The 56,824-nt window shown below is 66.5% G+C and carries 53 protein-coding genes, 1 tRNA gene and 1 other RNA gene (1 of these 55 cut by a window edge); 20 read left to right on the top strand and 35 right to left on the bottom strand.

Translation table 11 applies throughout. The features are described 5' to 3' along the window. The first annotated feature begins 8 nt into the window (after window positions 1-8). The gene (locus NV2_RS06880; protein WP_067870674.1) at window positions 9-2,711 is read left to right on the top strand and encodes a fumarate reductase/succinate dehydrogenase flavoprotein subunit; all 2,703 of its coding nucleotides are present in this window, start codon (window positions 9-11) and stop codon (window positions 2,709-2,711) included. Window positions 2,712-2,823: 112 nt separating this feature from the next. Here NV2_RS06880 and NV2_RS06875 read toward each other — a convergent pair whose 3' ends face one another. After that, a complete protein-coding gene (locus NV2_RS06875) occupies window positions 2,824-3,303 on the bottom strand; it encodes a hypothetical protein (protein WP_067870673.1) in 480 nt (159 codons plus the stop codon). A 257-nt stretch (window positions 3,304-3,560) separates the two neighbouring features. Here NV2_RS06875 and NV2_RS06870 point away from each other — a divergent pair, with 257 nt between their 5' ends. The 3 genes from NV2_RS06870 to NV2_RS06860 are packed head-to-tail and all read left to right on the top strand — an operon-like array spanning window position 3,561 to window position 4,885. Next, window positions 3,561-4,448 carry a helix-turn-helix domain-containing protein gene (locus NV2_RS06870; protein WP_067870672.1) on the top strand — a complete coding sequence of 296 codons (888 nt, stop codon included), beginning with the start codon at window positions 3,561-3,563 and terminating at the stop codon, window positions 4,446-4,448. Then, window positions 4,441-4,644, top strand: a complete 204-nt coding sequence (locus tag NV2_RS06865) for a DUF397 domain-containing protein (RefSeq protein ID WP_067870671.1) — start codon at window positions 4,441-4,443, stop codon at window positions 4,642-4,644. Before NV2_RS06870 ends, NV2_RS06865 begins: the two co-directional genes overlap by 8 nt. Window positions 4,645-4,678: 34 nt before the next feature. Next, the gene (locus NV2_RS06860) at window positions 4,679-4,885 is read left to right on the top strand and encodes a DUF397 domain-containing protein (protein WP_067870712.1); all 207 of its coding nucleotides are present in this window, start codon (window positions 4,679-4,681) and stop codon (window positions 4,883-4,885) included. Window positions 4,886-4,961: 76 nt separating this feature from the next. On the opposite strand, the gene NV2_RS06855 is transcribed toward NV2_RS06860, so the two are convergent. The 5 genes from NV2_RS06855 to NV2_RS06835 all read right to left on the bottom strand — a co-directional run bounded on the left by NV2_RS06855 (window position 4,962) and on the right by NV2_RS06835 (window position 7,084). After that, window positions 4,962-5,282, bottom strand: a complete 321-nt coding sequence (locus NV2_RS06855; protein ID WP_067870670.1) for a ribbon-helix-helix protein, CopG family — start codon at window positions 5,280-5,282, stop codon at window positions 4,962-4,964. After that, on the bottom strand, window positions 5,282-5,518 hold the full coding sequence (locus tag NV2_RS06850) for a hypothetical protein (protein ID WP_067870669.1): 237 nt from the start codon (window positions 5,516-5,518) through the stop codon (window positions 5,282-5,284). The genes NV2_RS06855 and NV2_RS06850 overlap by 1 nt, the downstream gene beginning before the upstream one ends. Window positions 5,519-5,689: 171 nt before the next feature. Next, entirely contained in the window at window positions 5,690-6,397 is a 708-nt protein-coding gene (locus NV2_RS06845; protein WP_067870668.1) for an ATP-binding cassette domain-containing protein, read from the bottom strand. Then, window positions 6,387-6,845 carry a type II toxin-antitoxin system VapC family toxin gene (locus tag NV2_RS06840; protein WP_067870667.1) on the bottom strand — a complete coding sequence of 153 codons (459 nt, stop codon included), beginning with the start codon at window positions 6,843-6,845 and terminating at the stop codon, window positions 6,387-6,389. Before NV2_RS06840 ends, NV2_RS06845 begins: the two co-directional genes overlap by 11 nt. Next, complete coding sequence (locus NV2_RS06835) at window positions 6,842-7,084, bottom strand: type II toxin-antitoxin system Phd/YefM family antitoxin (RefSeq protein ID WP_067870711.1); 243 nt, start codon at window positions 7,082-7,084, stop codon at window positions 6,842-6,844. The genes NV2_RS06840 and NV2_RS06835 overlap by 4 nt, the downstream gene beginning before the upstream one ends. Window positions 7,085-7,232: 148 nt before the next feature. Here NV2_RS06835 and NV2_RS06830 point away from each other — a divergent pair, with 148 nt between their 5' ends. Together NV2_RS06830 and NV2_RS06825 are read left to right on the top strand one after the other, a co-directional pair. Then, complete coding sequence (locus NV2_RS06830; protein ID WP_067870666.1) at window positions 7,233-8,090, top strand: SDR family oxidoreductase; 858 nt, start codon at window positions 7,233-7,235, stop codon at window positions 8,088-8,090. A 103-nt stretch (window positions 8,091-8,193) separates the two neighbouring features. Then, window positions 8,194-8,841 carry a hypothetical protein gene (locus NV2_RS06825; RefSeq protein ID WP_157102770.1) on the top strand — a complete coding sequence of 216 codons (648 nt, stop codon included), beginning with the start codon at window positions 8,194-8,196 and terminating at the stop codon, window positions 8,839-8,841. Here NV2_RS06825 and NV2_RS06820 read toward each other — a convergent pair. The 7 genes from NV2_RS06820 to NV2_RS06790 all read right to left on the bottom strand — a co-directional run bounded on the left by NV2_RS06820 (window position 8,824) and on the right by NV2_RS06790 (window position 16,365). Then, on the bottom strand, window positions 8,824-9,342 hold the full coding sequence (locus tag NV2_RS06820) for a flavin reductase family protein (RefSeq protein ID WP_067870664.1): 519 nt from the start codon (window positions 9,340-9,342) through the stop codon (window positions 8,824-8,826). The two genes, NV2_RS06825 and NV2_RS06820, sit on opposite strands and share 18 nt — an antisense overlap. 37 nt (window positions 9,343-9,379) lie before the next feature. Next, window positions 9,380-10,609 (bottom strand): SfnB family sulfur acquisition oxidoreductase, encoded by a 1,230-nt coding sequence (locus NV2_RS06815; protein WP_067870663.1) that lies wholly within the window; start codon window positions 10,607-10,609, stop codon window positions 9,380-9,382. Next, window positions 10,606-11,724, bottom strand: coding sequence for a dimethylsulfone monooxygenase SfnG (sfnG, locus tag NV2_RS06810; RefSeq protein WP_067870662.1), 1,119 nt, complete (start codon window positions 11,722-11,724; stop codon window positions 10,606-10,608). The genes NV2_RS06815 and sfnG overlap by 4 nt, the downstream gene beginning before the upstream one ends. A gap of 117 nt (window positions 11,725-11,841) precedes the next feature. Then, window positions 11,842-13,218, bottom strand: a complete 1,377-nt coding sequence (locus NV2_RS06805) for a styrene monooxygenase/indole monooxygenase family protein (protein WP_067870661.1) — start codon at window positions 13,216-13,218, stop codon at window positions 11,842-11,844. A gap of 65 nt (window positions 13,219-13,283) precedes the next feature. Further along, a complete protein-coding gene (locus tag NV2_RS06800; protein ID WP_067870660.1) occupies window positions 13,284-14,492 on the bottom strand; it encodes an acyl-CoA dehydrogenase family protein in 1,209 nt (402 codons plus the stop codon). Window positions 14,493-14,558: 66 nt separating this feature from the next. After that, complete coding sequence (locus NV2_RS06795; protein WP_067870659.1) at window positions 14,559-15,467, bottom strand: serine hydrolase; 909 nt, start codon at window positions 15,465-15,467, stop codon at window positions 14,559-14,561. Window position 15,468: 1 nt separating this feature from the next. Continuing rightward, window positions 15,469-16,365, bottom strand: a complete 897-nt coding sequence (locus NV2_RS06790; RefSeq protein WP_067870658.1) for a LysR family transcriptional regulator — start codon at window positions 16,363-16,365, stop codon at window positions 15,469-15,471. 121 nt (window positions 16,366-16,486) lie between these two features. Here NV2_RS06790 and bla point away from each other — a divergent pair, with 121 nt between their 5' ends. Beyond that, window positions 16,487-17,434 carry a class A beta-lactamase gene (gene bla / locus NV2_RS06785; RefSeq protein ID WP_067870657.1) on the top strand — a complete coding sequence of 316 codons (948 nt, stop codon included), beginning with the start codon at window positions 16,487-16,489 and terminating at the stop codon, window positions 17,432-17,434. Window positions 17,435-17,533: 99 nt separating this feature from the next. Here the strand turns inward: bla and NV2_RS06780 are convergent, their stop codons facing one another. Beyond that, window positions 17,534-18,265 (bottom strand): DUF8020 domain-containing protein, encoded by a 732-nt coding sequence (locus NV2_RS06780; RefSeq protein WP_067870656.1) that lies wholly within the window; start codon window positions 18,263-18,265, stop codon window positions 17,534-17,536. A gap of 155 nt (window positions 18,266-18,420) precedes the next feature. Between NV2_RS06780 and NV2_RS06775 the strand changes: the two genes are divergently transcribed. Next, entirely contained in the window at window positions 18,421-19,572 is a 1,152-nt protein-coding gene (locus NV2_RS06775; RefSeq protein WP_067870655.1) for an LLM class flavin-dependent oxidoreductase, read from the top strand. Window positions 19,573-19,584: 12 nt separating this feature from the next. Here the strand turns inward: NV2_RS06775 and NV2_RS06770 are convergent, their stop codons facing one another. Both NV2_RS06770 and NV2_RS06765 read right to left on the bottom strand, forming a co-directional pair. Beyond that, window positions 19,585-20,904, bottom strand: coding sequence for a carotenoid oxygenase family protein (locus NV2_RS06770; RefSeq protein ID WP_067870654.1), 1,320 nt, complete (start codon window positions 20,902-20,904; stop codon window positions 19,585-19,587). A gap of 19 nt (window positions 20,905-20,923) precedes the next feature. Continuing rightward, window positions 20,924-21,496, bottom strand: coding sequence for a hypothetical protein (locus NV2_RS06765; protein ID WP_067870653.1), 573 nt, complete (start codon window positions 21,494-21,496; stop codon window positions 20,924-20,926). Window positions 21,497-21,609: 113 nt separating this feature from the next. Between NV2_RS06765 and NV2_RS06760 the strand changes: the two genes are divergently transcribed. Beyond that, a complete protein-coding gene (locus tag NV2_RS06760; RefSeq protein ID WP_067870652.1) occupies window positions 21,610-22,194 on the top strand; it encodes a PadR family transcriptional regulator in 585 nt (194 codons plus the stop codon). On the opposite strand, the gene NV2_RS06755 is transcribed toward NV2_RS06760, so the two are convergent. Beyond that, window positions 22,157-22,735, bottom strand: a complete 579-nt coding sequence (locus NV2_RS06755; protein WP_084474029.1) for an HhH-GPD-type base excision DNA repair protein — start codon at window positions 22,733-22,735, stop codon at window positions 22,157-22,159. The two genes, NV2_RS06760 and NV2_RS06755, sit on opposite strands and share 38 nt — an antisense overlap. A gap of 140 nt (window positions 22,736-22,875) precedes the next feature. Between NV2_RS06755 and NV2_RS06750 the strand changes: the two genes are divergently transcribed. Continuing rightward, entirely contained in the window at window positions 22,876-23,700 is an 825-nt protein-coding gene (locus tag NV2_RS06750; RefSeq protein WP_067870650.1) for a methyltransferase domain-containing protein, read from the top strand. A gap of 50 nt (window positions 23,701-23,750) precedes the next feature. Here NV2_RS06750 and NV2_RS06745 read toward each other — a convergent pair whose 3' ends face one another. Both NV2_RS06745 and ffs read right to left on the bottom strand, forming a co-directional pair. Further along, entirely contained in the window at window positions 23,751-25,037 is a 1,287-nt protein-coding gene (locus tag NV2_RS06745) for an aspartate aminotransferase type Ic (RefSeq protein ID WP_067870648.1), read from the bottom strand. A 119-nt stretch (window positions 25,038-25,156) separates the two neighbouring features. Continuing rightward, window positions 25,157-25,251: signal recognition particle sRNA small type (ffs, locus tag NV2_RS06740), an RNA gene on the bottom strand. 176 nt (window positions 25,252-25,427) lie between these two features. On the opposite strand from ffs, the gene NV2_RS06735 reads away from it, so the two are divergent. Next, a complete protein-coding gene (locus tag NV2_RS06735) occupies window positions 25,428-26,435 on the top strand; it encodes a hypothetical protein (protein ID WP_067870646.1) in 1,008 nt (335 codons plus the stop codon). 44 nt (window positions 26,436-26,479) lie between these two features. Next, window positions 26,480-26,564 (top strand) — tRNA-Ser (locus tag NV2_RS06730). A gap of 60 nt (window positions 26,565-26,624) precedes the next feature. Here NV2_RS06730 and NV2_RS06725 read toward each other — a convergent pair. Further along, on the bottom strand, window positions 26,625-27,110 hold the full coding sequence (locus NV2_RS06725) for a carboxymuconolactone decarboxylase family protein (RefSeq protein ID WP_067870709.1): 486 nt from the start codon (window positions 27,108-27,110) through the stop codon (window positions 26,625-26,627). A 150-nt stretch (window positions 27,111-27,260) separates the two neighbouring features. Between NV2_RS06725 and NV2_RS06720 the strand changes: the two genes are divergently transcribed. Further along, window positions 27,261-28,151, top strand: a complete 891-nt coding sequence (locus NV2_RS06720) for an RNA polymerase sigma-70 factor (protein ID WP_210749036.1) — start codon at window positions 27,261-27,263, stop codon at window positions 28,149-28,151. Window positions 28,152-28,185: 34 nt separating this feature from the next. Here NV2_RS06720 and NV2_RS06715 read toward each other — a convergent pair whose 3' ends face one another. Beyond that, window positions 28,186-28,980, bottom strand: coding sequence for an SDR family oxidoreductase (locus NV2_RS06715; protein ID WP_210749035.1), 795 nt, complete (start codon window positions 28,978-28,980; stop codon window positions 28,186-28,188). A 231-nt stretch (window positions 28,981-29,211) separates the two neighbouring features. Between NV2_RS06715 and NV2_RS06710 the strand changes: the two genes are divergently transcribed. After that, complete coding sequence (locus tag NV2_RS06710; protein ID WP_067870642.1) at window positions 29,212-29,931, top strand: MerR family transcriptional regulator; 720 nt, start codon at window positions 29,212-29,214, stop codon at window positions 29,929-29,931. Between the two features lie 40 nt (window positions 29,932-29,971). Further along, window positions 29,972-30,304 carry a hypothetical protein gene (locus NV2_RS06705; RefSeq protein WP_157102769.1) on the top strand — a complete coding sequence of 111 codons (333 nt, stop codon included), beginning with the start codon at window positions 29,972-29,974 and terminating at the stop codon, window positions 30,302-30,304. Between the two features lie 62 nt (window positions 30,305-30,366). Here NV2_RS06705 and helR read toward each other — a convergent pair whose 3' ends face one another. The 3 genes from helR to NV2_RS06690 form a co-directional block, all read right to left on the bottom strand. Next, a complete protein-coding gene (gene helR / locus NV2_RS06700; protein WP_067870638.1) occupies window positions 30,367-32,562 on the bottom strand; it encodes an RNA polymerase recycling motor ATPase HelR in 2,196 nt (731 codons plus the stop codon). Between the two features lie 108 nt (window positions 32,563-32,670). After that, window positions 32,671-34,266 (bottom strand): WS/DGAT domain-containing protein, encoded by a 1,596-nt coding sequence (locus tag NV2_RS06695; RefSeq protein ID WP_157102768.1) that lies wholly within the window; start codon window positions 34,264-34,266, stop codon window positions 32,671-32,673. A 129-nt stretch (window positions 34,267-34,395) separates the two neighbouring features. Further along, on the bottom strand, window positions 34,396-34,614 hold the full coding sequence (locus NV2_RS06690) for a DUF397 domain-containing protein (RefSeq protein ID WP_067870634.1): 219 nt from the start codon (window positions 34,612-34,614) through the stop codon (window positions 34,396-34,398). Window positions 34,615-35,004: 390 nt separating this feature from the next. Here NV2_RS06690 and NV2_RS06685 point away from each other — a divergent pair, with 390 nt between their 5' ends. Next, a complete protein-coding gene (locus tag NV2_RS06685) occupies window positions 35,005-35,484 on the top strand; it encodes a DUF309 domain-containing protein (protein WP_067870632.1) in 480 nt (159 codons plus the stop codon). Beyond that, on the top strand, window positions 35,481-36,401 hold the full coding sequence (gene gluQRS / locus NV2_RS06680; RefSeq protein WP_067870630.1) for a tRNA glutamyl-Q(34) synthetase GluQRS: 921 nt from the start codon (window positions 35,481-35,483) through the stop codon (window positions 36,399-36,401). Before NV2_RS06685 ends, gluQRS begins: the two co-directional genes overlap by 4 nt. Before the next feature lie 9 nt (window positions 36,402-36,410). Here gluQRS and NV2_RS06675 read toward each other — a convergent pair whose 3' ends face one another. Beyond that, window positions 36,411-37,010 carry a DUF4190 domain-containing protein gene (locus NV2_RS06675; RefSeq protein WP_067870627.1) on the bottom strand — a complete coding sequence of 200 codons (600 nt, stop codon included), beginning with the start codon at window positions 37,008-37,010 and terminating at the stop codon, window positions 36,411-36,413. Between the two features lie 49 nt (window positions 37,011-37,059). On the opposite strand from NV2_RS06675, the gene NV2_RS06670 reads away from it, so the two are divergent. Then, the gene (locus NV2_RS06670; RefSeq protein WP_067870625.1) at window positions 37,060-37,833 is read left to right on the top strand and encodes a queuosine precursor transporter; all 774 of its coding nucleotides are present in this window, start codon (window positions 37,060-37,062) and stop codon (window positions 37,831-37,833) included. 4 nt (window positions 37,834-37,837) lie between these two features. Here the strand turns inward: NV2_RS06670 and tgt are convergent, their stop codons facing one another. The 7 genes from tgt to NV2_RS06635 form a co-directional block, all read right to left on the bottom strand. Continuing rightward, window positions 37,838-39,079, bottom strand: coding sequence for a tRNA guanosine(34) transglycosylase Tgt (gene tgt / locus NV2_RS06665; RefSeq protein ID WP_067870707.1), 1,242 nt, complete (start codon window positions 39,077-39,079; stop codon window positions 37,838-37,840). Between the two features lie 54 nt (window positions 39,080-39,133). Next, complete coding sequence (locus NV2_RS06660; protein ID WP_245662484.1) at window positions 39,134-39,706, bottom strand: hypothetical protein; 573 nt, start codon at window positions 39,704-39,706, stop codon at window positions 39,134-39,136. Next, entirely contained in the window at window positions 39,703-40,311 is a 609-nt protein-coding gene (locus NV2_RS06655) for a TetR/AcrR family transcriptional regulator (protein WP_067870623.1), read from the bottom strand. The genes NV2_RS06660 and NV2_RS06655 overlap by 4 nt, the downstream gene beginning before the upstream one ends. 125 nt (window positions 40,312-40,436) lie before the next feature. Continuing rightward, window positions 40,437-42,383: an ABC transporter ATP-binding protein gene (locus NV2_RS06650; protein ID WP_067870621.1), complete on the bottom strand. Its 1,947-nt coding sequence runs from the start codon at window positions 42,381-42,383 to the stop codon at window positions 40,437-40,439. Between the two features lie 214 nt (window positions 42,384-42,597). After that, window positions 42,598-44,334 carry an ABC transporter ATP-binding protein gene (locus tag NV2_RS06645; protein WP_067870619.1) on the bottom strand — a complete coding sequence of 579 codons (1,737 nt, stop codon included), beginning with the start codon at window positions 44,332-44,334 and terminating at the stop codon, window positions 42,598-42,600. Window positions 44,335-44,422: 88 nt separating this feature from the next. Continuing rightward, window positions 44,423-44,956 (bottom strand): RrF2 family transcriptional regulator, encoded by a 534-nt coding sequence (locus NV2_RS06640; protein WP_067870617.1) that lies wholly within the window; start codon window positions 44,954-44,956, stop codon window positions 44,423-44,425. After that, entirely contained in the window at window positions 44,956-45,549 is a 594-nt protein-coding gene (locus NV2_RS06635) for a TetR/AcrR family transcriptional regulator (RefSeq protein ID WP_067870615.1), read from the bottom strand. The genes NV2_RS06640 and NV2_RS06635 overlap by 1 nt, the downstream gene beginning before the upstream one ends. Before the next feature lie 232 nt (window positions 45,550-45,781). Between NV2_RS06635 and NV2_RS06630 the strand changes: the two genes are divergently transcribed. Then, the gene (locus NV2_RS06630; protein WP_067870613.1) at window positions 45,782-48,160 is read left to right on the top strand and encodes an MMPL family transporter; all 2,379 of its coding nucleotides are present in this window, start codon (window positions 45,782-45,784) and stop codon (window positions 48,158-48,160) included. Window positions 48,161-48,380: 220 nt separating this feature from the next. After that, a complete protein-coding gene (locus NV2_RS06625) occupies window positions 48,381-50,690 on the top strand; it encodes an MMPL family transporter (protein WP_067870611.1) in 2,310 nt (769 codons plus the stop codon). On the opposite strand, the gene NV2_RS06620 is transcribed toward NV2_RS06625, so the two are convergent. The 3 genes in view from NV2_RS06620 to NV2_RS06610 are tightly spaced (at most 49 nt apart) and all read right to left on the bottom strand, a layout consistent with a single transcriptional unit that may run on beyond the window. Then, on the bottom strand, window positions 50,683-51,618 hold the full coding sequence (locus NV2_RS06620; RefSeq protein WP_067870705.1) for an LLM class F420-dependent oxidoreductase: 936 nt from the start codon (window positions 51,616-51,618) through the stop codon (window positions 50,683-50,685). The two genes, NV2_RS06625 and NV2_RS06620, sit on opposite strands and share 8 nt — an antisense overlap. 49 nt (window positions 51,619-51,667) lie before the next feature. Continuing rightward, a complete protein-coding gene (locus NV2_RS06615) occupies window positions 51,668-53,095 on the bottom strand; it encodes an aminotransferase class I/II-fold pyridoxal phosphate-dependent enzyme (RefSeq protein ID WP_067870609.1) in 1,428 nt (475 codons plus the stop codon). Between the two features lie 27 nt (window positions 53,096-53,122). Beyond that, window positions 53,123-56,824 carry the 3' portion of a type I polyketide synthase gene (locus NV2_RS06610; protein WP_067870607.1) on the bottom strand. It continues 2,625 nt past the right edge of the window, so 3,702 of the gene's 6,327 nt are visible here — the last part of the coding sequence; its start codon lies off the right edge, out of view; the stop codon is at window positions 53,123-53,125.

The following is a 56,824-nucleotide window of genomic DNA, read 5'->3' as shown; positions in this document are numbered from 1 at the left end:
GTGCCCAAATGAAGATTCCCGAGCTGTCCGAGACCGTGCGACTGGACTGCGATGTGCTGGTGATCGGCGGCGGTACCGCCGGCACGATGGCCGCGCTCACCGCCGCCGAGAACGGCGCGAATGTGCTGCTGCTCGAGAAAGCACACGTGCGGCACTCCGGCGCGTTGGCCATGGGGATGGACGGGGTGAACAACGCCGTCATCCCCGGTAAGGCCGAACCGGAGGACTACGTCGCCGAGATCACCCGGGCCAACGACGGGATCGTCGATCAGCGCACCGTGTATCAGACCGCGACCCGTGGCTTCGCGATGGTGCAGCGGCTGGAACGCTACGGCGTGAAGTTCGAGAAGGACGCTTACGGCGAGTACGCGGTCCGGAGGGTGCACCGCTCGGGCTCCTATGTGCTGCCGATGCCCGAGGGCAAGGACATCAAGAAGGCGCTGTACCGGGTACTGCGGCAACGCAAGATGCGGGAGAAGATTCGCATCGAGAACCGGCTGATGCCGGTGCGGGTACTCACCGAGGGAGGTCGCGCGGTCGGCGCGGCGGCATTGAACACACGCACCGGTGAATTCGTGGCCGTCGGGGCGAAGGCGGTGATCCTGGCGACCGGGCCGTGCGGGCGGCTGGGACTGCCCTCTTCCGGCTATCTGTACGGCACATACGAGAATCCGACCAATGCCGGGGACGGGTATGCGATGGCGTATCACGCCGGGGCCGAACTCTCCGGCATCGAATGCTTCCAGATCAATCCGCTGATCAAGGACTACAACGGGCCGGCCTGCGCCTATGTCGCCAACCCGTTCGGCGGGTATCAGGTCAACGCGCAGGGCGAACGGTTCGTGGATTCGGACTACTGGTCCGGGCAGATGATGGCCGAGGTGTCCCGCGAGATCGACTCGGCGCGTGGGCCGATCTATCTGAAGGTGTCACATCTGCCGGAGGAAACCCTCTCCGCACTGGAAGGGATTCTGCATACCACCGAGCGCCCCACCCGCGAACGGTTCCACAGTAATCGCGGCCACGACTACCGCACCCACGATATCGAGATGCATATCTCCGAGATCGGCTTGTGCAGTGGACATTCCGCGTCCGGAGTATGGGTGGACGAGCACGCCCGCACCAGCATCCCCGGCCTGTACGCCGCCGGCGACCTTGCGTGCGTACCGCACAACTACATGATCGGCGCCTTCGTCTACGGCGACCTCGCCGGTGAACACGCCTCCGCTACGCTCCCCGACATTGCGGCGCCGCAGTCACTTCCGGCGGCGCAGCTCGCCGACGCGCACGAACTGATCTACCGCCCGCTGCGCCATCCCGACGGCCCGCCACAACAGCAGGTCGAGTACAAACTGCGCCGCTTCGTCAACGACTATGTGGCCCCGCCGAAAACGCAGACCAAGTTGTCGCTCGCGGTGGAAACCTTCGAGCGGATGCGTGCGGAGATCGCCTCGATGGGCGCAGATACCCCGCATCAGTTGATGCGCTGCGCCGAAGTCGATTTCATTCGCGATTGCGCCGAGATGGCGGCACGGTCCTCGCTGACCCGTACCGAATCCCGCTGGGGTCTATATCACGATCGCGTGGACCTGCCCGAACGCAATGACGAGGACTGGCGTTTCCACCTCAACCTGCGTAAGAACGCCGCCGGTGAGATGGAATTCCTGAAGCGCCCGGTGGCGCCGTATTTCGTGCCCGTCCCCGAGTGGGAACGGGTGCCCGGGGCGGCCGCCGAACCGATCGCGGTCAGCCAGCCCGAGCTGCGCGGCCGACCACCACTGACCGAGAACACCACCGGCGGCTCGGCCCCGCGCTCGGCCATCACGGTGCCCGTGCCCGCCGACAGCGTCGCGGCACCGCGCATCGCACTACTGCTGAGCTTGGACGCGCCGACCGTCGGCGAGCTACGCGACTATCTCGACGACACCGACTCTCGGGTGCGTGCCACCGCGCTGTCGGTCCTCACCGAGGGCACCCCCGACGGATTTGCCACCGCCCTGATCGCCGCCCTCGGCGACACCGATGCTTCGGTGCGTGCCGCCGCTGTGTCCGCCCTCCGTGAACTGGTCGAAATCCTGCCCGCCGCACCGGAGCTGGCAGACTACGCCGACTCGCCCGATCCCTCGGTCCGAGCCGCTGTGATCGACCTGCTGCGGGCTCAGCACGGCGGATCGGCGGAGCTGTTCGGCAAGGCCCTGGTCGACAGCGACCATCGGGTCCGGATCGAAGGTGTGCACGCCCTGGTCTCGCTGGACGACTGGTCCGCTCTTACGACCGCCGCATACGACGACAACCGCGAAGTGCGGGTGGCAGTGGCGCGCGGGCTCGCCGAAATCGGCATCGGCGGGATCGCTACCGTGCGCACCCTCGCAACCGATCGCGACCCATTGGTGCGCGCCGCCGCCCTGGCCGCCCTGGCCGTCCTCGGCGACGCCTCCGACAGCGCGCTACTCAGCGCGGCGCTGCGGGATTCGGCCTGGCAGATCCGCGAGGGCGGTGCGCGTGGCTGGGCCGGTCTCGACCCCGATGCTGCCGCCACCGCTCTGGAATCCGCCCTGATCGACCCTCATCCGGACGTCCGCAAGGCAGCAGTCCTCACCCTGGGCCATTGGCCGGCCGACCCTTCCGCCCGCTCTGCCCTCCGGATCGTCCTGCAGGATTCCGACGCCGATGTCCGCGCCTATGCGAAGCGTTTCCTCGAGGTGGTATGAGCACGCGAGGCGCAGCCGATCACAAGTTCCGGCAACCGCCACCCCACCACGAACCGGACGACGCCGACCAGCACCACCCAGCACGCCAATACCAAGGCAACTGTTTGCGCGTTCATCTGCTTCCCACACTGCTCGACCGTGCACATTCACGAACGACTTCCACCAGCACAGCCGCCGAGAGCCGCGACGAGCCGGACGGCAGCTCTTTCCAGACGCGGTACTTGTCGTCGGGATCGGCAGGCGTCGGCAGCGCGACCGAGGCGCCCAGCGGGGCAACGGTCACCGACGCCCGATACATCTCGGCGTACAGGTCGTAGTCGTCGAACGGGATGTCCGGAGTCAGTAGGTAGGTCCAGCGGAGGCTGCGGGTGTGCAGAATGATCGGGCCGGGGGTGAGTTGACGGGCCAGCAGTAGATTCCGCACCCGGGCTCCCAACGCGCCGGGTGTCGTAATGGCCGCCACCGCACCGACTTTGACAACGATCAGGTTGGCATACGGCTCGATCGTTGCGGGCAGACCATGCTGCATGCGGTAGAAACCGCAGTAACTGTGTGCGTTGTCCCCGTGTGGGATTTGGGGTGACGTACTCATGCAACCTCGCTTCGTACGGACGTTCGGGACCTGGAGCGAATGCATGCGGCTTCGGTTCGAGCATCCGAGAAGATCTGCTCGCCGCGACCGTGCGAACCCATGACACAACAGCCGGTGAGCTGCGTCTACGAAAATCGGGTACTCCGAAACGATTTCACCGAAACACCAGGACGCACACCGCGAACAGTGTCAGGATGTACCCGACGTGGGGAATTCTCTGCACCCGTAACGGGTGCTGACGCAGGGGAGGTAGGCGCATGCCGGAACCGGGGTCCACGCTGCCGAGGCGGCAACTGGGCCGGTATCTCACCGAATGGCGTTCACGCTCGGGCCTCACTCAGCAGCGAGCCGCAGCACTGCTGGAGATCGGAGCGAGCAGCTTGCAACGCCTCGAGAAGGGGCAGAATTCGCGCATCAAGTCGCGCGACATCAAGGCTGCGTGCGAGTTGTACGCCGTCCCAGACGATCTGACCGATGCGCTCGTCGGGCTGGCCAAACAAGCCAACGTAAAGAGCTGGTGGCACCAGTACGGGGATCTGATTCCGAAGACGTTCGATGTGTATGTCGGCCTCGAGGCAGTGGCGACAGGTCTCGCTTCCTACCAGCCGGATTTGATTCCCGGGCTTCTTCAAACCAAGGGCTATGACCGGGCGCTCGCCCCAGATGCGTGGCCCACCGAATCGCCGGAGCAGTGGGATCAGCGGGTTCAGATCAAGGCTCAGCGCCAACATATCGTGTTGCGTCGGAGCCAGCCTGTGTCTTTCGATGTGGTGATCGGCGAAGCGGCCTTGCGTCGAGTCGTCGGTTCCCCGGCGATTATGGCTGCCCAACTACGACATCTGGCCGACATGGGCACGCGCGACAATGTAACCGTCCGGATCTTGCCGTTCGCAGTCGGCTTCCCCAATGGTGTTTCGATGCCGCCGTTCGTGATCTTGAGCTTCGAAGGTTCGCACAGCGGTGTCGAGGTAGAGCCACCGGTTGTATATCTCGAAGGCGTCGTCGGTGACATGTACCTTGAGAATGCCGAGGACGTCGGGTTCTACAACCAACGGTATGAAGTACTACGAGCGTCGGCGTTGGACGCCTCCGCAAGCAGAAGCATGTTGAGGCACATAGCAAGGGAGCACGAGCGTGATGGCTGATCTATCCGGGGCGAAGTGGTTCAAGAGCAGCAAGAGCCAGTCCGGAAAAGAGTGCGTGGAAGTCGCATTCCTCGTCGACGGTTCGACCGGCGTGCGGGACTCGAAGAATCCGGCCGGCCCTGCCTTGGTGTTTTCGTCGGCCGACTGGGAGGCGTTTGTATCCACGACGGCCACAGGCGCATTCGACGGAGCATAGAAACGCAGTGATTGCGACCGAAGGAGCTGGCGACATGCAATCCGTCTCGGCGAAGGCCCAGTGGTTCAAGAGCACCCGTAGCGGTGGCGCAAAGGAGTGCGTAGAAGTCGCCTTCCTCACCGACGGCTCGACCGGCGTGCGCGACTCCAAGAATCCCTCCGGCCCCGCCTTGGTGTTCTCGCCGCGCGAGTGGGATGCGTTCGTAGACACCGCATCTTCCGGCGGTCTGGACCTCGCATAGAACGTAAGCGCGTTTTCGGCTCGAGGTCGGTGTTGAAGGGACCTACCGGCAACCGAGCCGAGGCGGGCGCGCGATCTCAGCTTGCTTTCGGGTGATCCAGGTATGCCTCCAGTGCCCGTCGCGCCAGCTTCGACGGCGTAACCCCTTCGGCTGCAGCACGAGCATCCAATTCGGCGCGCAATCTCGCCGGTACCCGGAACTCGATCTTCGGCGAATGCTTCCCCGCACCGCTCAACGACTTGCGACCGGGCGTCAAGTTGCGTTTACGAAGTTCCGCCAGGGTCTCATCGGCGAGCTCCTCGGCGCGCTCGTCAGTCAGTTCCTCACCGTGATAGATGAAGGGCTCGTCACTCGAATCGGGTTCGGGCGTGCCGTACAGGTCCTTGAAGGTGGCCATTACTTCTCACCCCTTGTCAGGTAGTGGTACTGGATCGCGTGGATGCAGGCCAGGCGGTCGGGATTCTTATCGTCTGGAACCAGGATGATGTGTAGCTCGACTCCACGATTGTCGATACCCAAGAACACCATCTGGTCCCCGACCTTCTCGACCAGTTCGGCGTTCTCCAGCGCCGCCAAGATGCGAGTACGGGTCAACCCGTGCTTGCGAGCGCCGCTCGTGATCCGAATCTGCATCACTTCATTATGTCGGACACATACGTGGATATCAATCGTATGTGTCCGACATAATGGATGTGCTTGCGCCGTCTTCCTCGACCTTCCCCAACAGCGCCTGCGAATCGGTCGGGGCCGTTCGCCCTTGCAGGCACCGCCAATGTTCGCCCCTCCCCCGCGCACCCGATCTGCCTATGTCGTGGGTCGAACACCGAAGGCTCGGAAGTACATGTTCACCCGAGGGTCCTCGGAGGAGGCCAGCTCCGCCGGTGTCCCGGTAGCGAGGATTTGCCCCTCACTGACGATGATCACCCGCTCCGCATATCCGGTGGCGGCGAGCAGGCCGACATCGTGGGTGATCACAAGCAACGCGGCCCCCGAATCGGCGTATTCGCGCAGCGACTTCCACACGGCGTGAGCAGTGCCCTGGTCCAGGGAGGAAGTCGGGCCGTCCGCTACCAGCACATCGGGTGCCGCGAGCAGCGCCGCGGCAATGGCAGCGCGCTGGATCTGGCCCGCCGAGTTGTGCGCAGGCAGCAGCGTTGCCGCATCGGGCGGGTAATAGGCGGCCGCGCAGGCTTGCTCGACAGTCCAGCCCCCGTGCAGCTGCTGCAGCTCCTGCAGTTGCGCACCGACGGTCCGGTCCGGGGCGAAGGCATCGACCCCCTCCTGCGGGACATATCCGACGCTGCCGTCGATCACCACCGAACCGGTGCTGTGCGCCGTCCCCGGCAGCCGACCGGTCAGCGCATAGGCGATCATCGTCTTACCGTCCCCGGGCCCACCGAGCACCGCGGTGATCTGCCCGGCGGGAACAGTGAGATTCACATCCCTGAGCACCGTGCCACGCCACCGATCGGTATCGATCTCGACGGAAAAAGAACGCAGTTCAGCAGTCACGAGCTCCAGTGTGGGGCTGATCGGGGCGGGTCGCGACCCACGGGTCTATGACCGCAACTCCCAGCTCGCGGAAATCCTTGCCGTTGCGGGTCACCACTGTCATTCCATGTTGGCCGGCCGTCGCCGCGATCATCGCATCGCGCTCGGGCCGGGGGTCGGGGACGTGCAGGCGGGCCGCATGACGGGCGGAGGGGAGGTCGAAGTCCAGGATGCGGCCGGCGAAAGCATCCAGGACCGCATCTTCGAGCCAGGTTCGAAGACGTTGGCCCTGAACGGGATCGCGGCGCTCTACCCGGGCTACGCCGATGTCGATTTCCATGATGGTGATGGCGCTCAGGTACAACTCCGAGGGCCTGTGGGCCGCGACCCAGGACCGGACGGCCGGATCGACGGTGCGGGCGGATTTGCGGAGTTCGCTGATGACGTTGGTGTCGAGCAGGTAGCTCACAGGTCCGGAACCTGCAGGTCGATCGTTATCGGTTCGGGGGCGAAGGCGATGTCGTCGGCATCCATGCTCAATCGTTCGACAAGGTCCTCGCCGTCAGCGCGCAGCCGGCGGTAGTCCTCGATGGACAGCAGCACGAAAGCCTCCTCCCCCCGGTCGGTGATGACGACCGGCCCTTCGGTCGCAGCGCGCTTGGCGGCGCTGACGTCCCGGTTGAACTCGCGAGCACTCACGGTGAACATCGGCATCTCACTGGATCGGCATCTCACTGGAGCGACAACGCACCCAGGTAGGTACGTACCTACTATAACCTTGTCGTCGGGCTTGTTAACGCTTTGTCCTGCGATTCCTATTGTGAACATCGGTGTTCGTAAAACATTGGAGTGCACGATGAAGGATCTGACCGGCCGGAAGTGCCTGATCACCGGTGCGGCCAGCGGGATCGGCCGCGCCACCGCGACCGCAGCCGCGGCCCGGGGCATGCGATTGGTGCTGACCGATCTCGATGCCGACAAGCTGGCCGAGGCGGTGGCGAGTATCCGCGCGGGCGGTGGTGAGGTGCTGGACTCGCAGGCGCTCGACGTCTCCGACTACGAGGCGGTGACCGCCTGGGCCAAGAGCGTGCACGAGGAGTTCGGCAGCCTCGATGTGGTCATGAATATCGCGGGCGCCGCGACCTGGGGCACGGTGGAGAATCTGGAGCATCGGCACTGGAAATCGATGGTCGATGTGAATCTGATGGGCCCGATCCACATCATCGAGAACTTCGTGCCGCCGATGGTTGCCGCCGGCCGGGGCGGGCATCTGGTCAACGTGTCCTCGGCCGCAGGTCTGCTCGCGCTGCCGTGGCACGGCGCTTACAGCGCGGCCAAGTACGGGCTGCGCGGTGTGTCCGAGGTGCTGCGCTTCGATCTGGAACGCCACCGCATCGGGGTCAGCCTGGTGGTGCCCGGGGCGGTGCGCACGCCGCTGGTGGGCACCGTGCAGATCGTCGGGGTCGATCGGGAGGACCCGCGGGTGCGGCGGATGATCGGGCTGTTCGAGGGGCACGCCGTGGCGCCGGAGCAGGTGGCCGAGCGGATCATCGACGGCGTCCGGCGCAACCGCTTCCTGGTGCACACCTCGGCCGATATCCGGATCGCCTACTGGTTCGCCCGCAAGTTCGCCTGGCCGTACGAGATGGTGACCCGAATTGCCAACCGGCAGTTCAGCAAACTTCTCCCGGCAACCTCCCCCGGCGCTCGGTAGGACAATACGCTGGCAGTTTACGACTGACTGAAAATTATCCTTGCACCCCGCGCAGATTCGTGGCTCAATCCGAAGGATGGCCGGGGAACCGTTGAGATGGGTCGTGACGACCGAGACCGACATGGTCGAACTGCACGATCCGACGTCCGCGCGCGCCGTGGAGATCGTACGGCCCTCCGAGGAGGACCTGCCGGCCGAACTGCTGCGCGAAATCGAAACGCTGGTGTTCGAGTGGGCGAATCTGCTCACCCAATACGACGCGTGGTCGGATCTGCATCGCCTCACCCGGCGCGACCCGGACGCGGTGTTCTGGGCACTGAGCTGGCTGCTGGCGCTGTGGGCGGTGGTCGGCGAAACCCGCACCGCCAAACCCGCCGACGCCATCATCCGCGATCTCGACTATCGCGGTGGATGGCGCGAGCTGCACAGCGCCGAGGACGAGCGCATCTGGACCGGCCTGACACAGCGGGTGCGCCTGGGTGGGATCGCCGCACTCACCGAGGATCCACGCGCCGTACGTGCCTATCAGGACGCCTGCGACGAGCCCGGCGATATCGCACCGATGCTGCTGCGGCACACACTCATCCATCTGGACGCGCTGAGCCAGGACATGGACCGGGCCGGCATGCGGGCACACGGGCTGGCCGCGGCGGTACTCGACCACACCGAACCCGATCCGGGCCCACGCCGGCGGTTGTGTTTCCGGCCGTCCCGGCGGGACGACTACTACGACCTACGCGACCTCGGCTGACGCCGGCACCGGATACAGGCGGCGGAACCGGCTGCCGTGGAAGACGAGCGGTTCGTGCTGCGCGCGCGTCGCCAGGCGGGTGATCTCCACCAGCACCACCTGATGATCACCGGCGGTCACCTGGGTGTGCACTGTGCCCTCCAGCCAGGCCGCCGCGCCCTCCACGAAGACCGAATCGGCACTACCGCGCTGCAATTCGACATCGCGGAACCGATCGCCGTCCTTACGGCTCATACTCGTGGCGGCGCCGTCCTGCTGCGCGTTGAGCAGACTGAGTCCGAGTCGCCGCGCCCCCAGCAACCGCGGCCAGGTCGTCGAGCTGTTCTGCACGCAGAACGACACCAGCGGCGGATCCAGCGACACCGGCACGAATGTGCTCACCACCAGGCCCACCGGTTCGCCGTCGACATCGGCGCAGACGGCGACCACACCGCTCGGGAAGTGCGCGAACGCGCGGCGTAGGCCGGCACTGTCGGCGGGGATTTCGTTCAGTTCGGACATGCTTACCACTTCTCCACTCTGGGACGGCGGCCGGAAATCAGATGACGCCGTGCAGCGGGGGCGGCGCACCGCCGAGTACCGAGCGCCCGATGTGCTGATACTTCCACCGCACCGGATCGTGCAGGGTATGGGTGCGCGCATTGCGCCAGAACCGATCCAGATTCAGATCTGCGGCCGCACTGCGTGTTCCACTCACCTCGAACAAGGCACTGGACACCTCGTTGGCGGCCCGATCCGCGGTGATCTTCGCAGTGGCCACCGCGATGGATGTTTCGCCCGCGAGCGCGGCGATCGACTGCGGATCCGCCGCCCGGGTGGTGGTCAGCTCGACCAGGCGATCCACCGCACGACCCGCCGCGTCGAAGGTCGCCTCGGCCGCCGCCACCGCGACCGCCAGCTCACCGAACCGCTGCACCACCAGCGGATCCTCGGTGGCCTTGTCCACCCCGGCCTCGAACCACGGGCGACTCTTGGTGCGCACGAATTCGGCGGCGGTGTCGAGGGCCCCGCGGGCGATACCGACATCGATCGCGACGTGCAGTAATTGCGCGAAAGCGCCGTAGCCGGTGGGCGCCTGAGTGGCCGCGGCGCGTGCGATCAGCTGATCGCCGGAGACACGAACATTCTCGAACGCCACGGTGCCGCTTCCGGTGGTGCGTTGACCGAGTCCGTTCCAGTCGTCGACGATCGTGACTCCCGCGGTATCCGCGGCCAGAAAGGCGATGTATTCACCCGGGGCGAGACCGCTGCTGCCGTCGGGATCGTCGAGCCGAGTCAGGACGGCCAGAATATCGGCGAACAGCGAACCGGTGCAGTAGAACTTGGCGCCGTCGATCCGGAATTCGTTGCCTGCGGGCCGCACGGTGGTCGCGATATCGGCGATGGTCGCCCCACCGCGTTCGGATTGCGCGTTCGCGATCCGCGCACCCTCGAGCACCTGACCGAAATATCGTTCCCGCTGAGCGTGAGTTCCCGCCAGCCGCAACAGATTCAGATAGACGAAATGTGAATGGGGTATCTGCGCGATATTCGGGTCCACCACCGCGAGCCGGCGCACGATGTCGGCCACCTGTGCCGGCAGCAGATCCGCACCACCGAATTCGGCGGGTACGGTGACGCCGAGCAGACCTGTGGCCGACAAACGGCCTACCTCGTCATGAGGCAGTTTGCGTGCGCTGTCGCGCGCCGCCGCATCTACGGCGAATTCCGCGGCCAGTCGCTCGGCAACCTCGACCGCCTGGTGCGCCGAGGTGATGCGCCCGGTCACCGGGTGCCCGCCGGTTCCAGTGCGCGCTGTGCCTCCAATTCACGCACCAACGGCAGCACCTTGGCACCGAAGTACTCGATCTCCTCCTGGAAATGCAGGAAACCGCCGAGAACGAGGTCCACGCCGAGGTCCCGGTAGGCGACGATCCGTTCCGCCACCTGTTCCGGCGTGCCGATCAGCTGGGTGCGGAAACCGTCGTTGTACTGCACCAGATCCTCGAAGCTCGAATCCGCCCACATGCCCTTGCCGTCGCGGGTGGCGGCACCGGCCTGCTGCACGGAATCGCGGAATCCCTCGATGGCGGGCCGGTCGGCCTTCGCGATGATTTCGCGAAGCGTTTCCCGCGCCTCCGCCTCGGTATCGCGGGCGATGATGAAGCCGTTCAGGCCGAATTTCACCTCACGATCGTGCTGTCGTGCCACCGCCCGCACATCCTCGATCTGCTCGGTGACACCGGCGAAATCCTTGCCGTTGGAGAAGTACCAGTCGGCATGGCGGCCGCCGTTACGCCGCGCCGCCGTCGAATTACCGCCCTGGAACAATTCCGGATTCGGCCGCTCGGATGTGTTGAGCGGCTTCGGCTTCAGACTCAGATCGCGTATCCGGTAGAAGTCACCGGCGTAGTTCACCTCGTCCTCGGTCCACAGTTTGCGGATCACCTCGAGGAATTCGGCGCTGCGCCGGTACCGCTCATCGTGCTCGAGCCACGGCTCCCCGAGCGCGGTGAACTCCCCGCCGAACCACCCGGATACGACGTTGATCGCGAAGCGGCCACCGGACAGGTGATCCGCGGTCGCCCCGAATTTGGCCAGCACAGCGGGATGCCACAGACCCGGATGGACGGCGGCGATCACCTTCAGCCGTTCCGTCGCCCCCAGCAGCGCCAGGCTGAACGACGTCGACTCGTGCTGATGTTCGGCACTGTAGGAGGCCATATAACGCACCTGGGACAGCGCATACTCGAAGCCGTTGTTCTCCGCGGTGCGAGCCAACTTCTTGTTGTATTCGAAATCCCAGCCGGTGCGCTGTTCGATCGTGCTGGTGACGAGCCCGCCGCTGACGTTGGGCACCCAGTACGCGAATTGCGTCCGCTCGGCGATCTTCTCGGTCGTCATCGGCCCTCCATAATTTGCGGGACACCCAGTAAAGAAGGTGCGCCGAATGCGGCAACCGTGCATTCGGCGCCCATTCACTTCACCATCGGGCTTCCGGCCGGACGAGGGTTTGAATCCTCAGGATCGAATCGGCGCCGCATACCGGGACCGCTCGAATCGCCCGGCCGGCCGGAACCGCCCCACCAGCTCGTCGGCGCTCGTACCGGTGATCTGTTCGAGCAGCGCATCGGCGTCGGCAAGTGAGTTGATATCGAGCAGCGGCTGCGGTTTGTGCAGCGTGCTCACCAGCACCGACGCGACGCGAGGATCGACGGCCGCGGCGGCGAAGAAGCGATTCCCGATCTCGGCCAGCTCCGCATCACCGAGGAACAGCCGGGTGACCTTCGCAGCGGCATCCGCACGGGCCAGCAGGAAGGCGTGGTACTGCGCCTCGATCCACGCCGCATCGAACTCTCCGTCATGGGTGGCGGCCGCGGTGACCAGGCGCTGTGCCTGGATCAGCCCGCTCTGCGCTCCCTGACCGGCGATCGGGTCGTAGGCGACCGCGGTGTCCCCGAGTGCGGCGATCGCATGTCCGTTCGCGGTGAAGCCCACCCCTTTGCGCACCACCGGCCGGACCGCGCCCTTCAACCAGGAGTGCGGATCCTCGGCCAGCACCCGGGTGGCCAGTACCTCCGGCAGATCCCAGTCGAGGTAATCGCGGTAGAGCTCGGTAACGATGCGGTGTGCCGACTCCGCGGAATCGGCCTGTGCGAACCGCTGCTCCCAGTCGCTCCCCGGACGAGCCCAGCCCAGGAACGCCCAGGTCGGGCCCGCATCCTTGTGCAGGTACGGGCCCCACCACGCCTCCCCTTGCTCGGCCAGGATGGAGAATCCGCAGTGCCCGCCACCCGCGGTGCTGCGGGGCGCGAACACCTCGGGGCCGTAGCCCAGACCGGCCAGCGTGACGGTGAGGACACTGCGTTGCGGCGCGGTGTAGACGGTGCGCTCGTCGTCGACCGGAAACAGGTCGGACAGTCCACCGCGGCCGGTGGCGACCAGCACCAGATCGTGGGCGGCCGCGATCGCGTCCAGACTTTCCGGTGTGACCTGCTGGACGACGAAGTGACCGCCGCGGTGCAGGAAGGCGGTCAGACGCTCGTCGACCTTCAGCCGGGTATCGACGGCGACGCCGACGAAACCGTCGAAAGTGCCGTCGAAAGCGATCAATTCGGGATGCTCCGGTCCGGGACCGGCGATCCGCACACTCAGACCGCTGTGCTGCGGCGCCCTGTTGACGTAGGTGTCGAGTCCGAGCGAGGTTTCGGCGGCCTGTGCCTCACCGAAGACGAGTGCGGTTCCGGTGGCCGGGATGTCGTCGCGGAGCCCGCGTTGATCGCGATCGCTGTAGAGGGTGACATCGAATCCGGCCTGCTGCAGTCCGAGTGCAGCGGTGGCTCCGGCGAGACCGGCTCCGACGATGGCGGCGGTGCGTGTCGAATTCTGCGTTGTCATATCGAAAGAATGCTCCTGCCAAGGCTTTTCGCTGACAGTTGCAATCAGCCGGATTCCGGCGCGGGCTATTGCTTTCGGTTACCCGCGCTCCACGCATAGGGCAGGTCGGCGCCGTTGAGCAGATGATCGCCGATCGCGCGGGCCTTCTGAATCGCGGGATTGTGCACCGACACCGTCCGCGCATTGCGCCAATGCCGGTCCAGCCGCAGCCCTTCGGCGGTAATGGACGCACCACCGACCTCGAACAGCTCGGTCGTGGCCGCCAGCACCGCATCCCCGACCACGAGTTGCGCCTGGGCAGCGGCCAGTTCGGCAGCATCCAGCGCCGCGGCGTCGCCCGCACCGGAATCCAGTGCCTCGTCGAGCAGATCGGCGACCGCCAGCACAGTGGCACGGGCCCCGAACGCCGCCGCCGACAACCTGCCGATCACCTGCTGGACCAGTGGATCGTGGCGAGGTAGATCGGTGACCGCATGGCTGTAGTTGCGGGTACGTTCGGCAATCCAAGCCCGGGTATCGGATTCGGCACGCTGGGCGATGCCGGCGAGCACCGCCAACTGCACCAGCTGCAGATATGCGGTCGCGTGGGTGCGCCCGCCGGAACCGTAACCGGAGCCGAGCACCCGCTCGGGTGCTACTCGCACATCGTCGAATTCCGTGGTGCCACTGGCGGTGAGCCGCTGCCCGAATCCGTCCCAGTCGTCTTGCTGACGCACCCCGTCGGCGTAGGCATCGACCAGTACCGATACTCGCTCCCCGTCGCGGTCGGCAGCGACCAGAATGTAGTCGGCATACAACGACCCGGTGCTGTAGTACTTGGTGCCGTCCAGACGCCAGTCCGCCTCCGTGCCGCGAGTGAGCCGAGTGCGGTACCGATCGACCGCGCCGATGCCGGGCTCGGTGATCGCGTTGCCCACCAGCGCACCGGACCCGACGGCGCGCAGCCAGTGCTCACGCGCCGGACCCGGTTCACCCAGCAGCTGATCCTCGACGAACGAGTAGTGCACCCGCAATGCCTGCGGCAGATTGGATTCCGCGGCCGCCAGATCGATCAGCAGCCGGAACAACTGCCGCACACTCACGCCGAAGCCGCCGTACTCGGGTGGAACACGCAACGCACCGAAACCCGCGTTCCGCAACCATCCGACCTCCTCGTGGGCCAGACGCCGGTCGACCTCGCGGTCCACCGCACCGGCGGCGATCCGGGCGAAGACGGGTCCGAAGATATCGTCGAGATCTCGGTCGGTGATCTGCTGCGCTGCTGGAGAGGCCATACCCGACGATGACTCGCCGCAGTCGCGGACTCACTCGTTACGCGCACCGAGAACCTAATTCGCGCGTCAGAGCGGCCGCATCCGCAGCTCGTCGTGCAGGATTCGCGCCGCCCCCGCCATCGCCGCCTCGGCCCCGGGCTGCACCACCGCCGGCACCCGCGACTGCGTCAACACCACCACGGCCAGAGTCTGTCCGTCGGCATGTTCGACCACCCCCGCCTCGTGCCGCAGATTGAGTAGCGTACCGGTCTTCGACGACCACCGGGAAGCATCGGAACTGAAATCGGGCGCCAACCTCTGACGTAACAGATTGTCGGACAACAATTCTCGTAGTCGTGTCGCAGAGTCGGGGTGCACTGCGCTGGGTCGCCACACCGCGCCGAGCAGATCCGCGAACGCACGCGCGGTGCCGGTGTTGGCATGGCTCACATCCAATTGCGCGACCGGATGTCCGTGCCCGGCGGTGCCCGCCTCGATGGCCAGTGCCTGCGCGAGGTGCCCCTGCGCCGGCGCGAATTGCTCGGCGGGCGTACGGATCAGATCGTCGACCAGATGGCGCACCACGATGCCGTCGTGGCCGAGCCGGTGCAGTTCCGAGCGCACCGCGGCGGGCGGGGTCAGCGCGAACAGCGCATCGGTGGCGTTGCCGTCACTGATGGCGATGCTCAGGTACATGAGATCGTCGACCGCGACCGTGGCCGGATGGCGAAACCGGCTCAGCCCGGTGGGGCCGGGCACGGTGCTGCGCCCGGGCTGTACCTGTACCGGTGTCGCCGGATCGATGTCGCCGCGGACCACCCGTTCCATCGTCGCCAGCACGAGTGGGACCTTGACCAGCGACGCGATCGGCAGCTCCAGTTCGGCGTCGAGTCCGAGTTCGTCACCGGTGTCGAGATCGCGGACCAGGATGGACCCGCGCAGGCCCGCATCGTCGAGTTCGTCCCGGGCCCGGCGCAGGGCGGTCGAGAGGGCCATCTCACTCACCGCCTCGAATACCGTTGTCCGGCACGCCGAGACAGCGAGCCAGCAGATCGTACGGGAGAGCCCGGATGCGCTCGGCATCCTCACGCAGCCCAGCGGCGATATCGTAGCCGCGCATGGGCACCACCTCCCCGACCGGCTGCCAGCACAGTCCCAGTTCGTCGGCCTGGGTGCGCGAACAGAGCAGCAGATCGCCGGAGTCGAGCACCTCCGCCATCGCCGCCACCAGAGCCGGTGCGACCGCGAGCTGCGCGGGGCGCAGACCGAGCGCATCCCGCAACCGCATCATCGGATCGCGAATGTGCGGCATATCGTCCTCGGGCTGGATCCACACCCGGCGCCGGCCCGCACGCGCCGAATTCCGCACCACCCGCAACCCTTCCAGAAAGAACGGGCCGGACCTCGACTCGTCGGTTCCGGCCACGCCCAGCGGCACCCGCCACGGACTGCGGTCGGCCGCGACCGCGACGATCGAGGCGCGAACCTCCTGGGTGCGGGTGAGTTCGGCCCGCCGGCTCGCCTCGGCCGGCTGTGGTTCGAGGTGCAGCGCCCGGCGGCGCGCTGCCGCGACGAGCCGGGCCAGCGCCACCGGGCCGCAGACCGCGGGGACCGCCAGCCGGAACGGCCGTGTCTTGGCCTGCTCGGCATGTACTTCGAGGGCATCCGCGGACTCGACCAGCCGCCGGGCCGCGGGCAACATGTCCCGGCCGAAGGCGGTCAGCGTCGCGGTGCGGGAGGTGCGATCCAGCAGGCGCGCACCGAAGTGCCGTTCCAGTGCGGCGATCCTGCGGCTCGCCACCGACTGCGGGATCTGTGCGGCGGCGGCACCGGCGGTAAAACTACCGTGGCCGCTGACTACGACGAAGGCCTTACATGCGGCGACGAGATCCACGAAGGCCGATTCTATGCCAAATCAGCATGGATAGCCGCATATCTGTCTTGGACAGCATTCCGACACGATGTGATGCTGACGGGCGAGCGCTCCCGAACTTCCCGAAGAAATGGATACAACGATGGTCTTCCGCGACCCGCGATCACGCTGTCTTCGATCGGCAGCCCTCATCGCCACACTGCTCGTCCCACTGAGCGCCTGCGGCACCGACCGCGACGACGTCCCTGCACCGGCCCCGCCACCCGCGACCACGGCGGTGGTGCTCGACGGTGCCGCCGTCGACGAATTCCAGGGCCTCGAAGCCCGACTACACGGCCGGCTGGGGGTGTATGCCCTCGATACCGGGACCGGACGCGCCGTCGAATATCGCGCCGACGAACGTTTCCCGTATGCCTCGACGTTCAAGGCGCTGGCCGCCGGCGCGGTGCTGTCGAAGCTGACGCCCGCCGACCTCTACCGGCACGTCACCTACTCCCGCGCCGATCTGCTGCCGAATTCGCCGATCACCGAGAAGCATGTGGACGAGGGGATGACGATCAGCGAGATTCTCGATGCCGCGGTGCGTTACAGCGACAACACCGCGGGCAATCTGCTGTTCGCCGAGCTCGGCGGACCGAAGGGGCTGCAGCAGCAGCTGCGCGATATCGGCGATACGACGACGCAGTCCGATCGCACCGAAACCAGCCTCAACGAGGCGATACCCGGCGACGAGCGGGACACCAGCTCGCCGCAGGCGATGGCGGAGGATCTACGGCACTACGTCCTGGATCCGGCGGTCGACGCCGAGGATCGCGAGGCGCTGACCGGGCTCCTGCGCACCAACACCACCGGTGCCGCCCTGATCCGGGCCGGAGTTCCGGCGGATTGGGTGGTCGGTGACAAGACCGGCGGCGGTGAATACGGCACCCGCAACGACATCTCCGTGGTGTGGCCGCCCGGACGGGCGCCGATCGTGCTGACGGTGTTGTCCACTCGCGATCGCCCCGATGCCGAATTCGACGACTCCGTCATCGCCCGGGCGGCGACGATCGCGGTCGCCGCACTCGACGGGACACCCGTACCTCGTTGAGCCGCCCGGCTGTTCCGCGCCGAACCCGGCGCACAGCGACAACCGCGGGCCCGGGTCGGTGCCGATCGACCCGGGCCCGCGGCCCCCGACCGCTCGCCCCTACTTGGCCGGCGCCGCCGGAGCCGACGGGGCGGGCTGGGTTGGCGGGGCGTTGGTGGTCGTGAAGTACTGGACGGCTGCGAGGATCGCCACCGGCGCGGTCACCAGGATCTGACCGGCCAGGGTGCCCAGCGCGCCGACGGCCAGAATGCCGCCGAGGCAGCCCACCGCGGCGGCCGGCACGAATCCGCCGAACAGACCGACGATCGCCGCCGAGGCCACTGTCGCACCCGCGATACCGCCGAGCACGCAACCGATCGCTCCGCCACCGATGCCGCCGACCAGCGTGCCGATCGTCGCGCCCATGCTGATGGTGCTGGTCAACCGGCTCCACGCCGCCTGCTCGCGGTCGTAGGGGGTCTTCCACGGTGCCTGATCCTGGTACGGCAGATCGACCGGTTTGTAGAGTGCATGCTGCAGGTCGAATTGCGGTGTCAATGTCGCGGTCCGGCCGGAAATATCGGCGGCGATCGGAAATTCGAAATCGTCCACCCGGAAATTCAATTCCGTTCCGGCTACGGTCGAACCGTTGGCTGATTTGATTTTGAAAACACCGTCTTCCACGTCCAGCGAACCGGCATCGGTGGAAATAACGGTGGACTTCTCGTTCGTTGTCGCCTGGTAGCCGATCGCGTCCGGTTCTGCGGCCGGAGCAGCGTTGACAGTCCCCGCGGACACGCCGACCGCGGTCGCAACCGTCGCCGCGAGCACGGCAAAGTTCCTGATCTTCATTGTTTCCCTCATCTGAAATCTGTCGGAGCGGCGATGCCAGTGTGGGGGGAACAAGGATCGTTAACGAGGTTAATAACCAGCGCGATTCGAAACAATAAGAACCACGGCGAGCAGAACCGGTGACATCCGGAACGCGACCGGGAAAAATCCGCGAAATGAGCTTGTCTTTTCACTGGTTCCTGCCCACCTATGGTGATTCACGGAATCTGGTCGCAGGCGGTCACGGCACCTCGATGACCGGCGACCGTCCGGCGACGTTGCGCTATCTGAACCAGATCGCCGGCGCCGCCGAGGAGAACGGCTTCGAAGGGGTGCTGACGCCGACGGGCGCCTGGTGCGAGGACGCCTGGCTCACCACCGCCATGCTGGTGGAGACCACGGAATTCCTGAAGTTCCTGGTCGCCTTCCGGCCCGGCGTGGTGAGCCCGACCCTGGCCGCGCAGATGGCCGGAACGTTCCAGCGTCATTCGCGGGGACGACTACTGCTGAACGTGGTGACCGGCGGTGAACCCCACGAACAGCAGGCCTACGGTGATTTCCTGAACAAGGAAGAGCGGTACGAGCGCACCGGCGAATTCCTGCACATCGTACGCGAGCTCTGGAATTCCCCGGATCCGGTCACCTTCGAGGGCAAGCATCTCCAGGTCCGCAACGCACTGTTGAACAACCGGCCCGACCCGCTGCCGCCGGTGTTCTTCGGCGGCTCCTCGGCCGCGGCCGGCCCGGTGGCCGCCGGATATGCCGATACCTACCTGACCTGGGGTGAGCCGCTCTTGGCGGTGCGCAGGAAGCTGGAGTGGATCCGCGCGCTCGCCGTCGATCAGGGCCGCACGCTCGATTACGGGCTGCGCATTCACGTAATCTCCCGCGATACCTCCGAGCAGGCCTGGGCCGAGGCGGATCGCCTACTCGCGGCAGTGGATCCGGCGGATGTGCAACGGGTGCAGGCGAATCTGGCCCAGAGCGAATCCGAGGGCCAGCGCCGGATGCTGGAACTGCACGGCGGCAACACCGATCGGCTGGAGATCGCACCGAACCTGTGGGCCGGCGTCGGGCTGGTACGCGGCGGCGCCGGCACGGCATTGGTCGGGTCACACGAAGAGGTCGCCGAACGACTGATCGAGTATTCACGGCTGGGCATCAGCCAGTTCATTCTCTCCGGGTACCCGCACGTCGAGGAGGCGTACTGGTTCGGCGAGGGGGTCCTGCCCATCCTGCAGCGCAAGGGCCTGTGGCAGCCGCGTGCGGATCGCGAGACACACGTAGCGGCTACGCCTTTCGCGACCGCCGCGGCCGCCAGCAGCTGACCTCTCAGCGTCTCAGTCCGGGATCCAGCTGCCGTGGAATCCGGCCGGCACCCGCCGCGGCAGCCGGACCGACGCGGTGCGGGACAGATCGGTGGCATCGAGCACCAGCAGTTCGGAACCCTGCCCGCCGCGATCGGACACGATCGTCAACAGCCAGCCCTCGTCCTCGGCGCGCGCGCCGGTCGCGGGCACGAAGGACGCCTCACCGGGCGCGAAGTCCGGGCCCAGCTCGCACACGGTCGATTGACCTCGCACCACATCGTATTTGACGATCTCGGAATCTCCGGCCGCATAGAGGTAGCGGTTCGGCAGCCCGGTCCGGGTTTCGTCGTGCGTCGGGAATTCGACGTCCCGGTCGTCGCAGCACGTCTCGGTGACCCGGCCGGAATCGAGATCCAGTACCCACCGATACAGCAGGGCCGCACCCGAATCCGTACCGGATCCGTCGGCCGCTCCCCCGATACCCGACCAGAGAGCGGCGAAATGCTCCGGCGCATAACGCACCGCGTCGAGCACGATGCGACCGCGTTCGTCCTCGTAGGCGTTGCCGACATGGAAGACGTAGCAGGGATCGATATCGAACCAGCGCACCGGGCCGCCGGCGCGCGGCATCACTCCCAGCCGGGCGGGGTACCGGTCACTCCAGCGAAACGGCATGTTGTCGACCAGTTTCGGATCGAACACCATCGGCAGATCGAGCCAGACGACGTGGTTCCCGGTGATCGCGAAATCGTGCATCATCGTCGGCCCACCGACCTCGACCTCGCGGCTCTCCACCAACTCACCCGCTGCCGACAGCCGGTGATAGGTGAGGTACGGGGGCACGAAACCGTAACCGAAGAACAGCAATTCGCCGGTGTGCGGGTCCTGCTTGGGATGCGCGGTCATCGCGGTGTCGAGGCGGCCGCCGAAATCACAACTGCCGACCGTCGACAGCTCCGGAGTCAGGACGTAGGGGAAGCCGCTCTCCACCAGTGCCATGATGCGATCAGCATGCCTGATGACGTGTGTATTGGCGCCGACCGCCGCGCGATCGAAGGTGCCGTCGGACCGGACGAAGGGCGCTTGTTCGGTGAACCGGCTGGTACGCACCCATCGATTGCGGTACCACTCGGCGCGACCGTCCCGAAGCCGTATCCCGTGCACCATGCCGTCTCCGACGAACCAGTGCCCGGTGGATCGGCCGGGAGCGGGGTTCGGGCCGTTGCGGAAGTAGCGTCCGGCGAGTTCGACGGGCAAGGCCCCCTCGACCGGTAAGTCGTGCGCATCGATCTCGTCGGGCACCGGAGCCAGGAGCCCGTCGAGCCACGGTGTCGCCGTTGATTGGGTCATGATGTGCCTTTCCGTGGGGTCACAGGGAGGGTTCGAGTGCGACCGCCCGGCGCTGCGCGAGCGCGGAGTAGCGGGCGGTGAAAATCGCGGCGGCGGCCAGGAAACCGACCTTGCAGACGATCAGCACTGGCAGCGCGTGCGGTGCGTAGTGCTGGACGACGGCAAGGGTGAGCGCCTCCAGGGTGAAGCAGACCGCCCAGACCAGCGTGATCGTCATATTGAACTGCAGAAACTGCGACGTGCCGGTAATCGGCTCCGCGACCTGCCGGCGCGCGATCCCGAGGGTGAAGGGCCGGCGCACCACCAGGCCGGCCCACGCCACGAGGGCCAGCCAGCCCATCGACAGCGAGGTGCCGTAGTCGAGAATCGGCGATCCAGGCAACGCGACCGCGAAGACGGCGAATGCGGCCATGAAGACCGCGGTGGACAGTTCGAGGATCAGTTCATCCATCCGGCGACCGGCCCGCCGGTCCACGACGATCAGTGCGACGGCGGTGGCCAGGCCGGCCAGCGCACCGGCACGGTTGTCGAATCCACTGCCCACCGCGAGCACGATCCACGGCAGGAAGGTGCGGGCGTAGTACTTCAGCATCCGGCGTCTCCGATCGGCTACCTCGACATGTCTGTAGTGACATATCGAAATTAGAATGTCAGTTCAGACATGTCAATACTGAAATGTCAGAACAGACAGGTAACATCCGAACTATGAGTTTGCGCCACGCCGTCCTGGGACTACTCGCCGATCAGGGTGCGGCGAGCGGCTACGACCTGCTGAAAAGATTCGAAGGTTCACTCGCCAACATCTGGCCGGCCACGCAGAGTCAGCTCTATGGCGAACTCGGCAAACTCACCACCGACGGACTGATCGAGATCTCCGCCGAGGGAGCGCGTGGCCGCAAGGAGTACGAGATCACCGAATCCGGCCGCACGGAGCTGCGGCACTGGATGACCGAGGTGCTACCGGTCCCCGTCAAGCGCGACGAAACCATGCTGCGGGTGTTCCTGCTCGGCACCATCGAGCCCGAACAGCGTCGCCGATTCCTGACCGACGCCGCCACACGACTGCGCACCCGGCTGGCCGAACTCGAGGACCTCGAACGCCGTATCGACTGGAACGACGACGATCTATCCACCTACGGACATCTGGTGCTGGACTGGGGGCAGCGGTTCATGGCGATGCGGGCCGATTGGTTCACCGACGTCGCCGAACATATCGACCGTCCCGCCGCGGCGGCGCCTACTGGTTCGGCACCTACTTCGCCTTCGCCTGGGCCTTCATCTGCTTCTTGAACGCCCGCACCTCGAGCAGCGAATCACCGTCGACGATATCGGCGGCCGAACGGCGCGAATCCGGCTCCGAGTAAGCGCCGGCCGCCTTCTCCCAGCCCGCCGGGCGCACGCCCAGCTGCTTTCCGAGCATGGCGAGGAAGATCCGCGCCTTCTGATCGCCGTACCCGGGCAACGCCTTCAGCCGACGCAACACCTCTTTACCGTCCGGGTCGTCCCGGGTCCAGATCTCGGAGGTCTTCCCGTCGTAGTGTTCGACGACGTATCGCGCCAGGTCCTGGGTGCGCCGGGCCATCGAGCGGCCGTAGCGATGAATCGCCGGCGGCGTCGCGGCCAGCTCCTCGAACTCGTCCGGATCGGCCTCGGCGATCTTGTGGATGTCGAACCCGTCCATCCGTTCGGCAAGTTTGCGAGGGCCACGGAATGCGTGTTCGAGTGGGAACTGCTGATCGAGCAACATTCCGGTCAGCAGGGCGAAATCGTCCTCCGACAGGAGCTTGTCCGCCTCGGGCTCCTGCGCAAGGCACAGTTTGCGGCTCACCATGTATCGATCATGGCAGACGCCCGGCAATCCGCCCAGTGAGCGCGGTGACGGGACTCACATGTCTACCCACCCGTAGTTTTTCTGCGCGCGTATGGTGGTCTGCCATGCCCGACACTTTGGCAACACCCACGGTGGTAGATATGGCGCCCACACACAGCGCAGGTTCCCCGGGGTTGCGTCCGGACCGGTTCGATCGCGCCGGCCGCGACCAGCTCATCGACATCCACGATCTGCAGGCGGCTCTGCCCGGCATCCGCGGGCTACGCCACTGGGCGCACGACGCCCTGGCGGCCGCGCCCGGAGAAAGCGCCGTCGACATCGGCTCCGGTACCGGTTCGGAGGTGTTCATCTTCGCTGACGCGGTCGGTCCGACCGGTGAAGCCGTGGGCGTCGAACCGGACCCGAGTCTGCTCGCCTCCGCGCAGCGGCATGCCGAGCGGCGCAATTCCGCGGCGCGATTCGTCTCCGGTGACGCCTACGGCCTGCCGTTGGGGGCCGGATCCTTCGATGTCGCCCTGTGCGAACGGGTTTTCCAGCATCTGACCGCACCCGCCCGCGCCGCCGCCGAAATCGCGCGGGTGCTGAAGCCGGGCGGACGCGTGGTGGTGATGGACAGCGACTGGGGCACGGCCATCGTGCATCCCGGCGAGCGCGGCGTGGTGCGCGAGGTGATCGAAACGCTCGTCACCAACACCACCAATCCGTTCTCCGGCCGCCGGCTGCCGGGGGCGCTCACCCAGGCCGGGCTGGTCGTCGACGATATCGGCTCCCATGCGCTGGTCCAGGATGCGAGCGCGGGGGCCGGGGCGCTGGTGGCCCGCATCTCCGCGATGGCGGTGGCACGCCGCGCGATCACCGAGGAACAGCGGCAGCAATTGCTTGACGAACTCGAGGCCGGTGCGCGCAGCGGAGATATCCACCTGTCGGTGACGATGTTCGCGGTACTCGCGCACAAACCGCAGTAGAAAGCATTCGGGGCCCCTCGCCGAGGGGCCCCGAACACTGCTGTCTCAGCTCAGTTCTGCAGCAGTTTCTCGGTCGCCGCCAGCAGCACGCACGTTGCCAGACCGTCCATCGCCTGCTCCAGATCCTGCTGCGACGGGAAGCTCGGCGCGATGCGAATGTTCTTGTCTTCCGGGTCCTTCTTGTACGGGAAGGCCGAACCCGCCGGCGTCAGCGCGATACCCGCCTCCTTCGCCAGCGCCACCACGCGACCGGCCGTACCCTCCAGCACATCCAGGCTGATGAAGTAGCCGCCCTTGGGTTCGGTCCAGGAAGCGACCTTCGACGCACCCAGGCGGTCTTCCAGAATCCGTAGCACCAGCTTGAATTTCGGCTCCAGCAGCGCCCGGTGCGCCTGCATGTGCCGCCGCACCCCTTCCGCGTCACCGAAGAAGCGCAGATGCCGCAACTGGTTGACCTTGTCCGGGCCGATGCTCTTCTTCCCGGCGTACTTCAGATACCAGTCGAGATTGGCGGTGGAGGAACCGAAGAAACTGACACCGCTACCGGCGAAAGTGATCTTCGAAGTGGACGCGAAGACGAAGGGGCGGTTGGGGTTTCCGGCCGCGGCCGCCAGACCGAGTACATCCACCACCGGCGCCGCGGTCTCGGTCAGTGGATGCACCGCATAGGCGTTGTCCCAGAACAGCCGGAAGTCCGGTGCCGCAGCCGGCATCGAAACCAGTTCGCGCACTACCGCTTCGGAGAAGACCACACCTGTGGGGTTGGAGTAGTTCGGCACCGCCCACAGGCCCTTGATCTGCGGGTCCGCCGCAACCAGTTCGGCGATCGCGTGCACGTCCGGGCCGTCGTTGCCGATGGCGATCGGAATCATTTCCACGCCCAGCGATTCGGTGATCGCGAAATGCCGGTCGTAGCCGGGACTCGGGCACAGGAACTTGATCGGCTCGTCGGCCCAGCGCCGCTGGGAGTCGACCGTGCCGTGCAGCATCGCGAAAACGATGGTGTCGTGCATGATCTCGAGGCTGGCGTTGTTACCGGCCAGCAGATTCTCCACCGGAATCCCCAGCAGCTCACCGAAGATGGCGCGCAGCTCGGGCAGGCCGTGCAGACCGCCGTAATTGCGGCAGTCGGTACCGCTGCCGTCGCGGTAGTCGTCGGGACCGGGCAGGGCGAGCAGGCCGGCGGAGAGATCGAGTTGTTCCGGCGACGGCTTACCTCTGGTCAGATCCAGCGTGAGCTTCTCGGTCTGGAGCTTCGCGTAGTTCGCGGTCTGCGTCTCGTGTTCCGATACGAGTTCCGCATGGCTCATCAAACCGATCTGCGTTTGCCGGGGCATCCTGAGCAGCCTTTCAAGCAGCGAGGTACAGGTTGACGGATCGCACGCTCGCGGCGGCGGTCCAGCCGACCACGTTACCCGTCGAATGCACCCAGTGGCAGGTGAGTTTCCCCCGAAATATAGGAGGACCCCGCGCACCCGGCAGAGCCCATTGACCCTTGCTGCCTTCCGGCCCTGGGGGAGTTCACAGGATGCGCGCCGCGCGGGATCCGTCGGCCAGTGTAGTCATATCCGCGCCGAAGCGGGAATCCGGGCGGGCCCACGCCGGTCGGACCCGGTCTGCGCACCGACGACGCCCAGCTCACCCCCCGCGACGGTCCGCGCTCGAGTAGATACGATCACCAGCGACATTTTTCGAGGGGGCCTTCCGCGCCAGGACCGGAGGAAATAGTGACAGGCAGCAACCCACCCAACGGTGGTTCCGAACATCAGGGGCCGGGGAATCCGCCCAACGAGACCGTGCACTGGTGGTCCACCGCACCGCAGGTCCCCGAGCAACCGCTCACCGGCACCGATCCCACCGTGATGGGCGGGCAACCCGGCCCGGTGACAGGCACCGATCCGACAGTCCTGGGTGCCGGATTCGACGCCTACCACCACGGGATGCAGCAACAGCAGCCCTACGGACAGCAGCAGCAGTACGGGCAGCAACAGCCCTACGGTGGTCAGCCACCGTCGCAGCCGTCATATCCCCAGCAGCAGTTCCCACCGCCCTACGGCCAACAGCCGCCGTATCCGCCGCCGCCCGGTAAGAAGAGCAACACCGGGTTGATCGTTGCCGGTGTGGTCGGACTGGTGGTCGTGATCGGCGCGGTGGTCAGCGTGATCGCGCTCACCGGCGGTGACAGTGGTGGTGATACGAAGAAGAAGGACAACGGCGTCGACGGCAACTACTCGATGGAGCATGTGACCAACGCCTGCAACCTGATCGATCCCACGGTCCTGCAGCAGTGGGCACCGAATGTCGACGGCGTGCCCGAACACACCGAGCGCGCCCCCGGCAAGAGCATCGGCGGCGGCAGCCTCACCTGCCGGGCCAGCTACGACGGCGCCGGCAAATACGGCACCGACGGCTCCGACATCGACCTCGACGTCGACTTCAAGAGCAAGTACGGCGACCCGCGCTACCAGAGCTGGAAGCAGAGCGACACCCAGACCACCGGCACCGGACGCACCTCCGGACCCATTCCCGGGATCGGCACCGAGGCCTACTACGCGATCAACCAGCGCGACTACTCGAGCTTCACCACCCTGGACTACACCTGCGCCGCGATCGACTCCAACGTCTCGGTCAAGGTGGAACTCGACATCCAGGCCGAAGGCTCGATCAACACCGACACCGTGGCCACCACCTGCAAGAACCAGCTTCAGAAAGCCCTGTCCGGCCTGAAGAAGTAGCCCCATTTGCTGTTGTGGGGGGTGTACCCGGTATATTGCTCTGCGGAGGATTCGCCTAGTGGCCTATGGCGCTCGCCTGGAACGCGGGTTGGGTTAACGCCCTCAGGGGTTCAAATCCCCTATCCTCCGCTCGCGGAAATGCCCGCTACCTCGAGAGGTAGCGGGCATTTCCTTGTCGTACCGCCGATGTCAGTTGATCACCTGGGCGGCCATCCCTGCCTGATATGCCCCACCCGGACTGCGAGTGATCACGCCCATCCGGTTGGCGGCATTGGTCAGGGCGATCAGGATCACCAGGGCGGCGGTCTGGTCCTCGTCGTAGTGTTCGCGGACCCGCGCCCAGGTCTCGTCCGAGACGCCGTGGTTCGCGTCACCGAGGCGGGTGCCCTCCTCGGCCAGGGCCAAGGCGGCGCGTTCGGGCTCGGTGAAGACCGTGGTTTCGCGCCAAACCGCGACCAGGTGCAGGCGCACCTCGGATTCACCGGCGGCGACCGCCTCCTTGGTGTGCATATCGACGCACATGCCACAGCCGTTGATCTGGCTGGTACGCAGAGATACCAGCTCGCGGGTCATCGGGGACAGCCCGCCCTGGTAGAGGAGGGCGGCGGCGCCGGCGAAACGCTTGGTGAACTTGGCGCCGAGTTCGTTCGTGTTCAAATCCATGCGGGGGCTCATGGTGGACCGTCCTTGTTCGTCGAGAGTGGGATGCCCATACGACGCCGGCACCCCCTCCCCTGTGACAGTGATCCAGATCACGGAAGATCGATGTCACAGACTGCGGGCGCCGAGCATCTCTTGGTGACACCCGACCGACAGGAGCCAGCCATGAGCGAGCGCATCGACGCCGCGACCGAAACGTTCGTGGACCATCGCAACCTGCTGTTCACTGTCGCCTACGAAATGCTCGGCTCGGCGGCAGACGCGGAGGACGTGCTGCAGGAGACGTGGATGAAATGGGTGGGCGTCGACCTCGACGGGATCCGGGACCGGCGGGCGTATCTGGTCCGGATCACCACCCGCCAGGCGCTGAGCCGATTGCGCACCCTCGGTCGCCGTAAGGAGTCCTATATCGGCCCGTGGCTGCCCGAACCGTTGCTCACCTCACCCGATGTGGCCGAGGACATCGAGTTGGCCGACAGCGTGTCGACCGCGATGCTGCTGGTTCTGGAAACCCTCACCCCCACCGAGCGTGCGGTGTTCGTCCTGCGCGAGGTATTCGACCTCGACTACGCGGAGATCGCCCACGCCATCGACAAGGCACCCGCTGCCGTGCGCCAAATCGCCCATCGCGCCCGGTCTCACGTGGCAGCACGGCGTCCCCGTGAGGTGGTGAGCGCCGAGGAGAGCAGCCGCGCCATCGAGGCCTTCCGGAATGCGGTCGAAACCGGGGACCTGCAACAGTTCGTCGACATGCTGGCGCCCGATGTGGTCCTGCTCGGCGATGGCGGCGGGGTGGTCCAAGCGGTTCCACGCCCGGTTACCGGCGCGCACCGCGTCGCCCGCATTCTGCGCACCGGTCTGCCTCGCATGCGGGCGGAGACTTCACTCGAAACGGCCCAGATCAACGGCAGTCCGGCGCTGATCTTCCGCATCGGCGGCGAAATCGACAACGTCCTGACCGTTCGCATCGACAACGGGCTGATCACCGGCCTCTACGTGGTGCGTAATCCGGCGAAACTCCGCCGCGTCCACCAGCAGACCACCGTCAGCCGCTGACGCGGGCAGAAGCGGGAAGGAGCGGGGCCGCCGGTCAGGTCCAGTGCATATCCCGGAGCAGGGTGGCCTCCGACCCTCCGTCGGCGAAGATGATCTGACCGGTGACGAAGTGGTTGTGTGCCCCGGAGAGCCAGCAGATCAGTTCGGCAACCCATTCGGGACGGCCGGGAAAACCGCCGAACGGTTGTGGCGCAACAGCTTCGACCGAGTTTCGGATGTTCTCGTCGGCGAGAATATAGGCGGCCGCGGGTGTGTCGACCACGCCCGGGGCAACAACGTTGAGGGCGATGCCCGCACCCGCCCACTCCGCAGTGGTGGCAACCTGCCGCACCCAGCGGTTCAGCGCGCGCTTGGCCAAACCGTAGCCACCCGCCTCACCGCCCGCACTGGGGTCGGCCGCAAGGTAGGCGACCGCGGTGGGCTCATCGCCGTCGAGGCATGCCTGCACGATGCGGTCGTCTGCGGGCGACAGCGACGAGGTGGACGAGACGGCTACCGCGCGCGGAGCGGGGCTGTTCGCCAGCAACGGGCGCAGGCCCTGCAAGGTCGCGATCGCACCGAAGTAGTTCGTTTCCAACAGACCGGTTCTGCCGCCGCCCGCTACCGCCAGTACCGCATCGATCGCTCCGTATTCCCGCACCTGGGCGACCAGCGAGCGGCGGCCGTCCGGGGTGGAGAGATCGGCCTGAATATCGGCGCCGGCATCGAGATCGCAGCCGATCACCGTGGCGTCGCGGGCACGCAGTAGCGCCGCGGTCGCCGCACCGATACCGGATTCCGAACCGGTGACCACATAGGTTCGTCCTGCGTAACCCTCGTCCAGCGCCATCGCTCCCTCTCTGCCGTAGGCCGAGACGTGACGGCCGCGGCGTCTCGGGATCACCACCTTACGGATTCGTCACCGCCTGTCGCGGGAATCCTCTGTAGCCGAGCAGAAATCGCCGCCGCCCGAGAAGTCGGAGCAGCGGCCGCGGTCGGGCGCCGCCCCGAGAACTTGACCATGCCGTTACGGCACACCCCAAACTGGGTTGGAAGGCAACGAGAGTGAGGAACGGACGCCATGGCGTGGAGTACTCGAGAGCTCGCGGAGCTGGCCGGCACCAGCGTGCGGACGGTGCGGCACTATCACGAGGTCGGGCTGCTCGAGGAACCCGAACGCAGCTCCAACGGTTACAAGCACTACGGCGTGGCGCATCTGCTGCGGTTGCTGCACATCAAACGCCTCACCGAGCTGGGGTTCTCGTTGTCGCAGATCGCCGCGATGGGCGACGATGGCGCGCATCCGGAACAGGCGGTGCGCGCTCTGGACGCGGAGCTGGCGGCGACCATCGAACGGCTGCAACGCGCGCGCCGGGAGATCGCCGTGATCCTGCGGCATTCCGCTCCCACCGATCTCCCGGTCGATCTGGCTCGGTCGACGGCCGACCTTCCGGACGCCGATCGCGCTTTCGTCACCGTCGCGAGCAAAGCCCTCGATCCGCCGGTATTCGAGGCCTACGAACAGATCCGTCAGAGGTTCGGCGAGATCCCCGTAGCGCACGACTTGGCCGAGCTGCCTGCCGACGCCGACGAAACCACCCGGCGCGAACTGGCCGAGCGACTGTTCCCCGCGATCGCCGCGGCCTGGGCCGAGCACCCCCAACTCTCCGGCCATCGGATCGCGCCGAGCACAGTGCGGCGCGCCGCCCAGGCATTCGAGGTGGCGATCGACGAGCTGTACAACCCGGCGCAGGCCGACGTGTTCAGGCGAGTGCAGGACATGTTCCGCGCCACGCCGTGACGTGCAGAAGGTGTCGGCGGCCCGGTATATGATCGAACACATGTTCGAGCACTGGCCGGAAGAAGGAAAGGGGGCGCTGCATCGGGTGGTTGTGCCCCCGGTGCCGGTGCTGGTCGATGTGAGCGCGGCATTGCCGACACATCCGCGCACGGAAGCACCCGAGGACGGCGCCCGGGTGCGCGCCGGGGGCCTGGAGGTCACCGGGCGCATCCCCGGACGGCTGCACGCCTGGGCGCGGGCCGCGGACGGCACCTGGCTCGGTTTGGTGGAGTTCGAGTTGACCACAGGGAATCGGCGCAGCCGATTGCCGGTGACCCAATGGTGCCCGGCACATGCGCTGATCATGCGCGGAGGTTGCGGGCCGCCGGAGTAGGCGGCCCGCAACCTCGCTGCGCGAGACCATATTTCGCACGAGCGAGCGGTCCGACAGCGCCGTTACCGCGCTCCGGCGGCCACGGGGGCAACTGCCGCCTGCCACTGGTCGAGCCCCGTCAAAGCCTTCGGCAGTGCCCCGGTATGCAGTACCCCCAGGCGCTGGGTGGCACGGGTCAGCGCCACGTAGAGTTCCGCCGCACCGCTGGGACCGGCGAGAATTCGGTCCGGCTCCACCACCAGAACCGCATCGAATTCCAGGCCCTTCGTTTCCGAAGCCGGAACCGTTCCGGGGACACCCGGCGGACCGATGACGACGCTGGTGCCCTCGCGAATGGCCTCGGTGTCAACGAATTCTGCTATGGCAGCTGCCAATTCGCCGTTCTCCAGGCGTCGTTCCCAGGGGGACACACCGCAGGAACGGACCGATTCGGGTGGCTGCACGTCGGGGGCGAAGTCGGCGAGCAGGGCGGCCGCGACCGCCATGATCTCCGCAGGTGTCCGGTAGTTCACCGTCAGCGCCCGGTAGAGCCAGCGTCCCGGAACATAAGGTTCCAGCATCGCGCCCCAGGTCCGCGCCCCCGCGGCAGAGCGACGCTGGGCGAGATCGCCGACAATGGTGAACGAACGGGCCGGGCAGCGGCGCATCAGCACGCGCCAATCCATTTCCGACAGCTCCTGCGCCTCGTCGACCACGATGTGGCGGTAGGTCCATTCCCGGTCGGCCGCAGCACGTTCGGCGAGATCACGAGTGTCGCGTTCGGCGAAACGGTCGGCCAGGTCCTCGGCCTCGAGCAGGTCGGTGGCGTAGAGGTGGTCCTCGTCGTCCATCGAATCCTCGCGGCCGGTCATCAGATCCAGCACTCCGGCGGCGTAGCGGGCCTCGGCGTCGCGCTCACGCTGAGCGGAGTCGTCGGTGGGTGCGGCGGAGCCCAACAGTTCGACCAGCTCGTCGAGCAGCGGCACATCCGACACTGTCCAGGCGTCCCCCTGCTCGCGCCACAACGCCGGATCGGCGCCGACGACCCGCAGCCGTTCCGGCGACGAATACAGCGACGACAGCAGGCCTTCCGGTGTGAGAACCGGCCACAGCTGGTCGAGGGCCGCGGTGAACTGCTCGTTGTCGCCCAGTTCGGCGGTCAGATCCGAGCGCATGTCCTCCCACGCCTCGCGGTTGTCCCGGGTCAGCCAGCCCTTGCCGATGCGGGCAATCGCGCGTTCGGTGAGGACATAGGTGATGATTTCGCGGAATACCGCCCGTGCCTCGTTGTGCGGTCGGCCGCTGTCGCGGGCCTCCTGCCTCGCCCATTCCGCGGTCGCGGCGTCGATGCGGGCGGTCACGTCGGCGAGCTCGACGGTCAGCGGGTGCTCCGGTAGCCGCTGCCGGTCGGCGATCGCGGCCGCCAGCACCTCGAGTATCGCGCGCGAACCCTTCAGCCGCGCGGCCGCCGCGGTGTCGTCACCGCTGACGTGCAGGCCGGGTAGTAGCTCACCGGTGGTCGTGAACACCACATTGGTCTCCCCCAGCGACGGCAGCACTCGGCCGATGTGCCGCAGGAACGCCGAATTCGGACCGACCACCAGCACACCCTCGCGCTCCATCTGCTTGCGCTGGGTGTAGAGCAGGTAGGCGACCCGATGCAGCGCCACGACCGTTTTCCCGGTACCGGGGCCACCCTCGATGACGACCACGCCGGAGTGCTCGAGGCGAATGATCTCGTCCTGTTCGGCCTGGATCGTCGCGACGATGTCGCGCATACCGGCACCACGCGGGGCGTTCACGGCAGCCAGCAGTGCCGCATCGCCGCGTTCGTGGGCGCCGGGGCGGCCGAACACCTCGTCGGTGAAATCGGTGACCCGCCTGCCGCGCGAATGAAATTGGCGTCGCCGCCGCATCTGCTCCGGGTTGGCGGCGGTCGCGGTGTAGAACGCACGTGCGGCGGGCGCACGCCAGTCCACCAGCACCGGCTCGGCATCGGTGCCGGCATCGAACAGACCGATTCGCCCGATATAGGACCGCTCCCCCGCGAGGGTGTCCAGGCGTCCGAAGCACAGACCGTTGTCCGCGACATCCAGCCGCTTCACTTCCCGGTCGTGCGCGCGCACCTCGGCATCACGTTCCACCAACGCCGCCTCACCCCGCAACGCCCTGCGGTACGCATCCTTCGCCCGCATCCGCTCGGCATCGAGCCGCTCGTAGAGCCCCGCGACGTAGTTACGCTCAGCCTGTAACTCGCCTTCGTATCCCTGATCCGACATGTGCCCCATTTCCGCAGGTAATCGACGTAGGCGGGCTATTGTGCGGCATCACCCCGGCCTTGCCGCAAGGCCCCCTGTACGGGATATAATGAGTACGGGAAGGGGGGCTCACTCGACAGCGGCGAGGCATTCCACCACCTCACGTACCGCAGCCTCCAGCAACTCCACGTACTCGTCCACGTCCGGCATCACCTGGGGATCACTGTGGACCGACAGCGTGAGCGTGTTTCCGAGACCGTGCAGGCCGTGGGTCAGGTGCATGACCGAACCCAGAGCCGGAAAGCCTGCGGTGAAGCGGACCCGTCCACCCAGCACCGACAGGTCGGCGGGACCCCGGTGCACGCTGGAGACGACGGTGTGGCCGGAGAGCGTCTCGGGCACCAGGTCCAGGGGGTAGCCGGCCACGTCGCGGCGCAGGACGGGAGCGGGGACGACGTCGTTGACGCGGTCGCGTGCCTGCTGCAGCGGGTGGGTGGCGCGGCGGCGGCGCTCGGCGAGGGTGGCGGCGATCCGGTCGGCGCGCAACCGCAGGTCCGGCTCTGCCACGCCGAGGTCGATACCGAGATCACGGTAATTGTTTCGCCGCACTGTCTTTCGATCGACCGGTAGCGCCATCGAGACCTGCGCACCCAGGTGGTCGCGGCGATCGCCGCGGGCGGCCAGGTAGCGGCTCAGCGCCAGCGATATCGCGGTGAGTGCGACGACCGTGACCGTATGGCCGGGTGCGCGCAGGTCGGCTCCGACGAGCATCCGTACGGCTCGTTCCTCGGGAGCGGGCGGCTGATTCAACCGCGTCGGCGCGAAACCGGGTGCCGGGGGCGGTATTTCACCCGCCTCGGTCAGCCTGTTCAGCTCGCGCTCGGCCCGCGCGGCCGCCAGCCCGCGGCGGACGGTGCAGCCCAGGCGCCACGGAAACGAGAACAGAGCCGTGGCCTCGACCGCTGCGCGTCCCAGCCGGCTCGTTCCCGGTGCGCAACTTTCGCGCCCATGCACTCGTCGCTCGAACAGTGCAGCGCCACGGCGCATCTCAGCGAGGTCCGACTGCCCGGCGACACGTTGTGCTCCCGGAGTCGGCACCGCGGTATCGGGAGTCGTCCGACCGGCCCGGTCGGTGGCCGGCTCCCCCAGCCCGGTCAACAGTTCTCGGGCGATCGCGGCGGCCCGCCGACCGTCCGCCAATGCGTGCGAAATCTGCAGGACGGCAACGAGGGCCGGGGTATCACCCGTTCCGGGTGTGGCGGCTGCCGGTCCGGAACCAGCCGGTGCGTCCCGGATTTCGCGGAACAGGTGCAGCCGCCAGGCGTAGCGTTCGGCCGGAACTCCGGTCCCGAGTAGCCGGGCCAGCGAATTCTCCACATTCGTCCACAGCGGCTCGTCCAGGTCGTGCACCACCACCTGGGACGGCTCGACCTCGCACGGTTCCCAGGACGGATACGCGAAACGATGCTCGCGGATGCGGAGCCGCAGGTCTGCGATGCCCGCGCTGCGGGCGATCACCGCATCACGCACGACCCGGTCCGGGTATCCGGTGTCGTCGAAGCAATAGAGCAGAAACAGATCGTTGCCGCCGCGGCGCGACAGCCAGAATCTGGTGGCGTCCTGCGGAGCCAGCGCGGCCCGATGCCCGGTCAGCGCAGCCGACACCCCGGCCCGTACGGCCATCCGCCCGGTCGGTACCGCCACCCGCCTGGTCGGTGCATTCACCCGCCCGACGATATCCACACCCGTCCCCAGGATCCGAATCCGAGGCTCACCGATCGCGTCGAGCGCCGGCCCCTGACACAACACGGGCCCCGAGTCGCACGACTCGGGGCCACAACCGTTCGCTGTGAGTCAGGCGGGGGCGAGCTTTCCGGCCCGCACACCGGTGACGAACGCATCCCACTCACCCGGGGTGAATGCCAGTGCCGGCCCGACACCGCGGTCCTTGGTATCGCGAACCCCGACATTGCCGTCACGCAGAAAAGCTACCTCGACGCAGTTTCCGTCGGGCCCGCTGTATTTACTCTTGCGCCACACCGCACCGGACCAATCGACCTTCACCTCAGCCATCTCCTCTACCATCGTCGATAACGAGAATATCCTGCTCAACTCATCGGGGAACTCGGATTCCGAACGGTTCCCGGCCCCATAATGCACCCTGGTCACGACACGTGAACGACTCGTTCTACCGACCACTCGAAGAAGTTCACACCGGCATGGCGTGCCCTCCGGGGGATCCCCGGGAGAGCACCCTAGCAGCACCTTCATTCACTGCAAACAAGTTTGCACTTTCAACTGCATGAATGAACCGCGAATAATTTCCATATACGAATAGCGAAGAAATTGCCAAATGAACGGAGAATGATCCGGCAAACAGACGGTACGGTTGAATTCAGTGCAATCGCGGACGGGGCGCACACCCGGTAAACCGGCAGGTTGCCGGAGAGAGATCATGGAGCAGTGGTGGAACGAGATCGAGATGATGCCGGAAACGCCCGAAATGCCCGCCCTCGCGATCGCCTCGGACGGCCTCTACCCCCGGGTAGCGCGGGCGTCGCACGCATTCCGGACGATCTCGACCTCCCACCCGACGAAACCCTGGATTACGCCCAGCGCCTACTCGACCAGGGTCTGGCCTTCTACGCGCACGAAGTCCTCGAGGCCGCGTGGAAGAACGGGCCGTTCGCGGAAAGGATGCTGTGGCAGGGGCTGGCACAGTATGCGGTCGGCCTGACGCACATCCAGCGCGGCAACCCGAAGGGTGCTCGCACCTTGCTCGAGCGCGCGGTCGGCCGGTTGGAGGCGGAGTCCCCCGGGTCCCCAGCGCCGTACGGTATCGACACGGCCGGACTGATCGCGCACGCGCGGACGCTGCTGATCCGGTTGGATACCGACGCCGAGATCGACGAGGTCACCTTGTTCCCCAGGTTGCGCGGATGATCCCGCACACGGCCGGAGCGGGCCGCTTCGCTCCCAGCCCGTCCGGAGATCTACACCTGGGCAATTTGCGTACCGCCCTGCTGGCGTGGCTGTTCGCCCGCACCACCGCGCGCAACTTCCGGATCAGGGTCGAGGATCTGGACCGGGTCCGCGAGGGCGCCGCCGACCGCCAGCTCGCGGATCTGGCCGCCATCGGCCTGGACTGGGACGGCAAGGTGGTCTACCAGTCCGCACGCACCGAGTACTACGCGGCCGCGATCGACCAGCTCACCGCTGCCGGAGCGACCTACGAGTGTTATTGCACGCGTAGGGAAATTCAGAAGGCCGTCACCGCCCCACACGGACCGATGGGCGCCTATCCCGGCACCTGCCGCAACCTCACCACTGCACAGCGGGCAGCCAAACGCGAGGAAGGGCGCCCCGCGGCACTGCGGCTGCGGGCGGAAACCAACGAATTCGAGATCACCGACGCGATCCACGGCCGTTACCGCGGACTCGTCGACGACTTCGTCCTCCGCCGCGGAGACGGCACCGCCGCCTACAACCTCGCGGTGGTTGTCGACGACGCCGCGCAGGGATTCGATCAGATCGTGCGCGGCGACGATCTGCTGCCGTCCACCCCGCGCCAGGCGTATCTGGCGACCGTACTCGGGCTGGCGGTGCCCACGTACGCCCATGTCCCCCTGGTGCTCAACACCGACGGAGCGCGGCTGGCCAAGCGCGACGGCGCGGTGACCCTGCGCGACCGGACCGCTCTCGGCGAATCACCGCGGCAGGTCTTCGCTCTGCTGGCGGCGTCACTGGGCTATCAGGGAGAAAGGCCGCGCGCACTGTTGGCGCAGTTCACCCCCGCGACCGTGCCGCGCGCACCGTGGATTCTGGACCCCGCGCATCTGGACCCGGTGCGCCGCGGCTGATTCGTTCGGCTAGGTACTGGACACCGCGATGTTGACGACCACCCACACGATGGTGAGCACGATCCCGGCCGCGCCGATCCAGATACCGGCGAGAGCCATCCCGCGGCCCTGACCACCACGCTCCTTGATCTGATTCAGGGCGATCACACCCAGCACGATGCCGACGATGGAACCGAGGCAGGTGCACAGACCCAGGATCGAGGCGATCAGCGATCCGATCGCCATACCGTTGTTGCCCTGCTGCTGCGGCTGCGCGTACCCGTAGGGCTGATAGGGCGAGGCGCCGGGGTAACCGTAAGCCGGTTGACCGTAAGGCTGTTGGCCGTAGGGCTGCTGGCCTTGCTGGCCGTAGGGCTGCTGCCCCTGCTGCGGATAGCTGGGGTAGCTCGGATACGACGACGGAGGCGGCTGCTGATGCGGCCCGGACTGCGCGTTCGGCGGCGGAGGCGGCATCGGCTGCTGGGGATTCTGGGGCTGCGAGGGGTTCTGAGGCTGCGACGGGGGCGGGTTCGCCGGCGGCGGCACCGACGGGTGGTCACCCGATTCGGAGGAGACACCTTCGCCGCCGTACTGCTTCCACCATTCGTCGGAATCGCCGGGATTCGTCATCGGTCCAGCCTATTGCACCGCGACCCGCAGCCGGTATCGTCCACGAATCGTGAGCGAGACACGACGAACGACACCGGCCGAGGAGTCTGGACGCCCCGCGGTCGAACACGCAGCATTCGCGCAGGCCGCGGGGGGTCCCTTCACTCTGATCGTGACACTGTTCACGGCCGTACTGATGATTTCCAATATCTGCGCGACCAAGGGCGTGCAGTTCTTCACCGGCCACGAGGTATCCCTCGGGCCCATCGAGATCCTGCCGATCACCACCGACGGCGCCTTCTTCCTGTTCCCTGTCGCCTACGTCATCGGCGATGTGCTCAGCGAGGTCTACGGTTTCAAGGCCGCCCGCCGCACCATCTACTACGGGTTCGGGATGCTGGCGTTGATGGTGATCTGCTTCTGGATCTCCATCGGGTTGCCGGCCGCCGAGTTCTACGACGGTCAGGACGCTTTCCGTTCGGTCGCCGGAACCACGCCGCAACTCGTCGCCGCCGGACTGGCCGGCTATGTGGTCGGGCAGTTCCTCAACTCGGCGACACTGGTGCTGATCAAGGAACGCACCAAGGAGAAGCATCTGTGGGCGCGGCTGCTCGGGTCCACCGTCGCAGGCGAACTCGGCGACACCCTGATCTTCTGCTCCATCGCGGCCACGGCCATCGGTATCGACACCTGGGGCGCGTTCATCAACTACGTGATCGTCGGCTTCGTGTGGAAGACGCTGTGCGAGGTGCTGATCATGCCGATCAGTTACCGCTGCATCGCCTACCTGAAGAAGCGCGAACCCAGCTACGCACCACTGGACAAGCCCGCCCTCTACAGCTGAGGTCTCACAGCCGGACCCGGCCCTGCCAGCCGGCCAGGAACTCGGCCTTGAACTCGTCGTAGTAGCCGCCGTCGATACCGGCGCGGATATCGTCCACGAGCCGAATCGTGAAGCGCTCGTTGTGAATCGTGCACAGGGTCGCGGCGAGCATCTCCTTCGCCTTGAACAGGTGATGGATGTAAGCGCGGGTGTAGTGCGCGCAGGTATAGCAGTCGCAGCTCTCGTCGATCGGAGTGAAATCGCGCCGGAAGCGGGCGGTATTGATGTTGAACCGGCCCTGCCGCAGGTAGATCGCGGCATTGCGGGCCACTCGGGACGGGTTGACACAGTCGAAGGTGTCGGCACCGTTCTCGATGGCGACGAAGAAGTCCTCCGGTTCGCTGATCCCCAGCAGATGGCGCGGTTTCTCCGGCGGCAGTTCGTCGCTGCACCAGCCGACGATGGTGCCGAGCTTCGCCTTCTCCAGCGCACCACCGATGCCGTACCCGTCGAAACCCGTTCCGCCACTGCCGCGCATCGCATCCAGATCGCGGCAGGCCTTGCGCCGCAGATCCTCGTACTGCGCCCCCTGGATCACCGCGAACAGCGCCTGATACGGGCGGTGCGAGCGCGCCGCGGTGAGGCGTTCGTGTTCGTCGATGCAGCGCTGCGCCCATTCGTGGGTGCGCTGCAGCGACTTCTCCTGGTACCCACGGGTATTGAACAGTGTGGTCAGCTCGTCGAAGGCGAACATGATGTCGGCGCCGAGCCGGTGCTGAATACCCATCGACACCTCGGGCGTGAACCGGTGCTTGGAACCGTCCAGATGGGAACGGAAGGTGACGCCGTCGTCGTCGACCACCGCCAGCCGTTCCTTACCCTTGGCGATCACCTCGTCGCTCTGCATGCCGACCGCCTCCATCGCCAGCACCTTCTTGAAGCCCACCCCCAGCGACATCACCTGGAAGCCGCCGCTGTCGGTGACGGTGGGGCCCGGCCAGTTCATGAACCTGCCCAGGCCGCCCGCCTCGTCGACGATGTCGGAGCCGGGCTGCAGATACAAGTGGTAGGCGTTGGCCAGCAGGGCTTGCGCGCCGATCTCGGCCATCGTCTCCGGGAGCACCGCCTTGACCGTGGCCTTGGTGCCGACCGGAACGAAGGCCGGCGTGGCGATGTCACCGTGCGGTGTGCCGATCACCCCGGTGCGGCCGTGTTTGCCGGGCAGCCGGGTACCGATGGTGAAGGAGAACCGCTCGTGATCGGGCATCCCGACATCCTGCCAGGCGGCCTCCATCACAATGCCCCGAGTCCCCGCAGGTCTCTACCTACCCCAGCCGTCCCGCTCCGACTGCAGATGGGCCAGCAGCAGCTTGATCGACAGGACCGGCACGAACCACGCGATCGCCGCCGGAACCGGCATTGCCGCGGCAATGATCGCCAGCGACAACGTGGCCAGGGCGTAACCGACCGGCCGCCGCAGTGCCGGCGGCGCGGCTAGTACCACGGCCGCGGCGCCCAGCATGGTCAGATACACCACCAGCGCCGTCCACCAGCCGAATCCGGGGACAACCAAGGCCACGAGGAACGGTTGCACATGTACCGCGACGAAGGCGAGGTGATGGCGAGCGGTCCGGCCTGGCCGGTGAAACCAGCGCTTGGCAGAGGGCAGGGCGTTGACCGTTGCACCGCCGAACAGGTCGAACGCAACCAGGCCGATCACGGTCACGGATATGAGAGTCCAGTCGGCGGCCAGGCCCGCCACCACCGCGAAGATGGCGCCGGCGACGGCTGCACCGTAACCGAGCAAGAGTTCGGTCGGCGATGCCTCCGGCGCAATCAGCGTGGCGTTGATCCGGCGCGGGATGGACATGCTGGTGGTGGACGTGCCGGTCATGCTCGCTCCGCCGGACGCAGCCCGTTCAGGCAGATGTCGATGATGGTGCCGTCCAGACCGGCGATGGGCAGGCCGGGCTCGGCCAGCCACTGCAGCAGACAGCCCTCGATGGCACCGACGATGACCATCGAGCGGGCGGCAGCGGATCCGGGACGAATATCGCCTTCGTGTTCCGCCGCGGTGAGTAATTGTTCGATCGCCGCACGATAGCCCCGGTAGACGGCGGCCATATCCAACGGCATCGCTACATCGTCGCCGCGGCCGACACCCCACAGATCAATCATGATCCGCGACAGGTCCGGCGCCGAGGTCAACATCGCGCAGGTGGTCCGGATCAGCGTGGCCAGCCGCTGCAGCGCCGGACCGTCCTGCGCCACCGTCGCCCGCAGGCCGGCCAGGGAGTTGTCGGCGAAGTCGTCGAAGGCCGCGCGCAGGACAGCCTCCCGGCTGTCGAAAGCCAGGTAAACACTGCCCTTGGCAATTCCGGCCTCCGCCGCGATGTCCTCGATCCGGCTCGCGGCGAAGCCCTTCCGCGCGAAGACCCGGACGGCCGCAGCGAGGATTTCAGCGCGGCGAGCGTCGGGGTCGACAATCCGTGGCGACATATCAACTCCTATGACTGACTGTTCAGTCATTATAAACTCCGGTGCGCGACCGTCAATGCCCGGCGGAGTACCCGACGGCCCCGTCCGGAGGTGGACGGGGCCGTCGATGAGGGTGTGCGCGTGAGCTATACGGCGTCGACCGTCTCCTCGTCGACCAGATCCTGATCCACCGCCGCACCCGTGAACTGTGCGTTGTAGAGCCGGAAGTACGCGCCGCGATTGGCGAGCAGACCATCGTGAGTGCCCTGCTCCACGATGTGGCCGGCCTCCATCACGACGATCAGATCGGCATCGCGAATGGTCGACAACCGGTGCGCGATGACGAAACTGGTGCGATCACGGCGCAAGGCGGCCATGGCCTGCTGAACCAGGAGTTCGGTGCGGGTATCGACCGAACTGGTGGCCTCGTCCAGAATCAGGATGGTCGGCTTGGCCAGGAAGGCACGAGCGATGGTGATCAGCTGCTTCTCGCCCGCGCTGACCCCGGACCCCTCCTCGTCGATCACCGTGTCGTAGCCCTGCGGCAGTGAATGGACGAACCGGTCGACATAGGCGTCGCGGGCCGCCGCGAGGATCTCCTCCTCGCTCGCGCCCGGATTGCCGTAGGCGATGTTCTCCCGGATCGTGCCCCCGAACAGCCAGGTGTCCTGCAACACCATGCCGATCCGCGACCGCAGCCGCGCCCGGCCGACATCGGTGATATCGACACCGTCGATGGTGATGGCGCCGGAATCCAGTTCGTAGAACCGCTCCAGCAGATTGACCAGTGTGGTCTTACCGGCGCCGGTCGGGCCCACGATCGCAACCACATGCCCGGGCTCGGCGACCAGCGACAGGTCCTCGATGATCGGCTTGTCGGGCTCGTAGCGAAACGAGACCGCGTCGAATTCGACCCGGCCCCGATCCATCGGCCGCAGATCCTCCTCGCTCGGATCGGGAATCTGCTCGTCCGCGTCGAGGATTTCGAAGATGCGCTCCGCCGAGGCCACCCCGGACTGCAGCAGATTCACCATCGAACCGATCTGGGTGAGCGGCTGACTGAACTGGCGCGAGTACTGGATGAACGCCTGCACCTCACCCAGCGACAAGTTGCCCGAGGCCACCCGCAAACCGCCGACCACCGCGATCAGCACGTAGTTCAGGTTTCCGATGAACATCATCACCGGCATGATCAGCCCGGAAATGAACTGCGCCTTGAAGCTGGCCTCGTAGAGCTTCTCGTTGCGCTTGTCGAACTCGGCACCGACCTCCCGGATGCGACCGAAGGCGGTCACCACCTCGTGACCGGTGAAAGCCTCCTCGACCTGGGCGTTGACCAGGCCGGTGTACTTCCACTGATTGACGAAGTGCGGTTTGGAGCGCTTGGCGATCTGCGCGGTGACGATCACCGCGGCCGGCACCGTGAGCAGCGCGATCACCGCCAGCAATGGCGAGATCCAGAACATCATGATCAGGATGCCGATCACCGACAGCACCGACATGACCAGCTGACTCATCGTCTGCTGCAGGCTCTGCGCCACATTGTCGACATCGTTGGTGACCCGGGAGAGCACATCGCCGCGGGCATTGCTGTCGAAGTAGCTCAGCGGCAAACGATGCAGCTTGTCCTCCACCTCGCTGCGCAGCCGCTGCACCGCCCGGTTGATCACGGTGGTCAGCAGATACGCCTGCAACCAGTTGAAGACCGAGGCCAGCACATACAGCACCAGCACCAACGTCAGAACCTGGCCGACCGCACCGAAATCGACGCCCACACCGGGCGTGATATCCATCGACGCGAACATGTCGGCGAGCCGGTCCTGGCCCTGCTCGCGCAGTGAGGCCACGGCCTGATCCTTGGTCAGGCCCTCCGGCAGCTGTTTGCCGATGACGCCGTTGAAGATCAGGTTGGTCGCATTGCCCAGGATCTGCGGGCCCAGCGTATTCATCACGACCGCCGCGACCGTCAACGCCAGGATCACGGTGACAGCCACCCGATCCGGCGCCAGGCGCCGCAGCAACCGCTTCAGTGTCGGACCGAACGATTTGGCCTTCTGGCCGGGCGCACCCGGCGCCGGTGCCCCGGGCCTCATCGCCCCGCCTCCTGTGTCATGCGGGACACCCGCACCCGGACAGGCCGATCAGCAGCTGCGCCAAAGTAGCTCATCGCCCCGCCCGATAACCTGCGGGACACCCGCACCCGGACGGGCCGATCAGCAGCTGCGCCAAAGTAGCTCATCGCCCCGCCCGATAACCTGCGGGACACCCGCACCCGGACGGGCCGATCAGCAGCTGCGCCAAAGTAGCTCATCGCCCCGCCTCTTCCGCACTGAACTGCGATTCCACGATTTCCCGGTACTCCTCGCATTCGCGCAACAACTGGTCGTGGGTGCCGAGGCCGACCATGGCGCCGTCTTCGAGCACGAGAATCTGATCGGCATCGCGCACCGTCGAGATGCGCTGCGCCACGGTGATCACCGAGGATTCGCGTGTCTCCGGTCGCAGTGCGTCGCGCACCCGCGCGTCGGTCGCGACGTCGAGGGCGGAGAAACAGTCGTCGAACAGATAGACCTTCGGCTTCTTCACCAGGGCGCGGGCGATGGCCAGGCGCTGGCGTTGACCGCCGGACACCGTGGTGCCGCCCTGGGCGACCGGTGTCTGTAGTTCCTCGGGCATGGCCCGGACGAAATCGGCGGCCTGCGCGATCTCGAGGGCATGCCACAGCTGATCGTCGGTGGCCTCCGGATCGCCGTAGCGCAGATTCTCCGCGATGGTGCCGGAGAACAGGTACGCCTTCTGCGGCACCAGGCCGATCTGCGACCGCAGCAGGTCCAGGTCGGCGTGGCGCACATCAATACCGCCGACCCGAACCGAACCGGCGGTGACATCGATCAACCGCGGAATCAGGTTGACCAGCGTGGTTTTACCGGACCCGGTGGAGCCCACGACGGCGATGGTCTGCCCGGGCTCGACCCGGAAGCTGATATCGCGCAGCACCGGTTCCTCGGCGCCGGGGAAGGTGAATTGCGCACCGGACAGTTCGACGATGCCGGTATCGGCGGTGAAGGTCTCCGGTTCCGCGGGCGGCACCACCGTGGAGTCGGTCTCGAGTACCGCGGCGATCCGTTCGGCCGAGACCGCCGCGCGCGGGGCGATCATCGCCAGGAACGAGGCCATCATGACCGCCATCAGGATCTGCATGATGTAGGACAGCAGCGCCGTCAGCGAGCCGATCTGCATGTCACCGGAGTCGATGGCGTGGCCGCCGAACCAGATCACGGCGACCGTGGTGAGGTTGCTGATCAGCATCACGGCCGGGAACATCAGCGCTGCCATCCGGCCCACGAACAGGGAGGCCGAGGTCAGTTCGTCGTTGGCGACGCCGAAACGCTGCGTCTCGTGCGGCTCGCGGACGAACGCCCGCACCACCCGGATGCCGGTGATCTGCTCACGCAGCACCCGGTTCACCACGTCGATGCGCTGCTGTACCCGGCGGAATCCGGGCACCATCCGCACGATGATCAAGCTCATCGTCAGCGCCAGGATCGGCACCGCGACCAGCAGAATCCAGGACAATCCCAGATCCTGGCGCAGCGCCATGACGATGCCGCCGATGCACATGATCGGCGCCATCACCAGGATGGTCACACTCATCACGACCAGCAGCTGCACCTGCTGCACATCGTTGGTGTTGCGGGTGATCAGCGACGGGGCACCGAAGACACCGACCTCACGCGCGGAGAAGGTTCCCACCCGGTGCAGCAGTGCCGCCCGGATTTCCCGCCCGGCCCCCATCGCGGCCTGCGCACCCAAATAGACCGACATCGCCGAGGCCACGATCTGCACGGCCGATACCAGCAACATCCACAGACCGGTGGTCCAGATGTAGCCGATATCGCCCTTGGTCACGCCGTTGTCGATGATGTCGGCGTTGAGACTGGGCAGATACAGCATCGCGATGACAGAAACGAGCTGCAACGCAACAACCCCGGCGAGCTGGGTGCGATAGGGGGCCATAAAGGCGCGCAGCAACCTGATCAACATGATGGATGCAGGCTACCTGGATTCACGGCTGATGTCGGGAAATTTTTCTACCGAGAAAACAGCCTCGACCAGCGCCTAAACGATTATATCAAGAGCTGTGACGGCCACCGCTGCCGATATCGGCACGCGCAGTACCGGTCTCGGTGCTCGCGGTGCCGGCCGGTGCGGGCCGCCGGGTCCAGGCACCGGGATCGCGCACCAGGTCGGTGATGAAATCGGGCAGCTCACCGGTCGCGATATCGGCGATCGACACCTGCTCGAGCACCACGCGGATGTTCACCCGCAGCGCGATCCACACCCGCTGCAGCGGCTCGGCCACACCGGAGTAGACGACATCCTCGGGCCGCTGCCCGCGGACCGAGGCCAGCGGACCCTCGACCGCGCGGATCACATCGGCGACGCTGATCTGCTCGGCCGGGCGGGCCAGCCGGTAGCCACCGTCGGGACCACGGCGGCTGACCACCAGATCGGCGCGGCGCAGTTCGGCGGCAAGGGATTCCAGCACTTTCGGGGAAATCCCCTGTGCGGTGGCGATAATCTCGGATTTCACCGAATGCGGTTGGGTGCGCGCGATTTCCAGCAGCATTCGCACGGCGTAATCGACTTTCGCGGTGACGTGCACTAGCGCTTCCCCGTACCGGTCAGCACCGTCAGCGCGGAATCGAGCAGCACCTGCTCGATGAGATCGTCAGCGGCATCGGGGACGAGTTCGTCCGACCACAGCACCGTGCTCAATACCTCCAAAGCTGCACTGGCGCGCAGCAGGGCCTCGGCAGACGGATCCGCGCCCGCCAGCCATTGGCACAACCGCCGGTGCATATCGAGCATGTCCGGATAGATGTCGCCGATGGCGTTGATGATGGCCACCGTATCGCGCACGCACATCGCCGCGATCGCGCGGTGCCGCAACTGGGTTCGCAGCTGATGTTCGAGCACCTCGCGCACCCGCCGCTCGTTGTGCGGCTGCCCCTCGATCTCGTCGACCACGCGCTTCATATCGTCGAAGATCGGCTCGATGATCGCCAGCAGCAGATCGACCTTCGAGGCGTAGTGATAGTAGAGCGAGGCTTTTGTGATTCCCACCGCATCTGCGACCTCACGCAGGCTGGTCTGCTCGAAGCCCTTGGTCGAGAAAAGTCTGAGCGCGGCCTCGCGAATCGCATCTTTAGTGCGTTGACCTGCAACGACAGATCCGGAGGTTGTTCGGGCGCTCATCGGATGATCCTCTCACCACGCGAAGGGTGGGCCAGTGACAACCCCTTAAATCGAGGTTGTTCCTCCGCTTATCGATTCGGTAGTCTACCTACCGCACGGTAGGCAAAGCACGTCGATGGAGGCGGCGCCCGCTCGGCGGCCGCGGTAGTGCTGTCTACGGGGCGTAGAACGTAGAACCCAGCACCGCACATGAACTCAGCACCGCACACCAGCTATCGCTAGGAGATCCCGCGTGTCCGTGTACCTCTATCGGTGGGGGAAGTTCGCCTTCCGCCGGAAATGGATCGTGCTACCGGTCTGGTTGCTCATATTCCTGATACTGGGTGCACTGGGCGTCGGGCTGCAGAAGCAGAGCCAGGACGACTTCAACATGCCGGACCTGCCGTCGCAGCGGGCCACCGACATCCTCACCGAACAGTTCGGTAAAGACGCTGCCAAGGCATTCAGCTTCGACGCCGTCACCGGGACCTATGTGGTGCGTGCGGAACACGGCAAGCTGACCGATCCGGACAACCACAAGGCGCTGACCGCGCTGGCCCAGAAGATCAATCAGCTCGACATCGTCGACAAGTCCAAGATCGAGATGGACCCCGCCCACCCGGGTGTGCTGATCGATCCGGTCACCGCGACCAAGGCCATCGGCTGCCTCGACGGTGATCGCACCAGCGAAGCGTTCATCGCCAAATGCGGTCTGGCGCCGGTGAACGTGCTCGGCAAGAACAACAATGCCGATACCGTCGCCTACTTCAGCGTGCCGTTCAACCTCGAGTCGTTCTCCGACGTCACGCAGGCCGACCGGGACAAGGCGTACGACGTCGCCGACGAAGCCCGCCAGGCCGGCCTCGAGGTCGAGATGAGCGGCAGCATGGCGACCGAACAGGTCGAGATGGGCGGTGCCTCCGAAAGCATCGGCTACGTCGTCGCCTTCCTGGTCATGATGGTCGCCTTCGGCGCACTCATCGCCGCCTTCGTACCGATTCTCACCGGCATCGTCGGTGTGGGTATGGCCTCCTCGCTGATCATGGCGGGCACGTCGGTGGTGAATATCCCCAGCTTCACGCTGATTCTGGCCTCGATGATCGGTATCGCGCTGTCCATCGACTACGCACTGTTCATCGTCTCGCGCTACAAAGCCGAACTCGCGATCCAGGATTCGCCCGAAGAGGCCGCCGGTGTGGCCATCGGTACCGCCGGCTCCGCGGTGGTCTTCGCGGGTATGACCGTCATCATCGCGCTGTGCGGACTGAGCATCGTCGGCGTCAGCTTCCTGACCTGGATGGGCCTGGGCGGCGCACTCGCGGCGTTCTTCGCGATCCTGGTGGCGCTGACCCTGCTGCCCGCGGTGATGGGCGCCTTCGGCAAGTACCTGTTCAAGCCGAAGCTGCCGCTGGTGGCGCGCACCGACACCGAGGACGACAACACCGTCACCAACGGCAAGCGTTTCGGCCGCCTCATCGCCAAGGCACCGTGGGTCACCCTGGGCGCCAGCGTGATCGTGCTCGGTCTGCTCGCCGCACCCGCGGTGAATCTGAGCCTGGGCCTGCCCGGTGAGGACAGCCAGCCCGAGACCACCACGGTCCGCAAGGCCTACGACCTGCGCACCGAAGGATTCGGCGAGGGCACCAACGGCACTCTGATGGTGGTCGCGGATCTGTCGAACGTGAAGCCGGAACAGCGCAAGGAAGCCGTGCTGGCCCTGCGTGACCGGCTGAGTTCCTACGACGGCATGGACTTCGTCACCATGCCGACGACCAACAAGCTGGACGCGAAGAAGGCTCCGGACTTCGCCGCGAGCACCGGCGCCCAGCTCACCGCGGTCCCCAATTCCGGACCGAACGATGAGAAGACCCAGGACCTGGTCCAACACGCGCGGGATGCCGAAGCGGAACTGCAGGCGAAGTACGGCATGGAGTACGGCATCACCGGCTCCACGGCCATCTACTCCGATGTGTCGACCGCACTGCTCGGCAAGATCGTGCCCTATATGACGATCGTGGCGATCGCGGCATTCCTGCTGCTGGTACTGGTGTTCCGCTCGATTCTGGTGCCACTCACCGCGGCACTGGGTTTCCTGTTGTCGATGGCGGCCACCTTCGGCGCGACCGTGCTGATCTTCCAGCAGGACAAGCTGGGCCTGATCGGCGACGAGCATCCGATCGTGAGCTTCCTGCCGATCATCATGATCGGGTTGGTCTTCGGCTTGGCGATGGACTACCAGGTCTTCCTGGTCACCCGGATGCGTGAGGAATACGTGCACGGCAAATCGCCGACGGAGGCGGTGATCTCGGGCTACCACCACGGTGCCCGCGTGGTCACCTCGGCGGCGATCATCATGATCTCGGTCTTCGCCGGCTTCGTGATGATGCCGGATGTGACGGCCAAGTCCATGGGCTTCGCACTGGCGGCCGGTGTGCTGTTCGACGCCTTCCTGGTGCGAATGGTGCTGATCCCGTCCCTGCTGGTCATCATGGGCAAGTGGGCCTGGTGGATGCCGGCGTGGCTGGACCGGATCCTGCCCGATATCGATGTCGAGGGCACCAAGCTGCGCGAACTGCAGCAGCGCAACCGCGACACCGCCGACGAGCAGAAGGAGCCGGTACCGGTCAGCTGATCCGATCCGCGCTCTCGGGCCCCCATCCGCACAGCGGGTGGGGGCCCGCCCCGTATCCGGCACGGGCAGATCTCGATCCGGCGAGGTTCTTGATCTGACCGCACCTGGACAGCAGACTCGGAACTGATGCTCTCCCGCTAGGCAACCGCACAGCTCGTTCAGCGACCGGCCCCGGTTCGCGTTCGTCCGGATTCGAGGCCCGCGACCACTAGGAGCGCTCGTGTCCGTCTATCTGTACCGGTGGGGAAGATTCGCCTTTCGGCACAAGTGGATCGTGCTGCCGGTATGGCTGGTGCTGTTCCTGGTCGTCGGCGCGCTGGGCACCCAGCTGAAGGAGCCGATGACCGACGACTTCTCCATTCCCAACCTGCCGTCCGAACGCGCCACCGAGATCATGGACCAGCATTTTCCTGGCATGTCGGAGGCGTTCAGCTTCGATGCGGTCACCGGCACCTACGTCTTCGCGGCCGCACCCGGTCACAAGCTCACCGACCCTGCCGAACGCGAGGCAATGGGCACGGTGCTGACGAATCTGGCCGGTCTCGACATCGTGGACCACAGCACCCCGCTGATCGATCCGGTCGCCGCGACCGAGCAGATGGGCTGCCTGACCCCGGATCGCAGCTCACCCGAATTCACCTCCCGCTGCAGCGCGGCGCCGCTGAACGTGTTGAACACCGAACAGCCCGATACCGTCGCGGTGCTGACCGTCCCGTTCACCATCCCGACATTCACCGATATCACCCAGGCCGATCGCGACGCCGCCTTTGCGGCCGGTGATCAGGCGCGCGCGGCCGGGCTCCGGGTCGAGATGAGCGGTTCGCTGGCCACCGAGCAGGACCAGCCCAGCGGGCAGGCCGAGATGATCGGTATGGCGGTGGCGCTGATCGTGATGGTGATCGCCTTCGGCGCCATCGTCGCTGCCTTCGTACCGATCATCACCGCCGTGGTCGGCCTGGCCATGGCGACCTCGGTGATCTTCCTGGGCACGTCGTTCCTGTCGATCCCGAGCTTCACCACCTTCCTCGCCTCGATGATCGGGATCGCGCTGTCCATCGACTACGCGCTGTTCATCGTCTCGCGCTACAAACACGAACGGGCGACGCAGAGTTCACCCGAGATCGCCGCCGGTACCGCACTCGGCACCGCCGGTTCGGCCGTGGTTTTCGCGGGTGCCACGGTGATCATCGCGCTGGTCGGTCTCGCGATCGTCAATATCCGGTTCCTGACCTTCATGGGTCTGGGTGGTGCGGTCGCGGCGGCTTTCGCGGTGCTGACCGCGATCACGCTGATGCCCGCGATCCTCGGCGCGTTCGGGAAGTTCCTGTTCACACCGAAGATTCCCGGTGTCGCGCAACACGATCCGGAGGACGACACCGTGGTCACCAACGGTATGCGGGTGGCGCGGGTGATCGGCCGCTGGCCGGTGGTGACGCTGATCGTCAGCATCGTGGTGCTCGGACTGCTGGCCGCCCCGGCACTGAACATGAACCTCGGCCTGCCCGGCGAGGACAGCATGCCCACCGACACCACGGTCCGGCAGGCCTACGAGCTGCGCACCGACGGCTTCGGCGAAGGCAGCAACGGCAAACTGCAGATCGTCGCCGACCTGTCCGACGTGCCCGAAGACCAGCGGCAGCCGGCCCTCACCGCGCTGCACGACGAGCTGGCCGCCTATCAGGGCATGGACTATGTGACGCAGCCGCAGCTGAGCCAGGACGGCGCCGGAGCGTTGCTGACGGCCGTCCCGACCACCGGGCCCAACGACCAGGCCACCAAGGATCTGGTCCGCGATGCGCGCGACGCCGAGTCCGGGCTGCACGAGAAGTATGGCCTGGAATACGGAATCACCGGCACCACAGCGATTTACGCCGATGTGGACCATGCGCTGCTGAGTAAGATCGTGCCGTATCTGGCCATCGTCGCGGGCGCGGCGTTCCTGTTGCTGATCGCCGTATTCCGTTCGGTGCTGGTGCCTTTGACCGCGGCGCTGGGGTTCCTGCTGTCGATGGCCGCGACCTTCGGCGCCACCGTGCTGATCTTCCAGGACGGTGCGCTCGGATTGATCTCCGAGCCCGGCCCCATCGTCAGCTTCCTGCCGATCATGTTGATCGGGTTGGTCTTCGGCCTCGCCATGGACTACCAGGTCTTCCTCGTCACCCGAATGCGCGAGGAATACGTGCACGGCAAACCCCCGAAGGAGGCGATGATCTCGGGCTACCACCACGGTGGCCGCGTGGTGACCTCCGCCGCGATCATCATGATCTCGGTCTTCGGCTCGTTCCTGCTGGAATCCAACGTCACGGCCAAATCCATGGGTTTCGCACTCGCGGCCGGTGTGCTGTTCGATGCCTTCCTGGTGCGCATGGTGCTCATCCCGTCTCTGCTGGTCCTGATGGGCAAGGCCGCCTGGTGGATTCCGGGATGGTTGAGCCGGATCGTGCCGGATATCGACGTGGAGGGCGCGAAGCTGCGCAGCCTGCACGCCGACGATCCGGACGAACCGCGGGACCCGGTGTCGGTCAGCTGAGCTGGGGCGCTATCTCGGCCGCGACCAATTCCAGGTGATCGAGGTCCGACAGGTCGAGAACCTGCAGGTAGAGACGGGTGATACCGGTGGCTTCGCGGTAGCGGCCGATCTTGTCGACCACCTCGGCGGGGGTGCCGGCCAGGCCGTTGGTGCGCAATTCGTCGACCTCCCGGCCGATGGCCTGCGCGCGACGCGCGATCTCGGCCTCGTCGCGTCCCACACACAGCACCTGGGCGGCGGAGCGCACGATCTCGTTCGGATCCCGATCGATCTCACGGGCCGCGGCGGCGACTCGATCGAATTGCGCCGCAGCGGTCTCCGCGTCCGCGAACGGGAGGTTGAACTCCCGGGCATACCGCGCGGCCAGGGCCGGAGTGCGCTTCTTCCCGGCGCCGCCGATGATCACCGGCGGCCCGGGGCGCTGCGCCGGTTTGGGCAGCGCCGGACTGCCCTGCAACTCATAGTGTTTGCCGAGGAAGTCGAAGGTCTCGCCTTCCGGCGTCTCCCACAGCCCGGTGATGATCGCCAACTGTTCGGCGTAGCGGTCGAACCGTTGCTTCACCTCCGGCAGTTCGATGCCGTAGGCACGATGCTCGTCGTCGAACCAGCCCGCACCCAGACCGAGCTCGATGCGACCGCCCGACATCTGATCCACCTGGGCCACCGAGATCGCCAGCACCGAAGGATGCCGGAAGGTCGCTGCGGTCACCAGCGTGCCCAACCGGATCCGCGAGGTCTCCCGCGCCAGCCCGGCCAGGGTGATCCAGGCATCGGTGGGACCGGGCAACCCGGACACCCCACCCATCTTCAGATAGTGATCCGACCGGAAGAACGCGTCGAACCCGGCGTCCTCGGTGACCTTGGCCACTCGAAGCAGATCATCGTAGGTGGCACCCTGCTGCGGCTCGGTGAAAATTCGTAGCTCCACGCGCACCAACGTACCCGCCTGCTGTTTCCCGGCCGCGCCGTCCGGACTCCTACCCGGTGACCGTGAGGTCGGGAATCCGACGAGCCGACTCGATCACCTCCGCCAGCTGGTCGGCGGTGAACTCGAGCTGGTCCGGGGTGTGTTCCGAGGTCAGGAAGAAGCGCAGGCGCTCCTGACCGGCGGGGACCGCGGGCGCGGAGATGGCACCGGCATAGATGCCCCGCTGCAGCAGGGTTGCCGCCACGTAGCCGGCACGCATTTCTCCGGCAACGATGACCGGGCAGATCGGCGTCGCCTGGGAGATGCCGAGGTCCAGGCCTCGCTCGGTGAGCAGGCGGTGGAAGTGCTCGGCGTTCGACCACAGCGCACGCAGCCGTTCGGGTTCGGCTTCGAGGATGTCCAGCGCGGCCCGGGCCGCGCCGATCGTGGCGGGTGCCGGTGCTCCGGTGAGCATCGCCACCCCGGGTGCACTCGCCTTCATCGCCGCGATCAGATCGGCATCCGCGGCGATGAACCCGCCGCAGCTGCCCAGGGCCTTCGACAGGGTGCCCATCCAGATGTCCACCGCATCGCCGGCCATCGCGTAATGCTCACGGATCCCGTGGCCCCGGTCGCCGAACACACCCAGCGAATGCGCTTCGTCGACCATGACGGCGCAGTCGAATTCTCGTGCCACCGCGGCCAGTTCATCGACGCGGCCGATGGTTCCGTCCATGCTGTAGTGACCCTCGATCACCACCAGCGCCCGATCGAAACTGCCCCGCGACATCCGCAGCACCGAGCGCAGCGAATCCGGATCGTTGTGCCGAAAATTGAGCCGGCGAGCACCCGACCATTGCACACCGGACACCACACTGCCGTGGATCAGCGCATCGCAGATCGCGACATCCTCACCGCCCAGCAGGAATCCGATCACCCCGGCGTTGGTCAGGTAGCCGCTGGTCGTCACCATCGCGTCACCCACGTCGTACAGCGCGGCGAGGCGGTGCTCGAGTTCGGCGTAGAGCGGGATCTCACCGGCGACGATCCGGCTGGCCGAGGCCGAGGCACCGTAGTCGTCGAGTGCGTCCTTGGCCGCCTGCACCACCTCGGGATGGTTGCCCAGGCCCAGATAGTTGTAGGCGCTGAAGTTCAGCAGTTCGCGGCCCTGCCATCGGATCACGGTGTCGTTCGGGCTCTCCCGCACCAGGAACATGGGATTCGCCATGCCCGCGCTCTCGTGCACGGCCTCGATCGCGGCGCGTTTGTGCACCATGGCCGCGACCTCGGGGTGATCGGCGAACTGACGACCGGGCCCGCGACGGGGACGTGCCGGTGTGCGTTCGGCACCGGTACTCACCGGTGCGGGACGACTCCCGGCCGGCCGGCCGGTCCCGGTTCCCGACGCGCCGGCCGCCGGACCGGTCACCCCCGGCTGCGGTCCGGTCGCCGTCCCGGCCAGGAGCTTGCGTGCCAGATCACGCGCCGAGTCACTCATTCTGTCCACCTTCCCGCATCGAGCCGCTCACGCCGTGGCTCCCTGCACGATCGCCTCGGCAACTCGCACACCCGCCTGTTCCAGGCTGAACGAGCGGCCCATCTTCATCGACATCAGCTCCACGCCCAGCGATTTGGTGACCAGGGCACCGAATTCCACTGCCATCAGCGAGTCCAGGCCGAGCTCGGGTACCGGGACCGTCAGGTCGATCGAGTCCGCGGAAACGCCCATCACCTGGGCCAACTGCTCGGCCAGCATGAATGCGACCACCTCGTTGCGCTTGCTCTCGTCGAGTTCGGCGAGCTGGGAGCGCAACCGTGCGGCCGCCGAATCATCCTGTGCGGCAGCGGTGATCAGCTCCACTGTGCGCCCCGTCTGGGCGAAGAACGGTGCGGTCGCATTCACCTTGGCCCAGTCCACCGGGATGATCGAGGCCTGGGTGACACCCAAACGCAGTGCCTGCTCCAGATATTCGGTCCCCTCGTCCATCGGCATCGAATCGAAGCCGGTGTTGCGCAGATAGCGCGCGATGTTCTCGTCGGAGGCCATACCGCCACCGGACATATGCCCCCAGCCGATGACCGTCGCGCGCCCACCCGCGCGTACCACCGAATCGCCGACGGCCTGCAGAGTGAGATTGGCCGCGGTATAGGCATACTGGCCCACACCGCCGAACATGGCGCTACCGGAGGAGTACAGCACGAACTGGTCGAGCCGTGCCCCGGCCGCGTCCAGCCCGGCGACCAGCGCCCGCACCCCGTCGGCCTTGGCCCGGAACACGGTGGCCAGGCTTGCGGCGTCCATGACGGTGATGCGCTTGTCGTCGATGGCACCCGCGGTGTGGAAGACACCACGCAGCGGATGCTCGTCCCGGTGTGCCCGGGCGATCACCTCGGTGATCGCCGCGGTGTCGGTGACATCGACCTTCTCGACGGTCACCTCGACACCCTGAGCCTCCCAGGCTGCCAGCTGCGCGAGGGCCGCCTCGGTAGTGGCGCCACCGCGTCCGAGCAGGGTCAGCCGGCGTGCGCCCTTACCGACCAACCAGCGGCCGGTGGCCAGGCCGAAGGCACCGAAACCACCCGTGATCAGGTACTGCGCGGCCGGATCGATCTCGACTTCGGGCAGTTGCGGGCGGACCAGCGGCTGTTCCTCGGTGAGATCCAGCGCGACACGACCGATCCGGGTCGAGCGCGCCACCTCCTCGAATGCCTGGCTCACCTCGGCGGTGCCGTACTTACGGAACGGCAGCGGCCGATAGGTCCCGTCGTCGAATCGCGCGTTGACGCGCCGGCCCAGCTCCATCACCTCGGTGTGGCGCTTGGCCAGCATCCGGTCCAGATCGAAGGAGAAATACGAGACGTTCTTGTCGAAGGCCGACAGATCCAACACGCTGCCGGTGTAGATATCGGCCTTGCCGATCTCCACGATGCGGCCGAATTCGGCGATGACCGTGAAGTTCTGGCGCAGCATCTCACCGGGCGCGGTGCTGATGATCACATCGACGCCACGGCCGCCGGTCAGCTCCAGCACCTCGTCGACGACGGTGAGCGAACGCGATCCGAGCGCATGGTCCGCGCCGTCGGCCAGCACCTGCGCCCGCCGCGCATCGGTACTCGCGGTGCCGATCACGGTGGCGCCGTGCAGCTTCGCGATCTGCACCGCGGCACTGCCCACACCACCGGCAGCGCCGTGCACCAGCACGATGTCGCCGGCGCGAAGCCGCGCCAGCTCCAGCAGTGAATACTCGGCGGTGGTGAAGGCCGTGACGCTCGTGCAGCGTCCCGCATCGGTATCCGGCTTCACCCGGGTCAGCGACGCGGTGGAGGTGGTGTGATACCGCGCGACCATCCCCTTGGAGGTCAGACTCACCGCATCGCCGACTTCGACCTCGGTGACACCGGGCCCGATCCGGACCACCTCGCCGCCGCCCTCCATCCCGGGCACCAGGCCGAAATGGGTGTGCGACAGTTCCCGCTCACCGAGGACACCGATCACCTTCAACGAGTCCTTGTAGTTGAGGCCGACCGCGCGCATCCGCACCTCGACCTCACCCGGACCGGGGGCGCGGCGATCACAGCGCCGCCAGCCCAGCCGCGCGAAACTGCGCGATGCGGGCAGTTCCAGCTCGAAGTTCGCCTCGGGGTCGGTGAGCGGCTCGGCCGTATCGAGCGCATCGAGCCGGTCCTGCAGCGAACGGGTGACGACCGTGGTCCAGCGCAGCCCGTTGCGCAGCACCGCCTCATCGCAGAGGTCGTACTGGAATGCGCCGGGTATCGCCAGCTCGGCCGCCAGCTCGGTGACCGCGGTGCCGGCGTCGATATCGACCAGGCGCCAGCGCAGCCGGGACTGCTCGTTGGTCAGCACCCGGCGGGCACCGGCGACGGCAGCCTGCCCGGGGTCCGGCGCCTGCTCGTCGGCGGGGTGGGCGAAGGCATGTGCGCTGACGATGGTCGCGTACAGCGAGCCGTCGCCGGTCAGTGGCACTTCGATCTCGTGGTCGCCGAGCCGTTCCTCGAGGTATCCGTCCACGGTGACCGCGATCCGGCGCAGCGTCCACAGCGCTGTCACATCACCGGCTCGAATATGTCCCGGCACCACGCAGATGTGCAGCCGCTGAACGCCGTCGGTGCCGAAGATGTCGCGCAGTTGCTGCGCCAGTTGCGGTTCCAGGGCTTCTTCGTCGGGATCGACGATCGTGACAGCGCAGCCGACACCACCGGCCGCGGCCTCTCGTACCCGCTCGACCCGGGAGTCGATATCCGCGCCGTAGCCGAGGATCAGCGTGAACAGCCCGTCGTTGCCGGGCAGTGCCGAGGTGTCGACCGGTTCGCGCAGCTCCCACCGATCCTCGTAGAACAGATCCGTCATCCGTTGCAGTGGTCCGCGCCCCGGTGTGAGCGAACCGAACTGCACACCCCTGATCTGCATGCATACCGTGTGCTCGGCGTCGACCAGATCGATATCGGCGACCGGGGATTCCCCTTCGGACAGCCGAGCCACCACGGTGACCTCGGCCGGGAGCGCTTCCAGGCGCCGGACGGTGCGTACTCCGACCGGAACCATCGCGCCTTCCTGAGTCCCGCCGCGCGCTGCCAGCAGGGCCGCCACACTCTGCAGTGCCGCGTCGACGATCGCCGGATGCGCGAGATAACGCTCCTCGCGGCCGATATCGCCGTCGACCTGCGCCACCACGACGCTCGGCGACAATCGGATCGCGGTGGCGCGCTGGAAGGCCGGGCCGTACTGCAGTCCGCGCCCGGCCAGGCCGGCGTAGAACTCGGCGGGATCGACCGTGGCCATGCCCTCGGGTCCTGGTACCTCGGCGGTGAGCGGCGCATAGGTGCCCTCGACGATGCGGCCGGTGGCATGTACGGTCCAGATCGTCCCGGCGGCGCCCCGGGAGCGAATGGTGAACCGCCGCGTCGAATCCTCCACGTGGAGTTCGACTACGGGCGCTTCGCCCTGCTCGACGATCAGCGGGGCGACGAACCGCACTCCTTCGAGCGCCACCTGATCGGATTCCGACCGCACCGCGGCGGCACTGAGCGCGGCATCGAGATAGCCGGCGCCCGGCAGAATCCGGGTGCCCCCGACAACGTGATCGGTCAGCCACGGCAGCGCGGCCTCCGACAGCTCGACACGCCAGGCGTTCGAATCGTCGGGATGCTGATCACCGAGCATCGGATGGGCACCGGGGGTGCCGTGGCGCAGCAGCCGGAATTCCGG

It is taken from the genome of Nocardia vermiculata NBRC 100427 (assembly GCF_001613265.1).
Lineage (GTDB): Bacteria > Actinomycetota > Actinomycetes > Mycobacteriales > Mycobacteriaceae > Nocardia > Nocardia vermiculata.
The sequence above is the reverse complement of the archived record's forward strand: the minus strand, read 5'-3'. Positions and strand labels throughout refer to the sequence as shown.

Coding starts and splice junctions, on each gene's coding strand:
- NV2_RS06675 (WP_067870627.1), bottom strand. CDS start 37,010: ATGACGAATCCCGGCGATTCCGACGAATGGTGGAAGCAGTACGGCGGC.
- helR (WP_067870638.1), bottom strand. CDS start 32,562: ATGTCGGATCAGGGATACGAAGGCGAGTTACAGGCTGAGCGTAACTAC.
- sfnG (WP_067870662.1), bottom strand. CDS start 11,724: ATGACGACCGAGAAGATCGCCGAGCGGACGCAATTCGCGTACTGGGTG.
- NV2_RS06780 (WP_067870656.1), bottom strand. CDS start 18,265: ATGAAGATCAGGAACTTTGCCGTGCTCGCGGCGACGGTTGCGACCGCG.
- NV2_RS06710 (WP_067870642.1), top strand. CDS start 29,212: ATGGCGTGGAGTACTCGAGAGCTCGCGGAGCTGGCCGGCACCAGCGTG.
- NV2_RS06720 (WP_210749036.1), top strand. CDS start 27,261: ATGAGCGAGCGCATCGACGCCGCGACCGAAACGTTCGTGGACCATCGC.
- NV2_RS06650 (WP_067870621.1), bottom strand. CDS start 42,383: ATGAGGCCCGGGGCACCGGCGCCGGGTGCGCCCGGCCAGAAGGCCAAA.
- NV2_RS06880 (WP_067870674.1), top strand. CDS start 9: ATGAAGATTCCCGAGCTGTCCGAGACCGTGCGACTGGACTGCGATGTG.
- gluQRS (WP_067870630.1), top strand. CDS start 35,481: ATGATCCCGCACACGGCCGGAGCGGGCCGCTTCGCTCCCAGCCCGTCC.
- NV2_RS06615 (WP_067870609.1), bottom strand. CDS start 53,095: ATGAGTGACTCGGCGCGTGATCTGGCACGCAAGCTCCTGGCCGGGACG.
- NV2_RS06860 (WP_067870712.1), top strand. CDS start 4,679: ATGCAATCCGTCTCGGCGAAGGCCCAGTGGTTCAAGAGCACCCGTAGC.
- tgt (WP_067870707.1), bottom strand. CDS start 39,079: ATGCCCGATCACGAGCGGTTCTCCTTCACCATCGGTACCCGGCTGCCC.
- NV2_RS06725 (WP_067870709.1), bottom strand. CDS start 27,110: ATGAGCCCCCGCATGGATTTGAACACGAACGAACTCGGCGCCAAGTTC.
- NV2_RS06850 (WP_067870669.1), bottom strand. CDS start 5,518: ATGCAGATTCGGATCACGAGCGGCGCTCGCAAGCACGGGTTGACCCGT.
- NV2_RS06660 (WP_245662484.1), bottom strand. CDS start 39,706: ATGACCGGCACGTCCACCACCAGCATGTCCATCCCGCGCCGGATCAAC.
- NV2_RS06770 (WP_067870654.1), bottom strand. CDS start 20,904: ATGACCCAATCAACGGCGACACCGTGGCTCGACGGGCTCCTGGCTCCG.
- NV2_RS06795 (WP_067870659.1), bottom strand. CDS start 15,467: ATGGCCCTCTCGACCGCCCTGCGCCGGGCCCGGGACGAACTCGACGAT.
- NV2_RS06855 (WP_067870670.1), bottom strand. CDS start 5,282: ATGGCCACCTTCAAGGACCTGTACGGCACGCCCGAACCCGATTCGAGT.
- NV2_RS06645 (WP_067870619.1), bottom strand. CDS start 44,334: ATGTTGATCAGGTTGCTGCGCGCCTTTATGGCCCCCTATCGCACCCAG.
- NV2_RS06635 (WP_067870615.1), bottom strand. CDS start 45,549: ATGAGCGCCCGAACAACCTCCGGATCTGTCGTTGCAGGTCAACGCACT.
- NV2_RS06755 (WP_084474029.1), bottom strand. CDS start 22,735: ATGGTGAGCCGCAAACTGTGCCTTGCGCAGGAGCCCGAGGCGGACAAG.
- NV2_RS06830 (WP_067870666.1), top strand. CDS start 7,233: ATGAAGGATCTGACCGGCCGGAAGTGCCTGATCACCGGTGCGGCCAGC.
- NV2_RS06745 (WP_067870648.1), bottom strand. CDS start 25,037: ATGCCCCGGCAAACGCAGATCGGTTTGATGAGCCATGCGGAACTCGTA.
- NV2_RS06805 (WP_067870661.1), bottom strand. CDS start 13,218: ATGACAACGCAGAATTCGACACGCACCGCCGCCATCGTCGGAGCCGGT.
- NV2_RS06715 (WP_210749035.1), bottom strand. CDS start 28,980: ATGGCGCTGGACGAGGGTTACGCAGGACGAACCTATGTGGTCACCGGT.
- NV2_RS06775 (WP_067870655.1), top strand. CDS start 18,421: ATGAGCTTGTCTTTTCACTGGTTCCTGCCCACCTATGGTGATTCACGG.
- NV2_RS06765 (WP_067870653.1), bottom strand. CDS start 21,496: ATGCTGAAGTACTACGCCCGCACCTTCCTGCCGTGGATCGTGCTCGCG.
- NV2_RS06760 (WP_067870652.1), top strand. CDS start 21,610: ATGAGTTTGCGCCACGCCGTCCTGGGACTACTCGCCGATCAGGGTGCG.
- NV2_RS06690 (WP_067870634.1), bottom strand. CDS start 34,614: ATGGCTGAGGTGAAGGTCGATTGGTCCGGTGCGGTGTGGCGCAAGAGT.
- NV2_RS06705 (WP_157102769.1), top strand. CDS start 29,972: ATGTTCGAGCACTGGCCGGAAGAAGGAAAGGGGGCGCTGCATCGGGTG.
- NV2_RS06865 (WP_067870671.1), top strand. CDS start 4,441: ATGGCTGATCTATCCGGGGCGAAGTGGTTCAAGAGCAGCAAGAGCCAG.
- bla (WP_067870657.1), top strand. CDS start 16,487: ATGGTCTTCCGCGACCCGCGATCACGCTGTCTTCGATCGGCAGCCCTC.
- NV2_RS06875 (WP_067870673.1), bottom strand. CDS start 3,303: ATGAGTACGTCACCCCAAATCCCACACGGGGACAACGCACACAGTTAC.
- NV2_RS06750 (WP_067870650.1), top strand. CDS start 22,876: ATGGCGCCCACACACAGCGCAGGTTCCCCGGGGTTGCGTCCGGACCGG.
- NV2_RS06800 (WP_067870660.1), bottom strand. CDS start 14,492: ATGGCCTCTCCAGCAGCGCAGCAGATCACCGACCGAGATCTCGACGAT.
- NV2_RS06835 (WP_067870711.1), bottom strand. CDS start 7,084: ATGTTCACCGTGAGTGCTCGCGAGTTCAACCGGGACGTCAGCGCCGCC.
- NV2_RS06820 (WP_067870664.1), bottom strand. CDS start 9,342: ATGTCCGAACTGAACGAAATCCCCGCCGACAGTGCCGGCCTACGCCGC.
- NV2_RS06655 (WP_067870623.1), bottom strand. CDS start 40,311: ATGTCGCCACGGATTGTCGACCCCGACGCTCGCCGCGCTGAAATCCTC.
- NV2_RS06870 (WP_067870672.1), top strand. CDS start 3,561: ATGCCGGAACCGGGGTCCACGCTGCCGAGGCGGCAACTGGGCCGGTAT.